The sequence below is a fragment of the Brevundimonas sp. genome, assembly GCF_046299595.1.
GTDB lineage: Bacteria > Pseudomonadota > Alphaproteobacteria > Caulobacterales > Caulobacteraceae > Brevundimonas.
In genome coordinates, this window is sequence record NZ_JBKBHQ010000001.1 from 1 (window position 1) to 54,795 (window position 54,795).

Consider the following 54,795-nt stretch of genomic DNA (forward strand, 5'->3'; position numbering starts at 1 on the left):
CCGGCGACAATGCCGAGCTGACGGTCGAGCTGATCACCCCGATCGCGATGGAAGAGAAGCTGCGCTTCGCCATCCGTGAAGGCGGCCGCACGGTCGGCGCAGGCGTCGTCTCGAAGATCCTGGCTTAAGGATCGAAGAGCGAGGCCGTGCGCGCCGGGCGCATATCTGCGGCGCAGGCGTCGTCTCGAAGATTCTCGCCTAAGGATCGAAGAGCGAGGCCGTGCGCGCCGGGCGCATATCTGCGGCGCAGGCGTCGTCTCGAAGATCCTCGCCTGATCGACGCCTGATCAGGACATGACAAGAACCCCCGCAGGGCCATCCTGCGGGGGTTTCTCATTTTCGGGTGATGAGGGGAGGCGCTTAGTTCGGCTCGCCCGAGGGGAGAGCGGGGGCTCTAATCTCGCGCCGCGCATGAAAGTGATGGCCCAAAATCTCCGCCGTGCGTTTCTGGCATCAGGTGATGTTAGGAAATGCTTAACCATGTGGCGTGCGCTGCGTACCGGTATCTTCATCGGGGTGTTCATCGGCGTGTCGGCCTGCGCCGCACTCGAACGAGACTGCACGGCCCCGGCGCAGGCACATTCCGTGCGCTGCTGAGGCTCGCTGGCCGGACCGCCATACCGGTATCCGCACGTGTTCAGAGGCCAAATGAATCGTGGCGGGGCAGGGGTTTTGTCCCTATCATGACGGATGCGGTGGCCAGCGGATGCGCCGCGTCTTGGGTCTAGAACCCCCTAAATGTTAGCCCTTTCCATTGTTGTCGTTCTGCTGCTCATAGTTCTGAACGGCCTTTTTGCCATGACCGAACTTGCGGTCGTGTCCTCCCGAAAAGCCAAGCTCGGCGCGCGTGCGGAAAAGGGTGACCGGGGAGCGGCGCTGGCGCTCAAGCTGTCCGAGGACCCCACCTCGTTCCTCTCGTCGATCCAGGTCGGCATCACCCTGATCGGCATTCTGGCCGGCGCCTATGGTCAGGCGGCCATTGCGGGTGAGCTGAACAGCTTCTTTGCCGCCACCGTGCCCGCGCTCGCGCCGTGGTCGGGGGTGATCTCAACGGCGCTGGTGGTCATCTGCATCACCTATGTCTCGCTGATCGTGGGCGAGCTGGTGCCCAAGCGCATCGCCCTTATCCACCCCGAGGGTGTGGCCTCGGTCATGGCGGCACCCGTGTCGGCGCTGGCGCTGCTGCTGAAGCCCTTCGTGCTGCTGCTGTCGGCCTCGACCTCGGCGATACTCAAGCTGCTCAACGTCAAGGACCGCGACGGCTCGGACGTCACCCAGGAGGAGGTCGAAACCATCTTGGCCGAAGGCACCTCTGCGGGCCTGATCGAGCCTGAAGAGCAGGAGATGATCGAGGAGATCATGCGCCTCGGTGACCGGCCGGTGCGTGTGGCCATGACCCCGCGCCCAGAGGTTTTCTGGATCGCGCTGGACGACCCCGAGGACATCCTGCGCGGCGAGATCCGCACCTGCCCCTATTCGCGCATCGTGGTCGCGCGCGAGAACGACGTCGACAACCCGCTGGGCGTGGTCCACAAGAAGGATCTGCTGGACTCCCTGCTCGACAACGGCGAATTCAACGTCGAGACGCTGGTGCAGGAACCGGCGGTGATCCCCCAGACCACCTCGGTGCTGAAGGCGCTGGAGATCCTCAAGGGCTCCAAGGTGCACATGGCCTTCGTGGTGGACGAGTATGGCGCTTTCGAGGGTGTCATCACCCCGACCGACCTGCTGGAGATGATCGCGGGTGACTTCGACGAAAGCCACGACGAGGCGGAACGCCACTTCATCCAGCGCGAGGATGGTTCGTGGCTGGTGGACGGACGCATGGACCTGGTCGAGCTGAGCGACGAGCTGGGCGCGGATTTCGGCGAGAGCGAGGGCTTTCACACGGTGGCGGGCCTGGTGCTGCATGAACTGTCGCGCCTGCCCGACGAAGGCGAGGTGCTCCAGATCGGCCGTTTCGAGATCGAGGTGGTGGACATGGATGACCGGCGCATCGACAAGCTCATCATCCGCCAGATCATCCCGCAGGAAGCCGCCACGGCGGACGGCTGAGGGCGGGCGGCGACAAAGCACGCGCGATGGGCCTGTGCGGCTTGCCCTTCGCGCGGGGCGCTGCTAAACGACGCGGCTCTGATCAGAGCGAGCGCGCCGTGGGGCAACCGGCTCTCCGGCGCGTTGTTCTTTGAGAGGATTCAGGGGAGTATCGGCGCTGCGCCGGTCCTCCGCACAGGAGTGTAGCTCAGCTGGTAGAGCATCGGTCTCCAAAACCGAGGGCCGGGGGTTCGAGTCCCTCCACTCCTGCCAGTTTCGTGCCCTGTTGGCGATCGGGCGGGCCGTGCCCATCTGACAGCTGCGGGGATGCATCAAAGAGAGAAGACTGGGTACATGGCTAGGTCCAAGGCTCCGGGCGGTCGCAACCGGGGCAAACAATCAGGCGCTTCGGCCCAGGTGGTGGAAGCCACTGCGGGCGAGGCCACGGCTGCGCCGCGCCGCAAAACCTCACCGGCCCAGTTCTTCAGCCAGGTCCGTGCCGAGGCGCGCAAGATCACCTGGCCAAGCCGCAAGGAGACCTGGGTCACTTCGGTGATGGTCTTCATCATGGTGGCGCTCGCCGCCCTGTTCTTCTGGGTGGTCGACCTGATCCTGTCGGCCGGCTTCCAGCAGATCATCTCGTTTGGCCGTTAGGTTTTAAGGAGTCGCGCGTGAACGACGCAGCGCCCAGCGATACCGGCTCTCAGCCGGTCTCCAATCCCCGCCACAAGTGGTACATCGTCCACGCCTACTCGAACTTCGAGAAGAAGGTGGCCGAGAACCTGCGCGAGCAGGCCCGTATGCTTGGCCTCGAAGAGCATTTTAGCGAAATCCTGGTGCCGACCGAGGACGTGGTGGAAATCCGCCGCGGCCGCAAGGTCAATGCCGAGCGCAAATTCTTCCCCGGCTATGTGCTGGTGAAGATGGAGATGACCGACGAGGCCTATCACCTGGTCAAGAACACGCCCAAGGTCACGGGCTTTCTCGGCTCGGGCGCCAAGCCGATCCCGGTGTCGGAGCGCGAGGTCCAGCAGATCATCGGTGCCGTCGAGGAAGGGGCCGAACGTCCCAAGCCCGTCATCCACTTCGACATCGGCGAGAAGGTCAAGGTCACCGACGGTCCGTTCGCCAGCTTCGATGGCGTGGTCGAGAGCGTGGACGAGGATCGTGCCCGCTTGCGTGTGGCCGTGTCGATCTTCGGCAGAGCCACTCCCGTCGATCTGGAATACGGTCAGGTCGAGAAGGTCGCCTGACGGCGGCGGCTTAACCGCAGTTCCGACGCATCCGTCACCGCCTGTGGCCTGCGGGATTTGCCTTGCGCGCCTGCGTCGGCTATAGGCCCGCCTTCGCCTGCCCGGGTCTGACCCGAGCGGGCCAAATCCGTGGGAGGGGCGCCACCCCGCACCACGGCTCACCGGCCCCGCGCTGATCGCGTGCGGGTCTCATACAGGAGAGCAAAATGGCCAAGAAGATTCTCGGCTATATCAAGCTGCAGGTGCCTGCGGGCTCCGCGACGCCCTCGCCGCCGATCGGTCCGGCGCTGGGTCAGCGCGGCGTGAACATCATGGGCTTCTGCAAGGAGTTCAACGCCCGCACCGAGAGCGTGCCCAAGGGCACGCCCCTGCCGACGGTCATCACCGTCTATCAGGACAAGAGCTTCACCTTCGTCACCAAGACGCCGCCTGCGACCTTCTATCTGAAGGAAGCGGCCAAGATTAAGTCGGGTGCCAACAAGACGGGCCGCGAGTCGGTCGGTCAGGTGACGCGCACCCAGCTGCGCGAGATCGCCGAAAAGAAGATGAAAGACCTCAACGCCAATGACGTCGAGGCCGCGGCCCGGATCATCGAGGGCTCGGCCCGCGCGATGGGCCTCAAGGTGGTGGAGGGCTGATCATGGCGAAGCAACCCAAGCGTATCAAGGCATGGACCGGCGACCGCGAGAAGGTGCTGCCCGTTGCCGAGGCCATCGAGATGGTCAAGTCCAACGCCAAGGCCAAGTTCGACGAGTCGATCGAGATCGCCGTCAACCTCGGCGTCGATCCGCGCCATGCCGACCAGCAGGTCCGCGGCGTGGTAAACCTGCCCTCGGGCACGGGCCGTGACGTTCGCGTCGCCGTGTTCGCCAAGGACGCCAAGGCCGATGAAGCCCGCGCCGCCGGTGCGGAACACGTCGGTGCCGAGGATCTGTTCGAGAAGATCAACGGCGGCTTCATGGACTTCGACCGCGTGATCGCGACGCCGGACATGATGGCTCTGGTGGGCCGTCTGGGTAAGGTCCTCGGCCCGCGCGGCCTGATGCCGAATCCCAAGGTCGGCACCGTGACGCCCAACGTCGGTCAGGCGGTCAAGGACGCCAAGGGCGGTGCCGTCGAGTTCCGCGTCGAGAAGGCCGGTATCGTTCACGCCGGCGTTGGCAAGGCCAGCTTTGCCAATGACGCCATCGAGGCCAACGTTCGCGCCTTCGTGGATGCGCTGCAAAAGGCGCGCCCGTCGGGTGCCAAGGGCACCTATGTGAAGCGCGTTTCGCTCAGCTCGACCATGGGTCCGGGCGTGAAGGTGGACATCTCGAGCCTTTCGGCCTGAGTTCACACGGCGCATCAACGTGTTAGGGGGCGGTGTGGTCACACACCGCCCCTTTTTCTTGGTGCGCGACGGTCAGGACCACACGCGAGGATTGCTAAGAGGGCGCCATCGCGGCAGTGTCACTGCGGCTCATGTCCGGGCCTTGGGGGGAGTCATCATGAAGATCACGGCGTTGGTGGCGGCTGTCTCGCTGCTCCTGGCTTCGGTTGTGCCTGCAATGGCCCAGTCTGCGGGCGACGGGCGCGGTGATCCGACACGTCGCGAGCAGCTGTCCAGAGACTACGTGACGCTGCAGTTCGGCGAGAGTCTGCGGGAAAACGCCCAGCTTATGACGCAGCAGTCGCTTGAGTTGATGGGCGATCTTTCATCGGAGGAAGGTGAGAGGTACCGGCGCTTCTTTGAAAGAAACATGCCGGGAATGGTCATCGAACTGATGACGGCGATGGGCGATGCCCTGGTGCCGATCTATGCCGAAGTCTACACCGAGGAACAGCTTGAGGCGCTGGTTGCTTTCTACAGCACGCCGATGGGCCGAGAGATCAACCAGATCACCATGCAGACTGCGGTGGCGCAGAGTCAGGCCATGGAGGCAGTACTGGTGACGTTTTTTACCAACTGGTACGTGAAAGTGTGCAACGAGTTCGGCTGTGATGATGCCGGCCCCTCGGCAGCATCCGGCCGGACCAGCAAATAGGCGCTTGCGCCAGCCTGGCGACGAAAGAATTAGGGTTTGCCCGCGGCAGGGCTTTCCCTTACCCCCACACCATCGAGACGGCAGGAGCGCGCATGTGACCCCGCCAGGGGTGCGCGCGCAGGTCATGAGGGCATAGTCGGATGGCATTGGCATTTCTGTTTCCCGGTCAGGGCAGCCAGGCGGTGGGCATGGGCGTGGCACTGGCCGAGCGTTATGAGCGCGCGCGCGCAGTGTTCGCCGAGGTGGATGACGCCCTGTCGCAGGACCTCTTTGCCCTGATGCGCGACGGGCCAGAGGAAACCCTGACCCTGACCGAGAATGCCCAGCCCGCCCTGATGGCGGTTTCGGCAGCCGTGATGGCGGTGCTGGCCAGAGACTACGGCATCGAGGCCGGGCGCGCGGCCTGGGTAGCGGGACACTCCCTTGGCGAATATTCGGCCCTGTATGCTGCGGGTGCCCTGTCGTTGGCCGACACCGCACGCCTGCTGAAGCGGCGGGGTCAGGCGATGCAGAAGGCTGTGCCCGTGGGCCACGGCGCCATGGCCTCGCTGATCGGGCCGAAGTCGGACCTGGACCTGGCCGAGGCGGCAGCGCGGGCGGGCTCCGAGGCGGGCGTGTGCGTGGTCGCCAACGACAACAACCGCGGCAATGTGGTGATCTCGGGCAGCAAGGCCGCCGTGGATCGCGCCATCGAGGCAGCCAAGGAAATGGGTGCGCGGGCCATTGCGCTGAACGTGTCTGCACCCTTTCACTGCCCGCTGATGCAGCCTGCGGCCGACGCCATGGCCGAGGCGCTGGCATCGGCCAGTATTGTGGCGCCGCATGTGCCGCTGGTGGCCAATGTGACCGCTCGGCCCGTCACCGACGCCGAGACCATCCGCCGCCTGCTGGTCGAGCAGGTCACGGGCCGCGTGCGCTGGCGCGAGAGCGTCGAGTGGATGGCAGGCGAGGGCGGCGTGACGCGCTTCGTCGAAGTGGGCGCGGGCAAGGTTCTGGCGGGCATGGTCAAGAGGATCGCGCCCGACGCCGAGGCGCTCTCGCTCAATACGCCTGAAGACATCGAGGCCTTTGCCGCCAGTTTGTGAGGCGCGCAGTCAGTCGGGCTGGCCGACACCATCCCTTATTCCCGATCATCACTGGAGAGCATCATGTTTGATCTGAGCGGCAAGACCGCCCTCGTGACCGGTGCCACGGGCGGTATTGGCGGCGCGGTCGCCCGAGCGCTGCACGCTCATGGCGCAGCTGTGGTCCTGTCAGGCACGCGCGAGGGGGTTCTGGCCGATCTGGCCGGGGAAATGGGCGAGGGGCGTGCGTTCACCGCTGCGGCCAACCTGTCCGATCCCGATTCGGTCGACGGCCTCGTGGCGCGTGCCGAGGAGGCCGCCGGTGCCCCGCTCGACATTCTGGTCGCCAACGCCGGTATCACCCGCGACGGCCTTCTGATGCGCATGAAGGACGAGGACTGGGACGCGGTGATCAAGGTCAACCTGGAAAGCTATTTCCGCCTGTCCCGCGCGGCGGTGAAGGGCATGATGAAGCGCCGCTCGGGCCGCATCATCGGCATGGCCTCGGTCGTGGGTGTGACGGGCAACCCCGGTCAGGCGAACTATGCGGCGTCCAAGGCTGGCATGATCGGCTTTTCCAAGGCCCTGGCCCAGGAAGTGGCTTCGCGGGGAATCACCGTGAACTGTATCGCTCCGGGCTTCATCGCCAGCCCTATGACCGACGTGCTTAACGATCAGCAGCGCGAGGCCATTCTGACCCGTATTCCCGCCTCGCGTCTCGGCACCGGTGACGAGATCGCGGCTGCGGCGCTCTATCTTGCGTCGGACGAGGCGGCTTACGTCACCGGCCAGACCCTGAACGTGAACGGCGGCATGGCGATGATCTAGTCTGCGCCGTTCAGGGGGCTTGCGGCCTTGTACGCTACCAAATGCATTTGTGCCTTCGGGAGGCTGTGCTAAAGGGCGCTCTTGGTATGCGCCGCCCCCTGGCGGACAGGGCCGAAAGCCCTTGCGAAACCAACGGCGTCGTGACACCCAAGGGTGTGAAGGCCGACGTAACGGCAACATCAAGAAGGCAAGACATTTATGTCCGATACACTCGAACGGGTCCGCAAGATCGTCATCGACCACCTCGACGTCGATCCCGGCAAGGTCACCGAAAAGGCCAGCTTCATCGACGACCTCGGTGCGGACAGCCTCGATATCGTGGAACTGGTGATGGCTTTCGAGGAAGCCTTCGAGATCGAGATCCCGGATGACGCCGCCGAGCACATCCAGACGGTCGGCGATGCGGTGAAATACATCGACGAGAAGAACGCCGCCTGATCGGCAGGCGAATCACTGTGTGACTGATTCTGCGGCCGCCGCGGCGTTCCCTCCGGGGTTCGCGGGCGGTCGCAGCCATTATGGGCGGGCCGCGTCGGGCGGCTTGCGCGAGCCACGGAAGGACAATCCATGCGCCGCGTCGTGATCACGGGCATCGGCCTTCTGACCCCGCTGGGTGCGGGTGTCGAACACACCTGGAAAGGGATCATCGAGGGGCGCTCGGGCTGCGGCCAGATCACCACCTTTGATACCGAGGGCTATGGCTGCACCATCGCCTGCGAGGTGCCCCAGGTGGACGGTCGCGGCGGCGGCGGCGCGGGCGTGCCCGGCAGTTTCGATCCCGAGCAGATCATGTCGGCCAAGGATCGCAAGCGTACCGACGATTTCATTCTCTATGCCATTGCGGCGGCCGACGAGGCCCTCAAGGATGCGAACTGGGCACCGCAGAGCGAGGACGATCGCTGTCGCACCGGGGTGATGGTGGGCTCTGGCATCGGGGGGCTCGGCCCCATCGCCGACACGGCCATCGAGCTGCGCGACAGGGGACCGCGCCGCGTCAGCCCCTTCTTCATTCCTTCGGCCCTGATCAATCTGGCCTCGGGTCAGATCTCCATCCGCCACGGCCTGAAAGGTCCGAACCACTCGGTTGTGACGGCCTGCGCCACCGGTGCCCACGCCATTGGCGATGCGGCCCGCCTGATCGCTCTGGGCGATGCCGACGTCATGGTGGCGGGCGGGGCGGAAAGCTCCATCGTGCCCATCGGCATTGCAGGCTTTCTGGCGTGCCGCGCTCTGGCCACCGCCTTCAACGACACGCCCGAGACCGCCTCGCGTCCCTATGACCGTACCCGCGACGGCTTTGTCATGGGTGAGGGCGCGGGCATTCTGGTGCTGGAGGAATACGAGCACGCCGTGGCGCGCGGTGCCAAAATCTATGCCGAGGTGGCGGGCTATGGCCTCAGCGGCGATGCCTATCACATCACGGCGCCGTCCGAGGACGGCGAGGGCGGCTATCGTGCCATGCAGATGGCGCTCGCTCGCGCGAACATCGCACCGTCCGACATCGACTATGTGAACACCCATGGCACCTCGACCATGGCTGACTGGATCGAGCTGCGCGCCGTCGAGCGCCTGCTGGGCGATCATGCCGCCAATGTGTCGCTGTCGTCCACCAAGTCGATGATCGGGCACCTGCTGGGAGCGGCAGGTGCGGTCGAGGCCGCCTTCTGTGCCCTCGCCATCCGCGACCAGATCGCCCCGCCGACCATCAATCTGAACGAGCCCGAGCACGAGGCCGTGGTCGACATGGTTCGTGACAAGGGCAAGGCTCGCCCCATCAATGTGGCGGTGTCGAACAGCTTCGGCTTTGGCGGCACCAACGCCTGCCTCGTGCTGAAGAAGGTCTCGTGAGCCGCCGCGAGGCGCGGCCCCGCTCCGGCCTGCTGGCCGGGCTGATGGGGGTGGTGGCGACGCTGTCGCTGCTGGCTGTCGCCGCACTCGTGTTTGCCTGGTCGGCCTATGTCGGGCCCGGCCCGCGCGCGGTCGAGGGCGATGAGACCGTGGTGGTGCTGGCTTCGGGGTCGGGCGTGGCCTCCATCGGCCAGAGGCTGCACGAGGCCGGTGTGATCCGCTCGCCGGAAATGTTCCGCCTTGCCGCCAGCCTGAGCGGTTCGGACCGACGCCTTCGCGCAGGCGAATACCGCATCGCCTCGCGATCCTCGCTGCGTGACGTGATCCAGAAACTGGTTTCGGGCGATGTGGTGCGCCACTTCGTGACCGTGCCCGAGGGCCGCGCCTCGGTGCAGGTCGTGGACATACTCATGGCCAATCCGGTGCTGACCGGCGAGGTTGAGGTGCCGCCCGAGGGCTCGGTTCTGCCCGACACCTATGAGGTGGTGCGCGGCGAGAGCCGGGCAGCCGTGCTTGCGCGCATGCAGCAGGCCCAGAGCACCCTGCTGGAGCGCCTGTGGGAATCACGCGCGCCGGACCTGCCCATCCGCACGCCTCAGGAGGCAGTCATTCTGGCGTCCATCGTCGAGAAGGAGACCGGCATCGATGGTGAGCGTGCGCTGGTGGCCGGCGTGTTCGTCAACCGCATGAGGCGGGGGATGCGGCTGGAGAGCGATCCGACGATCATCTATGGCATCACCCAGGGCAGGCCGCTCGGGCGTGGCATCCGATTGTCCGAGTTGCAGGCGCGAACGCCCTACAACACCTATCAGATCGATGGACTGCCGCCGACGCCCATCGCCAATCCGGGGCGCGCGGCGCTTGAGGCTGTCCTGAACCCGCCCCAGACCGACTACATCTTCTTTGTCGCCGATGGCACGGGCGGGCACGCCTTTGCCCGGACCTATGACGAGCATCTGCGCAATGTGGCGCGCTGGCGCCAGATCGAGCGGGAGCGCGCGGCTGCGCCCGCCGTGCGCCCTGCACCGCAGGATGAACCCCAGCCGCCCACCCAGCCGAGCCTGCGACCTGCCACTCCCGTAGAGGTGCCGTTCGAATGAGCGTGACCGGCATGACCGGATTTGGCCGCGCCCAGGGCGAGGGACATGGCCATGGCTGGGTGATCGAGGCGCGCTCGGTCAACGGCCGCACGCTAGAGGTCCGGCTGCGCGCACCGGGCGGCTTCGAGGGGCTGGACGGCGAGGCGCGCAAGCTGGCCCAGAGCCGCTTTCAGCGCGGACAGCTTCAGATCAGTGTCAGCCTGCGCCGACAGGAGGGGGCGGCTGACGTCTCGATCAACGCCGATGTAATGGGGCGCTACCTTCAGCTGGCCGGTGAGCTGGTGGCGCGCGGTGCGGCACCGCCCTCGGCTGACGGCATCCTGGCGCTTCGTGGCGTGATCGAGAGCGGCGAGGGCGAGGCTGATGCAGACACGCGCGCAGCCCTGCACGGTGCCATGCTTGCCACCCTTGAAACGGCGCTCGATGCACTGAAAGGGGCGCGCGATGACGAGGGCCTGCGTCTTGCACCGGTTCTGGCCGGGGTGCTCGCGCGCATCGAGGCGCTGGTGGACGAGGCCGAGAAGCAGGCGGCGGCCCAGACCGAGGCTGTTCGCGAGCGCTTCACACGCCGCGTCGAGGAACTGCTGCCTGATGCGGAAGACTATCGCGAGCGCGTCTTTGCCGAGAGCGCCATTCTGGCGGCGCGGGCGGATGTGCGCGAGGAGCTTGATCGCCTGCGGGTCCATGTGGCCTCGGCGCGCGACCTGCTGGGACAGGCGGGGACGGGTCGCAAGCTGGATTTTCTGATGCAGGAGTTTATGCGGGAGGCCAATACGCTGTGCTCCAAGTCTGCCACCTCGGCGCTGACCGCCGTGGGGCTCGACCTGAAGGCAGCCATCGAACAGATGCGAGAGCAGGTTCAGAATGTCGAATGACCGCACGCCGCGCCGCGGTGTCCTCCTGATCGTCTCCAGCCCTTCGGGCGCGGGCAAGACGTCGCTGTGCCGCCGCCTGATGAGCGACCATGGCGATCTGGTGCTGTCGGTGTCCATGACCACGCGCACCATCAGGCCGGGCGAGGTGGACGGGCGCGACTACAACTTCGTCTCCCCCGAGGAGTTCGAGCGCATGGTCGAGGCTGACGCCTTTCTGGAGTGGGCCGATGTGCATGGCTTCCGCTATGGCTCGCCGCGCGCACCCATCGAGCGGGCTCTGGCCGAGGGACGCGACGTGCTGTTCGACATCGACTGGCAGGGCGCACGAGACATCGCCCACAAGTGCCCCGAGGATGCGGTGCGGGTGTTCATCCTGCCGCCCAGCCTCGAGGAGCTGCACCGCCGTCTCGTCACCCGCTCGCAGGACGCGGACCACATCATCGAGCGCCGGGTCCAGAACGCCAAGGGCGAGATCGAGCACGCCGACGAGTTCGACTATGTGTTCGTCAATGACGACTTCGACCGCTCCTATGCCGAGCTGGCCCACATCTATCATGCCGAGCGCAGCCGCAGGCACCGCAACCTGTGGGTCGGCCCCTATCGTGATGCCCTGCTGAAGGAAGTCGTCTAGCGCCGCGCGAGCCAGGCGTCGGCCAAAGCGATGAAGCCCTCGACCGGCACGCTTTCGGCACGGGCGTCAGCGTCTATGCCGGCCGCAGCACACAGATCGGCCCCGCCCATGGCCTTGAGGCTTGAGCGCAGCATCTTGCGACGCTGGCCGAACGCCTTCGCCGTGATCTGCTCCAGCGCCTGAATGCGCTCGCTGGAGGGGGCATCGTCGCGCGGGACCAGATGCACCACGGCGCTGTCCACCTTCGGCGGCGGGGTGAAGGCGCGTGCAGGCAACTCCATCACCAGACGACAGTGACAGACCGCCTGAGCAATGATGCCAAGGCGCCCGTATGCATCCTCGCCCGTGCCCGCCACGATGCGCCGGGCGACCTCGTACTGGAACATCAGGATCATGGAGCGCGGGCGCCACTTCCCGGTCAGCCACTTTATGAGCAGCGGCGTGCCCACATTGTAGGGCAGGTTCGACACCACGTGGCCGCGCGCGCCGTCCAGAAGCTGCGTCTCGTCCACGCCAAGGGCATCCGCCTCGATCAGGGTGAAGCGGCCGGGCACATGGGGGCTCAGCTCATCGAGCAGGGCGATGAAGCGGCGGTCCTTCTCGATGGCGATCACGCGGCCCGCGTCGCTCTCCAGCAGGGCGCGTGTGAGGCCGCCGGGGCCGGGGCCGACCTCGATCACGGCATCGCCGTCGAAAGGCATGGCCTGACGGACGATCTTTCGCGTCACATTGAGGTCGAGCAGGAAGTGCTGGCCAAAGCTCTTGCGGGCCATGAGCCCGTGGGCATCGAGGCTCTCGCGCAAGGACGGCAGGTCAGCAGGCAGGCCCATCAGGCGGCCCCCGCAAGGGCACGCATGGCGGCCATACTGTCGGCCTGAACAAGCGCGGCGATCAGGCTGTCAGGACGGGCGCGTCCCTGTCCGGCGATGTCGAGGCCGGTGCCGTGGTCGGGCGAGGTGCGAACGACGGGCAGGCCCAGCGTGGTATTCACGCCAGCCCAGAAGTCGAGCGTCTTGACCGGGATCAGCGCCTGATCGTGGTAGAGGCACACGGCGGCGTCATAGCCTGCGCGGGCATCGTCGTGAAACAGGGTGTCGGCGGGCAGGGGGCCGCGAATGTCGATGCCCTCGGCGCGCAGCGAGGCCACGGCGGGCTCCAGGATGTCGCGCTCCTCGGTGCCGATCGTGCCTGCCTCGCCCGCATGGGGATTGAGCCCGGCCAGCACCAGGCGCGGGGCCTCCATGCCGAAATCGCGCTTCAGGCTGGCGTGGGCGACGCGGGCGGTGTGCGCGACGCGCTCGCCGGTGATGAGGCCGGGAACCCGGGCCAGCGGCTCGTGGATCGTGACCAGCACGGCGCGCAAGCCATGCGTGCTGAGCATCATCACAGGGCCGCGCGGACCATGGTGGGGCGCATCGCTACAGATGTCGGCGATGAACTCGGTGTGGCCGGGAAAGCGAAAGCCGCTCGCATAGAGACTGGCCTTGCCGATGGGCGCGGTCACCAGCGCGCTCGCAGAGCCTTCTAGGCACAGGCGCACGCCTTCCTCGACCCAGGCCATGATGCGCGCGCCGTGCGCCGGGTCTGGCCGTCCCGGCGTGGCGGGCGAGGGCAGGGGGCGGTCAAGAACGCGCAGGTGCCCGCCGCCGCCCCCGTCGAGAGAGGTGACGCGCTCGACCTCGGCTCCGGCAGCTTCCAGCGTGGCGGCATCTCCAATCACGATCCACGGACGCGAGAGGGCAGGCGCGGCGCGCCAGGCGGCGGCGATGATCTCGGGGCCAATGCCTGCAGGCTCACCCATGCTGACGACCAGCGGGGCGGGTGACGACGCGCTCAAGGCCGCCTCAAACCCCGATCAGGGGAAGACGACGGTGGCGTCGTCGCGCAGGTCGCGGATGTAGCGGCGCGCCAGCATCGAGAGCTGGGTGTTGATCAGGCTGTTCTCGACCTGCTGATAGCTTGGCACACCTGCCGCGCCGACACGGCGGTTGCAGACGGCAACCACATGGACGCCGAAGGGCGTGCGCACGGGGGCGCTGACAGTGCCGATCTCGGCCGAGCGGGCGATCTGCTGGAACTGGGGCGGCAGGTCTTCGATGTCCACCTCGCCGAGGTCCGAGCCGACCATGCCGCCCTGGGCACGGGCCGCGCCGATGATGCTGTCGCAGGTCTGGCCCTGACGAAGGGCGCTCAGGCGCTGGGCCGCGCTCTCGACTTCGGCCTCGCTGGCGGTCTCGGGCAACTGGATGGCGGCCTGGCGCAAGGTGGCATAGTTGGTGGCAGCGCCCGAGCGACGGTCGCGCACGAACAGGATGTAGACGCCGTCCTGAACCTGAATGGGGCGCGAGAGCTGGCCCGGCTCCATCTGCTGAACGGCGGCGCGCAGCTCGGGGCGAAGGTCGTCGAGCACGACCCAGCCGGCGTCGCCGCCGGACTCGGCGGAAGGCGCGGCCGAGAACTGGCGGGCGACAGCCTGGAAGGGCGCGCCTTGCAGCATCTGCTGCACCAGCTGGTTGGCACCATCCATGGCGCGCTGCATACCGCCGACACGCGCGGCCTCGATATAGACCTCGCCCAGCAGATACTGTTCGCGGGCGGCCACGCCTGCGAGGCGTTCCAAGGTCTGTTGCACCTGGGTGCGGCTGACGCGCGCGCGGTTGATGTAGCGGCCCTGAACCAGAATGCGCCAGCCTTCCTGCACGCGGATCTGCTCGCGCAGGGTTTCGGGCTGCACGCCGATCTCGGCCAGATAGTCGTAGTAGTCACGTGCGGTGACGCCGGACTGGCGGGCCATTTCCTCGATCTCGGCCTCGACGTCCTCGTCAGTCAGGCGCAGCTCGTAGCGCGCCAGCTCCTGCGCCTGGAGGCGTTCGTCGATCAGGGCGTTGAGGGCCTGACGCTGAATGGCGGGCAGGTTTTCCTCGGTCGGCTGCAGCTGGGTCATGGCTACCAGCAGCAGCATGCGTTGACGCAGGTCGAAGCTGGTGATCAGGCTGTCATTGACCAGGGCAACCACGCCTTCGGCAATGCGAAAGTCGGCCATGTCCACACGCCGGGTCGGCGAGCCTTCGGCGGCCGGATCGACGGTACCTGCCACGCTGCCCGTGGGCGGCGCAGGCTGGCTCTGGGCGAGCGCGGAAACGCTGAGCGGCCCCGCCGCAAGGGCGGCAACCGCAATACCGGCCATCAGCCGACCGGAGATGAAACGCGCTGAACGCATGGTGTGTCTTGTTCCCTCAGGAAGTCTTCTTGTGGAAGCTTCGTGCCCGAAGCCGTCCAGGCGCGCGCCGGGGCGCACTGTCGGCTGGAGATTCCTATTAGCGTGTACTTCCCAATGTGGCGAGGTTTAGGCGCACATAAACACCTTCGCTCACACCTCCGGGACCAACGCGGGTGTTGTCGCGGCGATAGCCGATCTCGAAGCGCAGGCAGTCGTCGTCGAAAACCACGCCGATCTCGGAGCGCGTCCAGGTGCGCAGCTCCAGATCGCTGATGGCGCGCCCGGCCACCCCCCAGTCGCCCGCCAGCATCTGCTGGCCCTCGACCTGCAGGAACTCGTAGTTGCGCGACAGCGGGCCAAGCAGGGGGTCGATGTTGAGATTGGGGTCGGACTTGTCGACGATGTAGCGCACTTCGGCGAAGTTGCGCGCGCTCCAGCGGGCGCTGAGCGCCGTCTCGGCGCGGCGCAGGTCGCCGTCCGGTTCGATCTGGGCGTGGCCCCAGGCATTCAGGTGCCGGGAGAACTCCACCTCGTAGCTGACCACCCAGTCCGACGATCCGCCCGCAAGGCCCGTGGGATCAAAGAGCGTGCCCGGCGGGGCTCCTGCCACCGGTTGCAGGAATCCGTCCTCGCGCTCGCTGCGGAAACTGCGCCCGAGAAAGAGGCTGGCCTGACGCCCCGCGCCCCAGTCGGCGGTAATGCGCGTGCCCAGCGTCAGGCGCGCGCCTCCCTCGTAGAGATCGCGGCCGGGAAAGCGGTCGGCGCGGAAAAGGGTCGATTCACTCAGCTCGAGGAACTGGCTGTCCTCGTTGGGAATGCGCGGGTCCAGCCTTGCGTCGGGCGACAGGGCGATCTGGGCCATGGGCTCGATGATCACGCTGGTGCCCGCGCCGAAGTCGCGGATCAGCGGATAGCGCAGGTCGAGCCCCGCCGTGGCATGGACGCGGCCGATGGAGGCATCCTCGCCCAGAGGACCGAGGTCGCTGATCTGATAGGCATCGGCGCGCGCGACCACGAAGGGCTCGATGCGCAGGCCCTGAGGGGTGATGATGACCCGGCGCCAGTCCAGCTCGAGCGAGGCGCGGCGGGTATCGACACCGGGCAGGCCGGGCGTGGCCGGAGGCGGTGCGCCGGGCGCGATGAAGCCGGGGCTGAGCACGGGGGAGCCCACATAGTCGCGCCGCTCCAGAGACACGGCGCTGGCGCGCACGCGCACCCTGCCGCCCGCGACCGGCCGCTCCAGATCCCAGCGCGCCTCGATCAGGGGCCCGACGATGGGCAAGGTGCCGTCGTCCTCGAAGATGTTGTCGACCGGGGTGACCGGATCGAACTGGGCCACGCGCAGGCTCTGGACCGTGAAGGCACCCAGACCCAGATAGCTGGAGCGGGTCTGGCGCTCGGCATAGACCTGGCTGATCAGGCGGCGCTCGCCCACCTCGTAGAGGCCGCGCCGCTCATAGACATCGGTGATGTCGTAGCGGTCGAAGAAGGTCTTGTCCGACACGCGCTCGAGCGAAAAACCCCAGCGCCACGGCCCGCTGTGGTCGAACGCGCCCGAGCCCAGCACATAGCCCCTGTGCTCATAGGGGCCGAAGCGCACGTTCTCCTCGTCGGGCGAGACGACGCCGTCATTGTTCAGGTCCGGGTCGCCGAAGTTGCGCTCCCAGGTGTAGCCGGTGCGGATATTGACCTGACCGGGGCCGAAGTGCCTGCGCCATGTCAGGTTCAGCAGCGGATTGACGCGGGTGTTGATCTGGGGGCTGACAACCAGGTCGTGTGAGGGTGAGAACACGAACAGATAGGGCTGTTCGTAGGACAGGCCGCGCCGGTCCGACAGGTCGAGAGTCCGGGGCATGAGGAAGCCCGAGGCGCGCTCGGCGCTCTCGTCGGGGTGCCAGAACACGGGCAGCCAGAATACCGGCACGCCGCCGACGCGGAACACCGCATTGCGATAGAAGATGGCGCGCCGCTCGCGGTCCTGCACGACCTGCTGGGCCTGGATCGACCAGGTGGGCTCCTTGGGATTGCCGTTCTCGTCACAGATGGGGCAGGGCGTGAACAGGGCGTAGTTCAGCTCCGAGACCATTTCGGACCGGCGCACGACGCTGGCGGCCATCAGCTTGATGCCCCCCTCCAGCCGCGTCGCAAAGCCCACGGCGATGCCCGCGCGCAGGTCTTCGTCCAGCTCCAGCAGGTCCGCATAGAGCACCGTGCCGTCAGGGTTGACCAGTTCGGTGTTGCCGCGCGCGGTGATCAGTCCGCTGTCGAAATCGTAGGTCACTTCGTCCGCACGCATGAAGCGTTCGTCAAAGCGCGCCAGCACGCCCTGACGGGCCGTGATGCGGTTGTCCTGCTGGCTCTGTTCGATCTCTCCGGCATCCAGATAGAGGCTGCCGGGCGTCAGGCCGTCGGACCCGCGCTCGCGAGATGCAGGCCCGCTGTCCTGTGCGCTGGCGGGCAGGGCCAGGGCGCCGAGCAGGAAGGCGCACGCTCCCGCCAGCAGCCGCTGGCGCAGGCGGTCAGGCTCGGGCAGGGACGCGGTGCGTGAAGGCATCATGATGTGGTGTCGTGCAGGCCCTCAGCGGCTTAGCCGTCTTCGGTATAAAAGAGCAAGGTGAATGCTGACAGGGCCGTCAGTATGGGCGGCAGCCAGGCGGCCAGCGCAGGCGGGATCACCTCGGCCGAGCCCATGGCCGATGCAAACTGGTTGACGAAGAAGAACAGAAAGCCCAGCGCCACGGCCGAAACGCTCATCAGGGCCAGATCGCCCAGCCGCAGGAGGCGCAGGGAAAAGGCCGCCGCCAGCAAAGACATGGCCGCATACATCAGTGGCGAGGCCAGAAGCTGTTGCAGGCGAAGGTGATAGGCGGTGGCCGAAAAGCCCGCGTTCTCGATGCGCGCGATCTGTGCCGGCATGGACCAGAAGGGGGTGGAGGCCGGGGCCATGAACTGCTGGAAGGCTTCCGAGGGGCGCAGACTCGAGGGCAGGTCCAGCGTGGCATAGCGCGTCGCCCGCTCGCCTGTGGAGGCGCCCACCGCCTCGGTCAGGCGCCAGCGTCCCGGCCCCAGCGCCGCCGTGGCCGCATCGATGCGCTCGCTGAACACAGGCGTGCCGCCCGGAGGCGAGGCGTAGATGAAGAAGGACACGTCGCTGAGCGTGCCGGTCGCGGGATCGCGCCGTGCGGCCCGTATGATCATCTGCCGCTGCCCGTCGCCCTCGCGCAGCCATACCGCGCGCGGATCGTCCGCACTGACCACTGAGGCGCTGGTGGTCAGGCGGGTGCGCTCGGTGCGCCAGACGCCGTCCATCCACGAGGCGGCGGGGCTGAGCACGCTGACGGTCACCACGCCAATAACCAGAGCCGCGACCGCTGCGGGAAACACGAAGCGCCATGCCGACACGCCTGCTGCACGCATGGCCACCAGCTCGCTGCGCCGGTTCAGCGACACGAAGGCCGCCAGGGTGCCGAACAGGAAAACGAACGGCAGAAGTTGCAGGATCACCATGGGCGACTTCATCAGCATCAGCCACAGCAGGTGAAAGGCGCGAACGTCCGCCTGAGCGCCGAGGGTGCGCGAGATCTCCACGAAGTCGATCAGCATCACCATGCCCGCGATGATGCCCAGCGCTCCGGCCAGCGACAGCAGCGTCTGTCGCAGCACATAGGCCTCGATGCGCGTGAGGGGCAGCAGGCGGGTCATGCGCGGGCCTCACGCCGGAACGGCAGGTGCCCAAGAGTCCTGCGCGCGCGCACGGAGCGGGCCGGCGCGCGCATCAGCAGGTGCAGTGACCCCCCGAGGGCGCCCAGGGGCAGCAGATACTGGAGCGGTATCAGCCACAGCGAAGAGGTGGACGCCGCCACGATCCCGTAGCCCAGCACGCGCAGGGTCACGAACAGGCCCGCCGCCGTCCAGATGCGCTTGCCATAGCCGCCCCGGCTGATCGCGCCTCCGATCACGGCGACCAGCGCCATGGCCATGGCGGCGAGGGTATAGAGCGGCGCGCTGATGCGATTGTGGGCCTCGGCCATCAGGGCCGTGCGATCGCCCACGTCCTCGAGCACCGCCGGGGAGGGATTGACCAGCTCGCTCAGCCACAGGTCGGAGTCCTTGTAGCGCGGAGGGCGCGCGGCCGGGATCACGCTGGAGAGGTCCAGCACATATTCCTCGAATGACAGGAAGTTGAGCACACCGCCGCCGGAAAAGGTCTGGGTCGAGCCGTTGCGCAGTGTCACGACCGGGCTGCCATCCACGCGCGAGAAAACGGCGGTGGCCGCGTCCCAGGTGGTCGCCCCCGACGGGGTGGTCTGATGGATGAAGACGTTGCGCATCAGGCCGTTCTGATCGACCTGCTGCACATAGACCGTCAGGCCGCTGCCGCTGTCCACGAACTGGCCCTCGCGCACCAGAACCGCAGCCAGCTCGGAGCGCACCGCATGGGTGGTATCGCGCACCTCCCTCTGGGCCCAGGGCTGAAGGAACAGGGTCAGCAGAAGGCCCGCCACGCTGGCCATGGCGGCGATGCGCATGGCCGGCGAGATGACGCGCCAGCGATTCATGCCAGCGGCAAAGCACATGATGATCTCGGAATCGCGGTGCATGCGGTTCAGCACGAACAGGGCGCCCACGAAGACGGCGATCGGCAGCACCACGGCCAGAAGCTGGGGCAGGGCCAGCAGGCTGAGCTTTGCGATCAGGAGGGGGCTTTGCCCGCGCTCGATGATCAGTTCGAGCTGGTCGAGACTGTTGGACAGCAGTCCGATGCCCGCGAGCGCGAGCAGGGCGGCCAGAACGCCTCGGCCGATCTGTCGGAACAGGTAGCGGGGAATCAGCATCGACGCGTGGGTCTCAGGACTTGAGGGTGTTTTTGGGGCACATACAACCGGACCGGTCTGTTGCCGTCACGCACCGGGCAGGGATATGTATTACACGTCCGGGCGCGCTGGCGACAACCAGCGTGCCCTTCGTATGCCAGAAGCGTCAAAAATCCTGCCACCTCAGAGCCGGATTGCGCACAGGAGTTGTTTCCATGAAGATCGCGTTCCGGGCTGCCCCCGAAACCAAGGGTATCGTTGCCGTTCCCGTTTTCGAAGGAGGCGAGCTGGGCAAGGCTGCCAGCCGGATCGACGAGGCTACCGGCGGGGCGTTGAAACGCGCTGTCGGCGCGGGCCGCTTCTCGGGAGAGCGCGACACGACGCTTGCGGTGGTGGCGCCCCAGGGCGTTGAGGCCGATCAGGTGCTGATGGTGGGTGCGGGCGCAAAAGCCGATTTCGACGCCGCAGCAGCCGAGGCATGCGGCGCGCGCGCCTATGCTGCCGTCAAGCTGTCCGGGGCCACGACGCTCAGCCTCGATTTCGATGCGGATGCCGATCAGGCCGCGCGCGCAGCCTTCGGGGCACGCCTGGCCGCCTATCGCTTCGACCAGTACCGCACGACCCAGAAGGCCGACAAGAAACCCTCGATCGAGGCGGTCACGGTGGTCAGCGCCGACGACAAGGCTGCAGCCAAGGCCTTTGAGCCGCTCTCGGCCCTGGCCGACGGCATCTTCTTTGCGCGCGATCTGGTGTCCGAGCCCGCCAATGTCCTCTATCCCGCCAGCTTTGCCGAGCGCTGCAAGGGCCTCGAATCGCTGGGCCTCAAGGTCGAGGTGCTGGGCGAGCCGGAAATGGAAAAGCTGGGCATGCGCACCCTTCTGGCCGTGGGTCAGGGCTCGGAGCGCGAGAGCCAGCTGGTGGTCATGCGCTGGGACGGCGCGCCCGATGACAAGTCCCCCCCCATCGCCTTCGTCGGCAAGGGCGTCTGCTTCGACACCGGCGGCATCTCGCTCAAGCCCGCCGATGGCATGGAGGAGATGAAGTGGGACATGGGCGGCGCCGCTGCGGTGGCGGGCCTGATGCACGCTTTGGCCGGGCGCAAGGCCAAGGCCAATGTGATCGGCGTGCTCGGCCTGGTCGAGAACATGCCCGATGGTCGTGCCCAGCGCCCCGGCGATGTGGTCATTTCCATGTCGGGTCAGAGCGTCGAGATCATCAATACCGATGCGGAGGGGCGTCTCGTTCTGGCCGATGCCCTCTGGTACACTCAGGAGCGCTTCAAGCCGAAGTTCATGGTCGATCTGGCCACGCTGACGGGTGCCATGATCATCTCGCTGGGTCTCGACTATGCGGGCGTGTTCTCGAACAACGATGCGCTGGCCGACAACATCCTTGATGCCTCGCGCAAGAGCGGCGAGAACGCCTGGCGCATGCCCATCCCGCCGTCCTACGATCGCATGATCGACAGTCCCATTGCGGATGTGAAGAACGCGGCAGGGCGTCCGGCAGGCTCGATCACCGCAGCCCTGTTCCTGCAACGCTTCACCAACAATGTGCCGTGGGCCCACATCGACATTGCACCGACCGCCTGGGTGAAGGACTCCCGGCGCGCCATCGTGCCTGACGGTGCCACCGGCTTTGGGGTGCGTCTGCTCGACCAGATGGTGGCCGATCACTACGAGGCGTGAGCGCATCGTGAGCAGCGAGCCGGACAGGCGTGAGGCCAGCGGCGGCGAGGTCTGGTTCTATCATCTGGAACGCTCGGGCGTGGAGCAGATCCTGCCCGAGCTTCTGGCCCGCTGTGCGGCACAGGGCTGGCGCTCGCTGGTCAGCGCGGGCGAGCGGGTCGATCTTGATGCGCTCAGCCACGCCCTGTGGTCGTCGCGGCCGGAAAGCTTCCTCGCCCACGGCCTCGCCGGAGGGCCGCACGATGCGCTCCAGCCGGTCCTGCTGACACACGGTGGCGATAACGCCAACGATGCTCAGGCTCTGTTCATCCTGGGCGGTGCCAATCTGCCGGATATGGCACCCTTTGCCCGCACGTTCGTTCTGTTTGACGGCCGGATCGACTCCGAGCTGGAATGGGCGCGGTCTCTGTGGCGCCATCTTCGCGAGGCACACGGCCATATCGCCTACTGGAAGCAGTCGCAGAGCGGACGATGGGAAAAGACGGCATGACCAGCAGCACAGCGCGCGCGCAACTTCGGATCATCGCCCTGACGGCCCTTGCGGCAATGACCCTGGCCGCCTGTGGTGGCCCTGCGTCGGCACCGCGCACGCCGGGCGTGAATTATTCTGCCGCGAATCTCCCTGCGCCTCAGGTCATCGAGGAAGCGGCCGAGAACCAGCCGGTGGGCTCGCGCATGCCCAGCAATCCCGACCTGTGCCGTGCGTCCGAGCTTCGCTGGCTGATCGGCCAGCCGCGAAGCGAAATCCCCGTGCCTGTCGAGGTCGTTACACGCCGTGTGACCTGCACCACGTGTCCGGTCACGCGGGACTTCTCGCCCTATCGTCTCAACATCTTCTATGACCAGTCCACCGGCATCGTTCAGGACGTTCGCTGTGGCTGACGCGAAAGGACCAAGCATGATCGCCCAACGCCTCAAAGCGCCGCTGTTCATGAGCCTCATGGGCGCAGCCACCCTCGGTTTCGCGGCCTGCGCACCCCTGCCGGAGGATGAGCCGATAATGAACGGACCGCCCTCCGAGCCGGTCTGCCATGCCGATCGCTACCAGTATCTGGTGGGTCGCAACCGCAGTGAAATTCCCCAGACGCCTGCCGGAGCGAACTGGCGCGTCGCGTGCACCACGTGTCCCGTCACCATGGACTATCGCGGCGACCGGATGAACATCTTCTACAACGAGCGCACCGGCATCATCGAGCAGGTGCGCTGCGGCTGATCCTTACGGGCGGCCTGTTTCGCCTTGCCAGCGCCTCATTTCGCTGAATGCTGTTCGGTGGTCTTGAGGGAGGGAAGGGCATGCAGCGCCTGCTGGAAAAGTTCGTCGTCGCTTTCGTGATCGCGGCCATGGGGTCTGCCCCTGTCGTCGCGCAGCCGTCTTCGCGAGGATCCCAGTCTCAGGGCGTGATGCCCAGCTTTGCGTCGGAGGACGCGCTGTGGGCTTTCCTTGAGCTCGAGGACGACGAGGACGAGGACTACAGCGAAGAAGCGCTGGACAACGCCTACGCACCTCCGCCTCCGGCACCGCCGCCACCTCCGCCGCCGCCCACGGCCAGTGCGCCTTCCGCCGCGCCGTCAGGCCAGGTCGTCGTGACCAGCAGCCGCGTCACGCCCTCTGCCCCCGACAACCCGAACATCACCAACAACCAGATCGAGGGCGTGGACGAAGGCGGCATCGTCAAGGTCAGCGGCGACTATCTGATCATCCTGCGCCGCGGGCGGCTGTTCAGTGTCTCGACGCGGGGCGGGACGCTGAGTGCGATAGACTCGATCGAGGCCTATCCGCCCGGCGTCAATGCCCGCAACGACTGGTACGACGAGATGCTGATCTCGGGCGACATGGTGGCGGTGATCGGCTTCAGCTATCGGCGCGGAGGCACCGAGGTGAACCGTTTCCGCCTGTCGCGGGACGGGCGCTTCACCTTCATCGACGCCTATCACCTGCGCTCGAACGATTATTATTCCAGCGAGAACTACGCCACGCGCCTCGTGGGCAATCGCCTGATCGTCTATGCGCCGCTCGAGCTGCGCGGGCGCAACAATACGCTGCCGGCCATGAGCCGCTGGCAGACAGGCCGCGAGCGCCCCGACTTCCAGACCATCGTGCGCCCCAGCCGCATCTTTGCGCCGACGCCGTTGATGGAAGATCCCTCGAGCTTTTATCCGGTCCTGCACACGGTGATGCGCTGTGACCTGACTGCGCCCAGCATGACCTGCGACTCCACCGTGGTGCTGGGCACCAACAGCCGGGATTTCTTCGTGTCCCAGAACGCGGTCTATGTCTGGACGGGGGTTACGCGCGGCACGCCCATCGAGGAGTCCAGCGCCTTTCTTTACCGCATACCTTTTGACGCTGGCGAGCCGCTGGCGGCACGGGTGCGCGGCAGCACGATCAACCAGTTCTCGTTCAGTCCCAACGCCGAGGCCGGGCGCCTAGATGTTTTCGTGACATCCCAGGGCCACGGCAGCGGCATGTGGGCATCGGAGTTCGCTAGGGGCACGCCAGCTCTGCTGCGTCTGCCCATGAGCCGCTTCGGAGATGGCTCGGCCATGCCCGTGTTCGAGGACTATCAGGTGCTGCCCTCGCGTCGAAATGGCAACTTTTCGGACCCGCGCTTTGTCAACGGCTGGCTGCTCTATGCCGCCAGTTTCACGGCGAGCGAGGGCGGCAACGGCTATGAGCTGACCGCCGTGCCGGTCTCTGGGGGCGAGCCCGTCCATTTCCCTTACACAGAGCGAATCACCCGCGTCGATCAGCTTGGCCTCGACGCCATCGTCGTCAGCGGAGTCGGGCGCGTGGTTTTCGACACGGTGGACCTGTCCAGCCGCAGCGCACCGCGCCTTGCCAGTCAGTATGTCGAGCCCGATGCGCGCGAGGGCGAGAGCCGAAGCCACGCCTTCTTCTACCGTCCCGACCGGGATGCCCGCGAGGCGGAAAGTGGCATTATCGGCCTGCCGGTCATGGTGCGGGGCCAGCCCGGTGCGGAGAACCGGCTTGGCCTCGGCTCGGCGGACATGCTGTTCCTGCGGCGTCAGAATCGCGAACTGTCCGAGTTGGGGCGCCTGTCTGCCAGCCGCGGTGGACGCCCCGCCGACGCCTGCGTGGCCAGTTGCGTCGACTGGTATGGCAATGCCCGGCCGATCTTCCTTGGCGAGCGCATCTTTGCCCTGATGGGCTATGAGCTGATCGAGGGCACGGCCAGCGCCGGGGGCATCAGGGAGGTGGGCCGGGTCAATTTCGCGCCTGCCATCGGCCCGGTGGCAAAGCCCGTCGCAAGTCAGTAGGCTGAGAGTCGGGCCGGGCGCGAGAGGCGGGCCGTCCAGGGGGAAATCATGGAAACCGGAACGGTCATTGCACTGGCAGCCTATTTCGCCCTGATGCTTGGCATCGGCCTTTATGCGTGGCGCAAGTCCACCTCGGACGTCAGCGGCTACATGCTGGGCGGTCGCAGGCTCGGCCCGGCGGTGACATCGCTGTCGGCGGGGGCCTCGGACATGAGCGGCTGGATGCTGCTGGGCCTGCCCGGCGCGCTCTATGTCTCGGGCCTTTCGGATGCCTGGATCGCCATCGGCCTGTTCATCGGGGCGCTGGCCAACTACCTGATTGTGGCACCGCGCCTGCGCGTGCACACCGAACTGGCCAGCAACGCCATCACCATCCCTGACTATTTCGACAAGCGTTTTGCCGACACCTCGCGCCTGCTACGGGTGATTTCGTCTGTGGTGATCGTGATCTTCTTCACACTCTACACCTCCAGCGGACTGGTGGCGGGCGGCAAGCTGTTCGAGACGGCGTTCACGCTGGATTACACCTGGGGCCTGTGGATCACGGCGGCCGTTGTGGTCGCCTACACCATGATCGGCGGCTTCATGGCGGTCAGCCTGACCGACTTCGTGCAGGGCATCATCATGTTCGTGGCCCTGATCGTGGTGCCTGCGGTGGCATTGACCAGCCTGGGCGGCATCGGGCCGACCGCGGCCACTCTGGCCGAGATCAACCCGGACCTGCTGACCCTGACGACCGGGGTCACGGTGGTGGGCGTCATTTCCGCCATGGCATGGGGATTGGGCTATTTCGGCCAGCCCCACATCATCGTGCGCTTCATGGCCATCCGATCGCTCAGGGACGTGCCCGCCGCGCGCAACATCGGCATGAGCTGGATGGCCGTCACCCTGATCGGTGCGCTGGCCACGGGCCTCGTGGGCCTCGCCTACGCCACCACCAACAACCTTGAGGTCAGCGATCCCGAGACCATCTTCATCATCCTCTCGGACGTGCTGTTCAATCCCTATGTGACCGGCTTCCTGCTGGCGGCGATCCTGGCGGCGGTGATGAGCACCATCTCAAGCCAGCTTCTGGTCTCGTCCAGCTCGCTGACCGAGGACTTCTACGCCTTGTTCCTGCGCAGGCAGGCGGGGCAGGGCGAGCTGGTCATGATCGGGCGCCTGTCGGTCGTGGCCGTAGCGCTGGTGGCCATCGCCCTGGCATGGAACCCCGAAAACAATGTGCTGGGCCTCGTCGCCAATGCCTGGGCGGGCTTTGGTGCCGCCTTCGGCCCGCTCGTCATACTGAGCCTGATGTGGCGGCGCATGACGCGAAACGGCGCTCTGGCGGGCATGATCACCGGTGCGGTGGTGGTGCTGTTCTGGATCTATGCGCCGGTGCTGGAAGACGGTGCCACGCTGTCGAGTGTGATCTACGAGATCATTCCCGGCTTCATCGCCAGCGCCCTGGCCATCGTGATCGTCAGCCTGATGGGCCGCGAGCCGCCCGAGTCCGTGCGAGTCACCTTCGATCAGGTCCAGGCGATCCTGAAGGGCGAGCGGGCCTAGAAGAACACCGCAAAGCCGGCCACCAGCCTGCGCTCATACGCCCGGCCGAGATCGCGCTCGCTGTTGTCGTAGTAGCGCACGTCGAGGTCGATGGTGCGTGTCAGCGCAAAGGTCACGCCCGCGTTCCAGGCCGTGTAGTCGGCGCCCAGCTCCTGTTCGCGCCTGCCAATGGCCGCGGAAACCTCCGTCCGGGGCGAGACGGCCCAGCCGACTTCCGCCTCGGCCCAGGTGCTGTGACCGCCGTTGGTAATGCTGCGGGGCGTGTGTTCAAGACGCACGGTTGCCGTAGCCGGTCCGATGCCGCGACGCGCCCGCGCGATCACCTGCCACTGGCTGTCGCGCCCGCCGGGCAGGCCGCGCAGCATCTGCTCGTGCTCGATGGCAAAGGTCATGTCGAAGCCCGCGATCTGGGGGCGGATGCCGATCATGGTGCCGATCTCGATGTCGCCGCCCGCGCCGCGATCCACGGTCTCGACCTCGCCCTGGATGAACCAGCTACCGCTGGCGCTCTCCCACTCGATCAGGCCGCTGACAAAGGGCTGGCCATTGCTCTTGCTCACGCCCTTGGAGCGATTGTCGCTGGCGATCTCGATGGCGCCGGACCACTGACCGCCGGCTGGCTGGGCCAGGGCGGTGGCGGGCAGGGCGAGGGCGAGCAAGGGGGCAGCGCAGATGAGGGCGCGGATGATCGACATGGCGGCAGAACCTTCGAGACCGGAAAAGTTGGCAGGCTCCTACACGAAGCTCTGTGAACTGACAAATGCGTCCACGGCCTCGCGGTATTCCTCGCGCAGACGCTCGACCAGTTGCGCGGTGCCCGGCACGTCGGCGACCGCACCGGCGCCCTGACCGGCAGACCAGACCGTCTTCCAGGCCTTGGCTTCCTCACCCATGTCCAGCTTGTGCTCAGGCAGGGTCTTGGGATCGATCCCGTTGGCCAGCAGCGAGGCGGTGAGGAAGTTGGCCGGTATGCCGGACACCGCAGGGGTGTAGGTGATGTCCATGGAGCCGGCCTCGACGATCATCTGCTTGTATTCGGGCTGAGCCGCGCTCTCGCTCGTGGCGATGAAGCGCGTGCCCATGTAGGCGAAGTCCGCGCCCAGCATCCGCGTGGCGGCCACGTCGCGCCCCGTGGAGATGCAGCCCGACAGGATCAGAGTGCCGTCGAAGAAGCGCCGCACTTCCTCGATCAGCGCAAAGGGATGAACCACGCCCGCGTGGCCGCCCGCGCCGTTGGCCACCATGATCAGGCCATCGACGCCAGCCTCGGCCGCCTTGCGCGCGTGGCGGACATTGGCGATGTCGTGGAACACCACGCCGCCGTAACCGTGCACGGCGTCGACCACCTCGCGCACCGCGCCCAGCGAGGTAATGATCAGCGGCACCTTGTGCTCGACTGAGACCATCATGTCGGCCATCAGGCGCGTGTTGGTCGGGTGGACGATGTGATTGACGCCGAATGCGGCGGCATCGGGCTTGAGGCGCGACTTGATGTCTTCAAGCCACTGGGCATAGCCCTCGGTCGTGCGCTGGTTCAGGGACGGAAAGGTGCCGATGATACCGGCGTTGCAACTCTCGATCACCAGATCGGGCCCCGAGACGAGAAACATGGGGGCGGCAATCACCGGCAGGCGCAGGCCGTTCTGAAGCTGTGCGGGAATGGCCATGAAGCATCGTCTCCTGAGCAGGGTTTTCTTTGACTATGCATAGCGAGGCTTTCGCCCTTGGCCTAGCCATGAATGCGGCGTCGGTCTATGCGGGCAGACATGACCACGGACACGTCCTCACTGACCCAGCTCGGTCGCCCCAGCGCCGGTTTCGAAAACCCCGAGGCCGCCTCGCTGGAGAAGGTGCCGAACCCCCATCCCGACACGAACTATGTGGCACGCTTCGTGGTGCCCGAGTTCACCTCTCTGTGCCCCGTGACCGGCCAGCCGGATTTCGCGCATCTGGTCGTGGACTACTGCCCTGATCAGTGGCTGGTGGAGTCCAAGTCCTTCAAGCTGTTCACCCAGGCGTTCCGCAATCACGGCGCGTTCCACGAGGACTGCACGATCTATGTCGGCAAGCGTCTGGTGGAGACTCTGGCGCCGCGCTGGCTGCGCATCGCCGGATACTGGTACCCGCGCGGCGGCATACCCATCGATGTCTTCTGGCAGAGCGCACCGGTGCCCGAAGGGCTGTGGGTTCCTGATACGGGCGTCGCCCCCTATCGCGGACGCGGCTGATGACCGGGAGGCAGGGCGGCCTCCCCCTCGAAGTGCAGGGTCGTCGCTGGCTGGAGCAGTTGGAGCGGAGCTGCGCGGGCACCAGGCTAGGGCGCGCGGCATTCGAGTTCCTGATGTTCGGCATCAAACAGGCCTGGGCCTGTCTGTTTGGCGGCGCCATGCTGGCCCTGCTGCTTGCAACCCACCTGCTGTGGCCGGACGAGGCGTGGCTGGCGCGTTACGACTTCCTGTTCATCGGCGCGCTGCTCATCCAGATCGCCATGCTGGCCCTGCGGCTGGAGAGCCTGTCAGAGGCGCGTGTGATCCTGCTGTTCCACGTCGCTGGCACGGTGATGGAGCTGTTCAAGACCTATCACGGATCGTGGATCTATCCTGAGGACAGCGTGCTGCGCCTCGGCGCGGTGCCTCTGTTCTCGGGCTTCATGTATGCGGCTGTGGGCAGCTACATCGCGCGCGTGCAGCGCATCTTCCACATCCGGGTCAGGCACTATCCGCCCCTTTGGAGCACCTGGGTGCTGGCGGCGGCGATCTATGTCAACTTCTTTGCCCATCACTGGCTGCCCGATGTGCGCGTTGCCCTGTTCGCCGCGACCCTTCTGCTGTTCGGGCGGGGCTGGTTCTACTTCACAGCCAACAGGGCGCGCCGAGCCATGCCGCTGCTGTTGGGCTTCCTGCTGGTGGCGCTGTTCATCTGGTTCGCCGAGAACCTGGGCACCCTTGCCAACGCCTGGGTCTATCCCGAACAGGTGCAGGGCTGGCGGCCGGTGTCGCTGCACAAGCTGGGAAGCTGGTTCCTGCTCATGATCATCAGCGTGGTTCTGGTGTCGATCGTCCATCGTCCGATGCCGGAGCCTGAGACAGCCAGGTGACGTGTGCGTGCGCCTCGGGCCTCGCGCGCTCCAGTGCGGGCTCGGTGGCCGTGCCGATGTGAATGAAGCCCGCGATGCTTTCGCCTTCGCTGACACCTAGAATCGCTAGGGCATCGGCATCATAGCTGTACCAGTCGGTGATCCAGCTTACGCCATAGCCATGGGCCAGCGCCGCGTGCGACAGGTTCATGCACAGGGCACCTGCCGACAGGGCCTGCTCCCACTCCGGCACTTTGTGCTCGCGAACAGGCGTGCTCAACACCATCAGGGTGACGGGCGAGGCGGTCAGTTTCCTCAGCACGGCCAGGGCCTTTGCTGGATCGGGCTGGCGCGCGGCGAGCGGTTCCAGCCGCCCGGCGATTCCGAGCCGCGTCTGGCGGTCCATGACCACGATGCGCCAGGGGGCCAGCTTGCCGTGGTCGGGGGTGCGCAGGCCAAGGGCGATGATCGCCTCGAGGTCGGCGCGATCAGGCCCGGGCGCAGCGAGGGCCTGGGCGGGATGAGAGCGGCGCTGGCGCAAGTGATCGATCACCGCCTCGTTGCGGAGGGGCAGGGGCAGTGGCGTGCCGAGGGCGGGCTGTGGCAATGTCATGCACCATAGATAGAGAAGCCTTCTCCATGACCCAAGAGAGCCGCGAGGGTGCCGCACGCCGCAAGGACCAGGCTGATTTCAGCGCGCCGCCATGGCAGCAGGGCCTGTCACTGCCTCCGCCGTGGCGCGATGGCGGGCGGCGGCGCGTCTATGGCAATGACTGGCTGGTGCTCGACGAGCATGAAGCGGTGGCACCGACGGGCCACGGCGCGCTCTACGGGGTAATGCGCCCCACCAAGCTGGCGGTGGGGGTGTTGCCGATCCACGACGATGGCAAGGTCCGGTTTGTGGGCCAGCACCGCTTTCCGCTGATGAACTTCGTATGGGAGATACCCGAAGGCGGGGTCGAGGCAGGCGAGGCACCTCTGATGGGCATCAAGCGCGAGCTGGCCGAGGAGACGGGATTGAAGGCCGGGCACTGGCGCGAGGTGCTGCGCCTCGAGACTTCCAATTCGGTCACGGACGAGCAGGCGATCAGCTGGATTGCCTGGGGCCTTGCGCCCGCCGATGCCGCCGATCCCGACCAGACCGAGGCCCTCGTCAGTGCCGATGTGCCCTTCCGCGAGGTGCTTGGTGCCATCGCCCGTCATCAGGTGCGCGATGCCATCACGGTTGCAACGGTGCTGCGCGCCTACCAGATGGCAGTGGAGGGTGACCTGCCCGGCCCGCTGGCCAGGGCGATGCTGAGGTGAGCCGTGTGCAGGCGAGCTCTGCCTGATGACTGTGATAGACTGACGCGCAAACAGGCCAGGGAGGCTTGATCCATGTCGGCTGCTGCCAAACCCGATCTGAAGCTCGTGGGCACCTCGCCGGGGGGGTGGGAGGCGCTGCGCGCGGCCGCAGAAGCGACCGCACGGGCCGAGCCGCGTCTGGCCTCCCATCTGGATGCCGCCATCCTGTCGCGCAAGGATTTCGCCGGAGCCCTGTGCGTCCAGATCGCGCGCAAGCTGGGCGACACGGACCTTCCGGCCATGAGCGTGCGCGAGGTCTGCGAGGAAGCCGTCGCAGCCGATCCCGCGATCGTGTCTGCGGCCATGGCCGACCTCGAGGCGGTGCTCGAGCGTGATCCCGCCTCCAAGGGGCCGCTTCAACCGTTCCTCTACTTCAAGGGCTATCAGGCCTTGCAGGCGCACCGCGTCGCGCACTGGCTGTGGCGCGAGGGGCGCGAGGTGCTCGCCTTTCACTTCCAGAGCCGGGTGTCCGAGCTGTTCCAGGTGGACATCCACCCCGCTGCGCGCCTTGGCCGGGGGCTGTTCTTCGACCACGGCACGGGCATCGTCATCGGAGAGACGGCGGTGGTGGGCGATGACGTCTCCATGCTTCATGCCGTGACGCTGGGCGGAACGGGTGCCGAGCGCGGCGACCGCCATCCCAAGATCGGCAACGGCGTGCTGCTGGGAGCCGGGGCCAAGGTGCTGGGCAACATCACCGTAGGTGACGAGGCCAAGGTCGCTTCCGGCTCGGTAGTGCTCAAGCCTGTGCCTGCGCGCTGCACCGTCGCGGGCGTGCCTGCGCGGCTGGTCAACTGTCCTGCGGGCGAGGCACCGGCGCGCACCATGGATCACACCCTTGCCGAAGTGGTGTATGATTTCGTGATCTAGGACGGGCCGCGCGCCTTCCCCTTTGGATGCGAAGCCTCTAGGGTCCGGCCCCTGTCGCGGTGCGCGAACCAAGCTCGCCGCGCGCGAAAAAGCTGTCAGCCGATCCGAGGAGGCCCCCGTGAACGAGACCGATATCCGGCGCATCGAGGCGCACCTCAAGCGCACCTTCAACACCGGCGGCATCAAGCTCAAGGCCCGCCCCAAGCAGAACGACTCCGCCGAGGTCTATGTGGACGACGAGTTCATCGGCGTGGTCTACAAGGACGAGGACGACGACGGCTCCTTCACCTTCCAGATGGCGATCCTGGCCGAAGACCTTGAGGCCTGAGGCGAGCTGACGGTGCGGGCCTGAGTGCCATGCGCGCCGTCTGACAGTTCGATGCAGGATTTCACGGAAAAGGGGCGGCACCCGAGGTGCCGCCCCATTGTCCGTTCGGTTGTCCGTTCGGTTGTCCGTCCGGTATGGCCGGGAGCCGCCGGGCCGGGGCTCAGCGCCCGAACAGCCAGGCAAAAAAGCCCTTCTTCTTCTCGGCCGGCCTCGCGGCAGATGAAGGGGGCGACGACGCGCCAGCAGCGGTGGAATGCGCGGCCGAGGCGGCAGGCTGGGCCTTAGGAGGCGCCACAGGCGTGGTTGCAGGCTTGGGAGCGGCAGGCTTGGCAGCGGCAGGTTTGGGCGCAGCGGGCTTGGAAGCCGCCGTTTTCGGGGCCGCAGACTTGGGCGCGGCGGGCTTCCTGGCAGCAGCGGATTTGGGTGCAGCAGATTTGGCCGGTGCCGATGCCTTCGCAGCGGTTTTGGTTGCAGGGGCCTTGGCGGCAGCCGCCTTCGGTGCCCCAGTCTTGCTGGCAGCCGTCTTGCTGGCGGCCGTCTTGCTCGCGGCCGGTTTGGCAGCGCTCACGGGCTTTCTGGCAGCAGCGGTCTTGGGCGCAGCAGCCCCGGCCGGTGCCGACGCCTTAGCAGCGGCAGGCTTGCTGGCGGCAGTGGACTTGGCGGCAGCGGGCTTCTTGGCTGCTGCAGGTTTTTTGGCTGCGGCGGTTTTAGGCTTGGACGCGGACGCAGTGTTCGACGTAGACGGACTCTTGGCCATGATCTCCCCGACCCCTTCGGTTGGATTCCCTGAACGCAAGGCCCTCAAGCCCGGTTCCGATTCGACAGCATAACGGCGTTTCAGAAATGTCCGAGTCCGCAGTTCAAATTATTGCCCACGGGGCGCGTGCCGTCGCCGAGGCCGCCGCTGCGGCACTGGACAACGACCCGCTGGTCGAGGGCGCGACCTATTCCATCCTCGAGGAGGACGAGGACCGGGGCATCTGGCGCATCGATGCCTTTCCCACCAGCCAGGCCGAGGCGGATCTGATCGTCGAGCGTCTGAGTGCGCATGAGGCGCTGCGGGTGCGGGTCGAAAAGCTGGCCGATGCCGACTGGCTGGCCATGTCGCTGTCGGGCCTGCCGCCGGTGCGCGCCGGTCGCTTCTTCGTCTATGGACGCCACGATCAGGGCCGGGTGCCGAGCCATGTCGTGGACCTCTGCATCGATGCGGGCGCGGCTTTCGGCACCGGTCACCACGGCACCACCATCGGCTGCCTCGAGGCGTTCGACGAACTGCTGAAGCGGCACCGATTCGATCGCGTGCTGGATGTCGGCGCAGGCACCGGCGTGCTCGCCATCGCCGCCGCCCGCACGGGCAGCCGCATCGCCGTGGGCACCGACATCGATGCGCCCTCGGTGCGCATATCGAACGAGAACGCGCGCCTGAACCGTGCTCATGCCCGGTTCTTTCACGCCTCGGGCCTGACTGATCCGAATATCCGGGCGCACGCCCCCTACGATCTGGTGTTCGCCAATATCCTCGCCCCGCCGCTGGTCGCGCTCAGCCTCGACATCACCCGCGCGCTGCGGCCGGGCGGCTACGCCATACTGTCCGGGCTGCTGCGCTCACAGGAGCGCAGGATCATCGCGGCCTATCGCGACAAGGGCATGGTGCTTGAGCGGCGCATCCACCACGATGCGTGGAGCGCACTGGTCCTGCGCAAGCGTTGAGCCGGGCCGTAACAGCGACACGGTCCGCCCAGGAGTGGTGCGGCTAGAGGGACTCGAACCCCCACGGTTGCCCGGTAGGACCTAAACCTACTGCGTCTACCAATTCCGCCATAGCCGCGGCGCGAAGTCCGCCCTCTTAGCCCGCCGTGGGGGCGGCCTCAAGCGATCAGACCTTGCGATAGATCAGGCTGATGTTGTTGGCGGGCATGGCGATGCGGGCTGTCTCGATCAGGCCATGCTTCCGCGCCACGGAGGCGACCTGTTCGCGCTCGCGCAGACCCCAGCGGGGATCACGAGCCTTGAGGCTTTCATCGAAGGCGCGATTGCTTTCGGCCAGCTCCATACCGGCCTCGCGAAACGGCCCGTAGAGATAGAGCAGGCCGCCCGGCACCAGCCGCGCCGCTGCGCCCTCCAGCAGGGCCAGCGTGGCCTCCCACGGCGCGATATGGACCATGTTGATGCACACGATCGCCTCGAACTGGGCATCGGGCCAGTGCGCCGCGCAGGTCACATCCAGCGCCATGGCGGGGCGCAGGTTGGCGGGCACCGGCGGCCGGGATGCCCAGGCGCGAATGCTGTCCAGATTGTCGGGGTCGGCATCGGTGGGCTGCCACTGCCAGTGCGCCATCGCTCTGGCGAAGGCGATGGCGTGCTCGCCCGTGCCGCTGGCGATCTCCAGCACGCGCGCGCTGGCGGGCAGGTGGCTGCGCAGGACGGCCAGAATGTGCTCTCGGTTTCGGGCCGTGGCGGGCGCTGTTCTGGCCCGAGCTGTGTCCTGGGAGGTCATGGCCCGATTGTCGAGGTGCAGTCGGCGCGGCGTCAACCACCAGCGGGTCAGCCAGGTGCCAGGCCATGGGCTGTGCCTGGTTTCCCGGAGGCTCTCGGCTGGTTCCGATCACGCAAAATAACGCTACCCGGTTGAAGTTCAGCGCACGGTAATGATATAAAGACTGCCAAAATCAGTCATCGATGCACTGGCGCGACCCTCTCGTATCGAGGGGGTCAAAATTCTTTATCTGGCGCGATTAGTCTTGTGATCGACTGTTTTGCGGTTGCGACCCTGAGGTCGTGATCCGATCAACATTTGAAGGAGATATCTTGAACACGCAAAGATCCAATTCGAGCAACCGTCGTTTCCAGCGCGTCCCCATGCGTGCGCGCCTCGGCCTGGCCATGCGCCGCTCCATGTCCTACGGCGAGCTGGGGGACATCGAGCCGGTCCTGCAAGGTCAGGGACTGGCCCTCGCTCCGATTTCGACGGGCGACGCCACCTTGAGCATCAACGGCGTGACCGTTATGGCGACGGCCAAGGTCGCCGATGTCGAGAACGGCAGCGTTGCCGGACTGGTCCTGCCTGACACCGATCTCGACGAGGCCGCCAACGATGAGTTCAACGCCCTGGTCAAGGCGGCGCTGGACAAGGGTGTGCCGATCCTGGCCTTCGGAGGCGCCATCGCCGACGCCGCCCGCGTCATGGGTGCACGCGTCGAGAGCGTCGCGGATATGCCTGCGGCGGTGATCGGCGGCGAGGACATCACACCGGTCAGGACACGCGAACAGCTCGCCCTCGTGGCGTCCACGCTCGGGCAGGCCGCATAAACCCGAGGCGGGGCGATCCCCGGTCGGGCGAGCGGGGCAAGGGCCCGGTGCAGTGATGCGCCGGGCCTTTTGCATGGGCCGGATGGCGCTTCAGTCGAGCGTGTCGCCCCTCGCCAGCGGGTCGGGCAGGGGATCGCCATCGGCTACGAACCGAAGCGACACCGAGTTGATGCAGAAGCGCAGCCTGGTGGGGGCCGGGCCATCGGGAAAGACGTGTCCCTGATGGCTGTCACAGCGCGCGCAGCGGGTCTCGATGCGGACCATGCCGTGACTGTCATCGCGCACGCTGCGGATGTGGCCGGGATCGAAGGGGGCGTAGAAGCTGGGCCAGCCTGTCCCGCTCTCGAACTTGGTCGCAGCCTCGAACAGGGGCAGGCCGCACATCCGGCAAAGGTAATGTCCGCCCCGCGTCTCGCCCAGCAGCCCGCCGCAGAAGGGTGCCTCGGTGCCGTGGTTGAGCAGCACGCGCCGCTCCTCGGCATCGAGCGAGGCAATGAGGCGGGCGCGCTCGGTCTCGTCAGGCGGTGTCAGATCGAAGCCGGAGGACGAGAGCGCCCGCTGCGTCATGCTCAGCCTGCACCCAGAATGCCGGCCACGAAGGCCCGCACGGCCTCGTCATCAGCCATGTTGCCGTTGAAGCGCAGCCCTTCGGCGGGGGTGTAGGGCTGGTTGCTGCGGCGGCTGCGATCCAGCCATGCCTTGTGACCATAGCTGAGGCGCGCGGCATTGGAGGGCAGGGTCAGCACGGTGGGCTCGATATAGATGCTGTCCGCACCCGTGACGCCGCCCGCGTGGCGGGTGTTGGGCATACGCAGCAGGGCGTCCACGAAGTCGAGGCAGCCCTGGGTGCAGGCCCCGTCGGTCAGAACGATCACCTGTCCGCTCACCGCGTTGGGCTCACCCGAATCGGGCAGCGCGGGCGGGCCGGCGCGGGTGAAGCTCTGCTGCCCCGCAGCCGCGGCCTCGTCGAAAGCGGCCACGATGGCGCGGGTTTCTTCGATGGTGGCGGCATTCATCTGAACGAAGGCGGGGTCGGCCTCCATGCGCGCGAGGGCATCTGCGAACCACTGGCGGTTGGCCGCGCTCACGCGATAGCCGATGTTGGCGCTGCCCGGCTGGCGCGAGACGAAATAGTCCGGCCCCCAGATGCGGTTCGCGAGGCGATAGCCGAATGCGGTCGAGTTGACATCGCCCGCCGACACGCCGCGCAGGTCAATGACGATATGAGAGCCCGCGCGGATGGCCTCGCTCATGGACTCGATCTGGGCATAGAAAGCATCCCATGCGCCATCGGCCTCGAGGGTGTGGACCCGGATCCAGTGACCACCGTTCCAGGGCTCCACCGCAAGGGTGGTGGAGGGAGGCGCGAACACCGATGCGCGATAGGCGGCTTCGCGCTCCTGGGCGCTGGCGGGCACGGCGGTGATGGGGAAGGCGCGGCGGCGGTTGCCGACCTGCCAGTTGCACTGGGCGGGCAGGCTGCCGGCCATGGGGTTGGCACGGTCCCACAGAAGATAGGGCGCGGTCGCGTAGCGGTCGGCCTCAAGCTGGAGGTTGCCCTCATAGCGGTCGAGGCGGCGGTTGGCGATCTCGGCCGCAGGCGTGCCGTCGCAGTCGATCAGGCGCGCGCCCAGCGGAGGCACGTTGCGCACACCTTGGGCCACATAGGACACCACATAGCCGCCATTCTCCCAGCGGGTCGCGAACGAGGGCCAGGCCACGCCGAACCAGGGCTCGCTCTCCTCCCAGCTCGGGCCGGCCTGAATGTTGGCGTCGCGGAAGCCCCCGGCATAGCCGCGCAGTATGTAGCCAAAGGCGTTGGGCGAGTTGACCCGGCCCAGATTCTCGCGCGCCTCGGCCAGACCGGCATCCAGCCAGCTGCGGAAGGTGCTGCTGTCCTGATCGATGACCGCAGCGGGGTGGTTGTCGCGCAGGGCCGCGTGGATGGCCGTCAGATCCTGCTCGGCCTGGCCGCGCCAGTCCTGGGCCACGGTGGCGGTGGCGGTGAGGGCGGTGGAGAGCGCAAGCGCGGTGGCAAGGCGGAGGCTCATGTGGCAGCTCCCTGAAAATCGTGGGTGTGTCGCAAGAGGCAGACTTTGCGAGGGTTCGCGGATTGCGAAGGTGCCTCATCTTAAAGCCCATGCACCCCCGGTTTGCCAAGCCCAATGCGCGCCGCTAGATCATGCGGCTCACGCACGAGCCGGGCCGGAGCCAGCATGTTCTCCAAGATACTGATCGCCAACCGAGGCGAGATCGCCGTCCGCATCATCAAGACCTGTCGGCGCATGGGCATCCAGACTGTGCAGGTCTATTCCGAGGCCGACGCGGGCTCGCTGGCGGTCGAGATGGCCGACGAGGCGGTCCTGATCGGACCTGCTCCTGCTGCCCAGTCCTATCTGCTTGCGGACAGGATCATCGAGGCCGTGCGACAGACCGGTGCCGAGGCCGTGCATCCCGGCTTTGGCTTCCTGTCCGAGAATGCCGGCTTTGCCCGGCGGCTGCGTGACGAGAAGATCGCCTTCATCGGCCCCAACCCCGAGGCCATCGAGGCCATGGGCGACAAGATCACCTCCAAGAAGTTCGCGGCCGAGGCGGGCGTCAGCACCGTGCCGGGCCACATGGGCCTGATCGACAGTCCCGAGCAGGCCGTCGAGATCGCGCGCACCATCGGCTATCCGGTGATGATCAAGGCATCGGCCGGTGGCGGCGGCAAGGGCATTCGCGTGGCCCACTCCGATGCCGACATGGCCGAGGGCTTTGCTGCGGTGAAGGCCGAGGCGAAGTCCGCCTTCGGTGACGACCGGGTGTTCCTGGAGAAGTTCATCGAGAACCCGCGCCACATCGAGATTCAGGTGCTGGGCGACAAGCACGGCAACATCATCCACCTGTTCGAGCGCGAGTGCTCGATCCAGCGGCGCAACCAGAAGGTCATCGAGGAGGCGCCATCGCCCCTGCTCGACGAAAAGACCCGCGAGGCCATGGGCGCGCAGGCCGTGGCGCTGGCCAGGGCCGTGAACTACGACTCGGCGGGCACGGTCGAGTTCGTGGCCGGGCAGGACCGCTCGTTCTATTTCCTCGAGATGAACACCCGCCTGCAGGTGGAGCATCCCGTCACCGAGCTGATCACGGGCGTCGATCTGGTGGAACAGATGATCCGCTCGGCCTGGGGCGAGGCTCTGTCGCTCAAACAGGCGGACCTGAAGATCAACGGCTGGGCCATCGAGAGCCGCATCTATGCCGAGGATCCCTATCGCGGCTTTCTGCCCTCGATCGGGCGACTGGTACGCTATGAGAAGCCCGAGGAGGGCGATCACGGCGGCTATCTGGTTCGCAACGACTCGGGCGTTCGCGAGGGCGACGAGATCAGCATGTTCTACGACCCCATGATCGCCAAGCTGTGCACATGGGCGCCGACGCGCGAAGGTGCCATTGACGCCATGGGGCGGGCGCTGGAGGACACCCATCTCGAGGGCGTGGGCCACAATGTGCCGTTCCTGGCCGCAGTCATGGACGAGCCTGTTTTCCGCTCCGGCAAGCTGTCCACCCGCTATATTGCCGACATCTATCCCGACGGCTTCGGACACCAGAGCGCCACGGACTTTCAGGTGCGCGCCAGCGCCATGGCGGCGCTCTGGATGCATGGTGTCCTGAGCGAGCAGTCCGGCGGTCCGCAGACACGCGACGAGTGGACGGTGCGGCTCGACCGCCAGGTGATCGCGGCCCGGATCGAGGAGGTCGGCGACGTCTTTAGGGTCGTGCTGGACGGGCGCGAGGCCAGGCTGAGCGAGATCGACTGGTCGCCCGGTCGGCCGCTGTTTCGAGCAGAGCTGGACGGGGTTGCGTTCACCGCAGAGGTGCGGCGCGCTGCTGACGGGTTCGATGTGCGCCACCGTGCGGCCAAGGCGCGCGTGCGGGTCATGCGCCCGGCCATCTCCGCCCTCTATGACCGCCTGCCCGAAAAGGTCGCCCCCGATACCTCGAAGCTGATCGCCTCGCCCATGCCGGGGCTCATAGTCTCGGTCAGCGTAGCGCCCGGCCAGGAGGTGAAATCGGGCGAGACGGTTCTCGTCATAGAAGCGATGAAAATGCAGAATATCATCCGCGCCGAGCGCGACGGGCGGGTCAAGGCCGTGCACGTCGAAGCCGGTGCCAGCGTTCCCGCCGACGAAGTGCTGGTCGAGTTCGAGTAAGTCGGGATTGCCCCCCTTCACGTCCGGGGCGACGCGTTCAGTGAGGCCAGCCGCGTGAGTCATCCCCAGTCCGACAGCACCCGCAACGAAGGCGAAGGCCTTGCGGCCGATGACCGCTTGAGCGCGGGCACGAACGCGGCTGTGCCCGGCGTGGTGGGCTGGTCCGAGCTTTTGCTGTCCTCGACCGGGCGCACGGGGCGGCTGCGATTCTGGCTGGGGCTCGGAGTGCTGATGGCGGGATTTCTCGCCCTGGAGGCGCTGGCGCTTTACGGATACCTGCCCGGTGCCATCGCCTTTATCGGTTATCTCGCGCTCGGCTACATGGGGCTGTGCCTTCTGGCCAAACGCCTGCACGATCGCGGGCGCTCGGGCTGGTGGGCGGGCCTGGTGCTGCTGGCCTTCGTCATGGTGTGGCCCTGGCCGGCGATGATCTGGGACTTTGCGGGCTTCATCGTTCTGGGCTGGGCGATCGTCGAGCTGCTCATGCTGGGAGGCGAGGACGGGCACAACCGCTTTGGCCCGCCGACGCCCTGAGCGTTAGGGACCGGGCTGAACCCTATGATCGCCAACGCGTTGATTTCCTGAAAGTGCAGTCAGGAGTGCCGCGGTGTTTGCAGTTGTGCAGTTTCTTTTCGGTCTCGACGGGCGGCTCCGTCGCAAGCATTTCATCAGCTACTGGCTTGTCTTGCTGGCTTTTGCCCTGACCATGGCGCTGCTCTGGCGGCTGGTGCTGACGTGGGAGGCCAGCGCAGCTTTCTCCGATCTGGCGCGCGCCGTGGCGATCATGAGCGGGGCGCTGGTGCTGGCGGGTGTCGCCGCCGGGCTTGCCCTCAACGTGCGCCGTCTGCACGACATGAACCAGAGCGGCTGGTGGGCAGCACTGAGCATCATTCCTGGCCTGAACATCATCGTGCTGCTGATGCTGGCCAGCGTGCCCGGCACGAACGGCCCCAACCGCTATGGCCTCGATCCGCGCATGGTGCACGAGGCCTATGTCGCGCCGGAGCTGTCTTCAGTCTGATACCCCAGATCGCGTTATGGTGTCGCAAGTCTCCCTTGCCCCTGAGAGTTGACTTGGGGGCTGTGATCGAGCTTTTCTCACTGAGTCAGTGGGGGAGCAACGACAAATGCAAAATCGGCATCTTCTTGGTTTGCTGTTCAGCTTTAAGGGCAGGGCCCGCCGCTCCGAATGGTGGGCCATCTCCGGTGTCGCCGGTGTGCTCTCCGCCATTCTGGCGCTTGTCCTGCGCGGGTTCATGAATGGGTGGCAGGCTGGATGGTTTACTACAGAGCCGACAGCGACGGGCCAGTTGGTGATCTACCTGCTCTCGATACCTTTCATCTGGTGGATGGTGGCAGTGGCGGTTCGCAGGGCGCATGATCTTGGTGGTTCGGGGTGGCTGGTCTTTGCGACGCAAGGGCTCTTCGTGCTGCTGCTAATTTATGAGCTTGCGAATTGGAGCCAGATAGTTGCCGACCCTGATTTTCCCTACGGCCTTGAAGGCATGGCGGTGTGGCTGGCCAATGTGGTGATACTGGGCGCTGCCTTGTGGATGCTCATTACTCAGGCCTTCCTGCCGGGACAGCGCAAAGCAAACCGGTTCGGCCCCTCGGAAACGACGGCGGAATATAGCTATCAAGCACCGCCAGCCGATTGATCAGCCCAGTTAATCGAGTCGGCGACAGACACCGGCCCGAACACCTGCTCGAAGCTGGATTTAAGCGCCGCATCGGCATCGTCCATCCCGACGGGCAGGCCCAGATCGACCAGGCTGGTCACGCCATGCTCGCGGATGCCGCACGGCACGATACCCGCAAAGTGCGACAGGTCCGGCTCGACGTTCAGGCTGATGCCGTGGAAGCTGACCCAGCGGCGCACCTTGACCCCGATGGCGGCGATCTTGTCCTCGCGCTGCACGCGGCTGCCGGCCTCGGTCAGAAGGGAGCGCGCGACCCACACCCCCACACGGCCGTCTCGCACCTCGCCCTCGATGTTGAAGTGGGCTAGCGCGCCGATGATCCATTGCTCCAGCCCGCGCACGAACTGGCGCACGTCGCGTCCGCGCCGGTCGAGATCCAGCATGACATAGGCCACCCTCTGGCCCGGCCCGTGATAGGTGAACTGCCCGCCGCGACCGGTGCGATGCACGGGCAGGTCATGGCTGAGCAGGTCGTCGTCGCGCGCGCTGACCCCAGCGGTGTAGAGGGCGGGATGCTCCAGCAGCCAGACCCGCTCGCGCGCGTCTCCGGCACGGATGGCGGCCACGCGCGCTTCCATCTCGGCGACGGCCTCGGGATAGGAGACGGGCGCAGGCGAAATCACCCACTCCACAGCCAGGCCATCGGCGCGCTTCAGGCGCGAAAGCGGGCAATCGGCTTCGGTATTTAACGGCTCGGCAAGCATGACGCGCCAATGTGAGGCTTCAGGCCGGTCCCGCCAAGGGGTGGGCGTCACAGTATAACGCGTCGAGGCAGTCGTGCCCTTGAGTCAGGTCGAAGCGATCAACGTCGAGATTTCCGTGGTGCTCGGCCGCTCGGTGGTGCCCATGCAGCAGCTGCTGCGTATGGGGCGCGGCGCCGTGATCGCCCTGGACGCATCCGAGAGCGATGAGGTCTGGATTCTGGCCAACAACCACCCCGTGGCGCGCGGCGAAATCAGCATCAACGAAGATCGCATCGCCATCACCGTCACGCGCAAGGCCGACGTCTACGATTACATGGCCAGCGGTCTGTGATACGCCTTGCATTCGGCGTTCAGGCTCGCTATGCCCCGCCGTCCATCACGTGCGGTCGTGGCGGAATTGGTAGACGCGCAGCGTTGAGGTCGCTGTTCCCTAACCGGAGTGGAAGTTCGAGTCTTCTCGACCGCACCATTGTTCAATCTGAGGATCACGGATCGGCAAAGCCGTAAGCGTCACCCGCGAGCGCAGGAGCAGGCACCTTGACCAGCCTTGATGTCCAGAGCGCCGCCGTGGTGGATGACCGTGACGATCACCTCGATGATGACTATGCGCTGAACCCCGCCTTCGTCGAGAAGGTGGTGGATGCGGCCGACCGCGGCGATGGCCTGCATCTGCGAGAGCTGCTGGAAGACCTGCACCCGGCCGACGTGGCCGATCTGATGGGCTTTCTGACCTCCGAGCACCGCGCCATGGTGGTGCTGTGGCTGCCGCCGGACGTATTGGCCGAGACCCTGCCGGAGCTCGATGACGGCATCCGCGAGGAAGTGCTGGAGCGCGTGCCGGCCGGGCGTCTGGCCGAGGCGCTTCAGGAGCTGGATTCCGATGACGCCGCTGCAGTGGTCGAAGACCTCGAGGACGATCAGCGCCGCATCGTGCTCGACGCCATGCCCGAGCAGGAACGCGCCGCGATCGAAAGCTCGCTTTCCTATGGCGAGGAGACTGCCGGGCGCCTGATGCAGCGCGAGGTCATGGCCGCGCCGCAGTTCTGGAATGTCGGCGACACCATCGATCACCTGCGCCAGCAGGGCGAAGACCTGCCCGAGCTCTTCTTCGACATCTATGTGATCGACCCCGGCTATCGCCCCGTAGGCGCGGTGCCGGTCAGCCGCCTGTTGCGCTCGCGCCGCGATGTGGCCCTGACCGACATCATGGAGGCCGTGACCGAGATCGACGTGGACCTCGATCAGGAGGAGGTCGCCTACGCCTTCGAGAAATATCACCTGATCTCGGCACCGGTTGTGGACCCCGGCGGGCGGCTGGTCGGACAGATCACCGTCGATGACATCGTGAACATCATCCAGGAGGAGAACCGCGAGGACATCCTGGCGCTGGCCGGTGTGTCCGATCAGGGGCGCGATGCCAATGTGCTTAGCGTGGTTCGCTCGCGAGCGCCGTGGCTGCTGGTGAACCTGTTCACCGCCCTGCTGGCGGCTTCCGTCATCTCGCTGTTCGAGGACCAGATCGCCACCCTTGTCGCCTTGGCGGTGCTGATGCCAATCGTGGCCAGCATGGGCGGCAATGCGGGCACCCAGGCTCTGGCTGTGGCCGTACGCTCTCTGGCCATGCGCGAGCTGAACCGCAACAACGCCACCCGTATCGTGATGCGCGAGGTCATGGTTGGCATTCTGAACGGCACGGGCTTTGCGGTGCTGCTGGGGATTGTGGTGGGTTTCTGGTTTGGCGTGCCCATGCTTGCGGTGGTGATCGGCATGGCCATGATCGTCAATCTGACCCTGGCCGCGCTGGCGGGCGTGCTGGTGCCGCTGACGCTGGACCGGTTCGGGCGTGACCCCGCTGTGGCCTCGCCCGTGTTCGTGACCACGGTGACGGACGTGTTCGGCTTCTTCACATTTCTGGGTCTGGCGACGCTTATCCTGCTCTGAGGCAGGGCTTACGGTCGTTGTGTGCTGGCCCGCCCCTTGCTCGTCCTTCATGCGGGCGAGTATGCCCGTCTCATTATGGGTCAAGCGGCACGCAGGGCCTCTGCCTGCCACAATTGCCGGAGTGGTCGCAACAGCATGGCCGGTCGCAAGATGATCGCCAGAGAGGGGCTGGAGCTCATCAAGAGCTTCGAGGGGCTGAGGCTTCGCCCCGCACGCCTGCCTGACGGGCGGCTGACCATCGGCTATGGGCACACGCGCTCGACCCGGGAGGGGATCGAGGTCACGGCGCGCGAGGCCGAGCTTCTGCTGATCTACGACCTGATGCCGGTGATCGCCGAGGTCGAATCCCTCCTGACGCGCGAGGTAAGCGAGCTTCAGTTCGCCGCCCTGGTCAGTTTTGCCCACAACATCGGCCTTGAGGCCTTTGCCGGTTCCGAGGTGTTGCGCCTCGTCAACGAAGGTGCGCACGAGCGGGCGGCCAGTGCTCTTGATGCCTGGCGCTCGGGCGAGGTCGCCGGGCATCCGGCCACCCTGGCAGTGCTGGTCCGCAGGCGGGCCGCAGAGAAGGCGCTTTATCTGTCAGGCGTGTCCGCCGGTGCGACGGCCCTGCCGACAGCGCTGATGACGCCGCGCGAGGATGCCGAGGCTTCCGCTGCCGTGCCCGACGCCGTTGTGCACACCCACGCGCCGCTGGATGGGGCCGAGGCGCGGGTTCTGGCCGAGGTTCCTGCTCCGCCTGCGCCGTTCAGCCCGGCTCAGGCGGAAGCCGTGGCGGCACTGCTGGGCGAGTCTCCCTTGCCGCAGGCAGCCCAATCAACAGTTGATTACGGGGACGCGTCTGTAGAAGATATTGCGCCCGATCAATCGGATGAGTCTGCGATCTCACCCGTTTTTTCGGACGAGGCCGGGGGCCGGTCTGAGTGCAAGGACACCGAGCCTGACCCCGAGGTGGCTCCCGAGCCCGTCACTCCTGCTAGCGATAACAGTGCCCCTGGCGGGCATGCGGCACCCGACGACCACAGAGCGCGCACCCAACTGAGCGCCGCCGTCAGCATGAGGCTCTATTCGCCCTATGCCGGTGGCATGATCGGAGCCCTGCCGATCAAGCCCGCCGCTGCGGCTGATGCGGGCACGGCTGCGCCACAGCCGCCTGCCGTGCCCGCCGGGGAGGCTCTGGCAAGTGCAGACACGCTTGAGGGGCTTCAGGCCGAGGCCTTGCAGGGCACATCTGATGAAGGCGATCCGGGCGAGAATGTTGTCGTGGCCTTCACGCCCCAGGCTGATCCGCAGTTCGAGAATTTCCCGACGCGCTACGATCAGGCTGATGGCCCCGCTGCTGATGCGCTTTCCCGGCCCGACGCCCCGGTTGAGGATGAGCCCCAGACGATTTCCGGGCCTGTCTTGCCGCCGGACGCGCCCGCGCCCTCTCACACAGCGCTTCAGGCACCGGCCGGGGCGGACGAGGCTGCGCCTGTGCTGGTGCTGACCCCGCCGCCGGATGTCGAGCCTGCGCGTGCTGACCGACTGGCGGGACGCCCGCCCCACATGGACGCGCCCGACGCAGATCATCCGATCCTGTTCGAGGACAGTGACGATGCCCTCTCGCTGCGCCCCGTGCTGCGCCACGAGGAGTCCGAGCAGAGGCGCAGCCTGTTCGACCTGAGCGAGGCGGGTGCCTTCGTGAGCATGGGGGCGGTCGGTCTGGTGGCCTTTGCCGCAGCCATGGGCGGCTTCCAGCTTGCGGCATCCAGCGAGAGCAACCGGGCCATCAACGAGACGGCCATCGTCGCCTGGCTGCTGGCAGGCATTGGCGCGGTCTGTGTGGGCGTGTCGGCCTACAACCTGTTCAAGCGCTGGGGCCAGAAGGCCAATGATGCGTCCGCCGGGCCTTCCGAAGAGGGCCATTCCTGAAGGGGTTCTGCTGACGCACCCCCTTTGCGCGGCGCGGGCGGAATGCTACCCCGCTGGCCATGAGCAACCACGCCCCCAACATGGACTTCGGCCTCGGCGAGAATGCTGACGCCATTCGCGAAACCACGGCCCGCTGGGCCGCCGACCGGCTGGCACCGCTGGCCGCCGAGATCGACGAGACCAATACCTTCCGCCGCGAGCTCTGGCCGGAGATGGGCGAGCTTGGCCTGCACGGCATCACTGTCGAGGAGGAGTACGGCGGGCTCGGACTCGGCTACCTCGAGCACGTCATCGCCATGGAGGAGGTCAGCCGGGCGTCCGCGTCCATCGGCCTTTCCTACGGTGCTCACTCGAACCTCTGCGTGAACCAGATTCGCCGCTGGGGCACCGAGGCCCAGAAGCAGGCCTATCTGCCAAGGCTGATCAGCGGCGAGCACGTCGGTTCTCTGGCCATGTCCGAAGCGGGCTCGGGATCGGATGTCATGTCCATGCGCACGCGGGCAGACAGGAAGGGCGACCGCTACGTGCTGAACGGCACGAAGTTCTGGATCACCAATGCGCCCCATGCCGACACCCTGGTGGTCTATGCGCGCACCGGCGAGGGCAGCGGCGGTGTCACCGCCTTCCTGATCGAGAAGGGCATGAAGGGTTTCTCGGTCTCGAAGAAGCTCGACAAGATGGGGATGCGCGGCTCTGACACTGCCGAGCTGGTGTTCGAGGACTGCGAGGTGCCCGAGGAGAACATCCTGGGCGGAGAGGGGAGGGGGGCTGCCGTGCTCATGAGCGGCCTCGACTATGAGCGCGCCGTTCTGGCCGCCGGTCCCATCGGCATCATGCAGGCGGCCATGGATGTGGTGCTGCCCTATGTGCGAGAGCGCCGCCAGTTCGGAAAGGCCATCGGCTCGTTCCAGCTGATGCAGGGCAAGATTGCCGACATGTATGTCGCGCTCAACTCGGCGCGGGCCTATGTCTATGCCGTGGCGCGAGCCTGCGATGCCGGCCAGACCACGCGCTTCGATGCCGCCGGTGCCATTCTGATGGCGTCCGAGAACGCGGTGAAGGTCACGCTTGAGGCGGTCCAGGCGCTTGGCGGCGCGGGCTACACCAAGGAGTGGCCGGTCGAGCGGCTGGTGCGCGATGCCAAGCTCTATGACATCGGTGCGGGCACCAACGAGATCCGCCGCTTCCTGATCGGGCGCGAGCTGCTCGGAGCGTGATCCGTCCGCTGACGCTGGCGGACCTGCCTGCGGCCCTGGCGTTGCAGGCCGGGAACTATCCGCCAGCGCTTCACGATGGCCCTGAGGCTTTTGCCAGCCGCATCCGCGTGGCGCCGCAGTGGTGTTGGGCGGTGGAGCGCGAGGGCGAGCTTCTCGCCTATCTGCTCAGTCATCCCTGGATGCGCCTAAGCCCGCCCGCGCCCGACACGGTGCTGGAGAGGGCGCAGGGCGATTGCTGGTACATTCATGATCTCAGCGTCGCGCCTGAGGCGCGCGGCCTCGGACTGGCGCGCCAGCTGATCGAACATGGGGCGGCGGCCCAGACCCTGAAGCGCTCGGAGCTGATCGCGGTGGAGGGTGCACGTGATTTCTGGCTGCGCCATGGCTGGAGCGATGCGCGCGCGCTGCCGCCCGCCCTGCACGACAAGGTCATGGCCTATGGCGCTTCCGCCGCCTATATGGTGCGCGACCTGGCCTGAAAGGGAACTCTTGCACCGCTGCGCGATTGCCAGATGACAAGGAGTTCAGTCATGCCGGCAAAATCAGCCGCCCAGCAGAAAGCCGCCGGAGCCGCCCTCAGCGCCAAGCGCGGCGACACGCCAAAATCGAAGCTCAAGGGCGCGTCGCGCGAAATGGCCGAGTCCATGAGCGAGCGCCAGCTGCGCGAGTTGGCCTCGACCTCGCGCAAGGACAAGCCGCAGCGCGTCGGCGCGTCCAAAGACTGACATTACGCCGCTTTCAGTAGCGCGCGTCCGCGTCAGCATCTATCTGCATCAGGACGCTCACCTCCTGCACGGACCGGTCATCCATGACTGACGCCGCGGCCACCATCGGCCCGACACGGACATTCTCCGAGATCCTCGTCGAGCTTGGCGAGAGCGACAAGCCGGGCCTGTCCATCGGCGAGATGATGGAGGCGTTCGGCGAGCGTGGTTTTGGCGCGGCCATGCTGGTGGTGGCGCTCATCAACAGCTTTCCGTGGCCGCCGGGCGGGACCACCATTCTGGGCATACCGCTGCTGGTGCTGTGCATCGGGCTGACGGCGGGGCGCAAGAGCGTCTGGCTGCCGAAATGGCTCAACCGTGTCTCGGTCAATCGCGCGGCCTATCGCGGTTTCGTCCAGCGCTTCGCCAAGCCCCTGCGCTATGTAGAGCGCATCACGCGGCCACGGCTGACGTTTCTGGTCAGCGGCATCGCCGAGCGCATCATAGGAGCGGTCTGCGTGCTGCTGTGCATCGTGATGATCCTGCCCATTCCGTTCGGCAACATGCCACCGGCCATAGCCATCACCCTTTATGCGCTCGCCCTGATGCAGAGAGACGGCATCGCCCTGTTCGCGGCGCTGCTGGCCAATGTCTATGCGGTGGTGATACTCATACTTTTCTGGGGCGTGGTGTGGGCAGTGCTGTCGCTCATGCTGGGCTGGTTCGGGCTGGCCGGTGGATAGGCACGCTCACACCCGATGGGATGCAGACACCTATCGGCGTTTCGCTGCCCAGCGCGATCGCGCCGCTCTTGACCTGATGGTGCGCCTGCCTGCCGAGCTCGACCCGCGGGTGATCTGGGATCTGGGCTGCGGAACGGGCGAGCACGCCGCCCTGCTGGCGCGTCGTCATCCCGGTGCCGAGGTGCACGGGCTCGATGCCAGCCCTGCCATGCTTGAAGCCGCCCGCGCGCACGAAGGAGTAAGCTTTCACCTGGGCGACATCAGCGCCTTTGAACCGGGCGCGCCCGTGGACCTGATCTTTGCCAATGCCTCGCTGCAGTGGCTGCCGGATCACGAGACGCTGTTCGCCTCGCTGTGCGGTCACCTTGCCGAGCGCGGCGTGCTGGCCGTGCAGATGCCGATGGCCCACCAGACGCTACACCACCGCCTGATGCGAGAGGTGGCCGGGCAGGGGCCGTGGGCAGGGCTGCTTGCGTCAGTGCCGGTGATCGCGCCGCTGCTTCGTCCCGAGCGCTACTACGAGATACTCTCGCGCACCTGCTCCGAAGTGGAGGTGTGGAGCACCACCTATCTGCACGCTCTGGAAGGCGATGACGCGGTGCTCGGCTGGATGCAGGGTACGGCGCTCAGGCCGTATCTGACGGCGCTTTGCGACGCGCCCATGCGCGAGGCCTATCTTTCGGCGCTGCTTGAGCGGCTGGCGGAGGCATTTCCCCGCCGCCCGGATGGTCGGACCCTGCTGCCGTTTCCGAGACTGTTCCTGATCGCTCGGCGTTGAGGTCTTCGGGCGTGGCGGCCGGATCATCCGGGCTGGCCCTCAGGTCGAAGATGGAGCCTTTGAGGTTGGACAGGGCGGCGCGTGCGGCCTCGGCACCTGCCTGAACGGCCTGGTCCCAGGCCTTCCAGTTGCGAATCTCCACACCTGTGAGGCGCGGCAGGATCAGCAGGTCGGTGGCCCGGCGCGAGGCGATCAGGTCAGCAGCCGTCGGCACCGTCGCCGAGCGCATCAGGATCGAGACGATGGGCGGGCCGCGCATCCAATCGCCGGACCACAGCCACTTCAGCCATGAGGGCGGCGGTTGCAGCGCCTCGGGCTCGACGCCGCGCGCGCGCGACACATCCACACCGATGATCGGACCCAGGTGCCATGCGCGCATGATGTCGGCGGGAAAGTTCTTGAGCACCGCCCCGTCGACCAGCACCGCGTCCCCGTCGATCACGGGCGGCAGGACACCGGGCAGGGAGATGGAGGCGCGCAGGGCGTCGCGCAGCCGCCCGCGCCTGTGGGTGCGAAAGCGGATCGAAGTCAGGTTCGAGGACACGATGGCCAGCGGCACAGGCACATCGGCCAGATCGATCTCGCCGAAATGATCGACCAGAAGACGCTCGACCTTGTGGCCTCGCGTCATGGCCACATAGGGAAAGGCGATGTCCGACAGCGGATTGGACTGGACGAAGGCCTCGTGGATGCGCGCTTCCATCTGCTCCTGCGACCACTCCAGCGCGATGCACGATCCGACCACGGCACCCATCGATACGGCAGCGATGAAATCGAAGGGCACGCCCGCATCGCGCAGCGCTCTCACCGCGCCGATGTGGGCATAGGCGCGTGCGCCTCCGCCCGAAAGAACCAGTCCGATGGAGCGGCCCGTGATGACCCGCGCGATGCGCGCCTCGTCTGCCTCGTGCCCGGTGCGAACATGAAACCAGCGTGCGGGCTCCAGGGCATCGAGCCAGCGGACGCTGCCCTGAGGCGGCCACTGGCGCCCGTCCCAGGTCAGGATCAGGTCGAGACGGCGGTGCTCACGCAAGGCGGGCGTGTTCAGGCTTTCGTGGCTGCGCGCCGCTTCCTTGCCGCTGACCACGGCGAACAGGCGATCGACCTGGCGCGAGCACAGCCCCGCCCAGACGGGCTCGTCGCTCTCGGCGACATAGAGAACAAAATCGTGGCTCTCTTCCTGGCGCGAGAGCCAGGTGACGGCCGAATCAAGAGCTGTGGCATCGAGGATCTGCACCGTCCGCCCGGTCGCCTCGATCTGGCGGGCAATGCGATCGACCATGGGGCGGATCGGCGCATCGCGCATGGACACGAAGCCGAACACGCTGGGATTGGCCACCCCGCCGGTCTTCTCGCGCGCCCTCGCAATCATCAGGCGCGACAGCTCGACCATGATTTCCGGTTCGCTGCGCGCGGCGCGCAGGAAAGCCTCGCGGGGCAGGGCCAGCACCTCGGTATCGCGCAGCGCCACCACGGTCGCGGTGTGCGCCGTGCCCGCCAGCAGCGCCATTTCACCCGCAGGCTCTCCGGGCCGCACGATGCCGATGAAGGCTTCCTCGTCGGATTCGTCGTCACGTCGAAACACGCCGAGGCGCCCCGAGCGCACCAGATAGAGCGTGTCCGCCTCGTCTCCGGCCGAGAACAGCGTCTCTCCCCCGGACAGGGCGAACCAGCTCGCCTGGGAGTGACGATCCCCGGAGAACACGCGGTTCAAAGCCTTTTCCAGAGCGTGATCGACGGGCCGTGCCATGGCCCGATGCTGGCGCGGAATCGCAGCGCCCGCAATGGCGCACGCAAGGTGCTCGCGCCATGACCGCTCAGCCAGCATCTTTCGCGCACGCCAGCGGCGGTCTATTGCAGCGGTATGCCAGTTCTGACCTCAAGCCTCGATACCAGCAGCGAGCGTGCCCGCGCCCTCGCAACCCACAACCGATCCCTCCGGGACGAGCTGCGCGCCCACGTCGCGCGCATTGCGCTCGGCGGCTCCGAGAAGGCGCGCGAGCGCCATGTCAGCCGCGGCAAGCTGCTGCCGCGCGATCGGGTGGAGCGGCTGCTCGATCCGGGCTCGCCCTTCCTTGAAATCGGGCAACTGGCCGCGTTCGGAATGTATGACGACGAGGCCCCGGCAGCAGGAATGATCTGCGGCATCGGTCGCGTTTCGGGGCGCGAGGTGATGATCGTCGCCAACGATCCTACCGTGAAGGGCGGCGCCTATTTCCCGCTGACGGTCAAGAAGCACCTTCGCGCCCAGGAGATCGCCGAACAGAACCGGCTGCCGTGCGTATATCTGGTCGATTCGGGCGGTGCGAACCTGCCTCACCAGGCCGAGGTGTTCCCTGACCGCGATCACTTCGGGCGCATCTTCTTCAATCAGGCCCGCATGTCGGCCAGATCCATTCCCCAGATCGCCTGCGTGATGGGAAGCTGCACGGCGGGCGGGGCCTATGTGCCGGCCATGTCCGACGAGACCGTGATCGTGCGCAATCAGGGCACCATCTTTCTGGCTGGTCCGCCTCTGGTGAAGGCGGCCACCGGCGAGGTCATCTCGGCCGAGGAACTGGGCGGGGCCGAGACCCACGGGCGGCGCTCTGGCGTGGTCGACCACGTGGCCGAGAACGACGAGCACGCCCTTCGCATCGTGCGCGACATCGTGGCCAACCTGAACGGCGTCAAGCGCGTGGACATGGACCTGGCCGAGCCGGAGCCGCCCGCTTTAGATCCCGAAGACCTCTATTCCATCATCCCCGATGACGTGCGCGCGCCCTATGACGTGCGCGAGGTGATCGCCCGCGTGGTCGATGGCTCGCGCTTCGATGAGTTCAAGGCGCTCTATGGCACTACGCTGGTGTGCGGCTTTGCGCGCATCTGGGGCTATCCGGTCGCCATTCTGGCCAACAATGGCGTGCTGTTCTCCGAGAGTGCCCAGAAGGGTGCCCACTTCATCGAGCTGGCGTGCAAGCGCAAGATTCCGCTGGTGTTCCTGCAGAACATCTCGGGCTTCATGGTGGGCGGCAAGTACGAGGCGGGCGGCATTGCCAAGGACGGGGCCAAGCTGGTCACCGCCGTGGCCAGCGCCGAGGTGCCAAAGTTCACCATCCTGATCGGCGGCAGCTTCGGTGCGGGCAATTATGGCATGTGCGGGCGCGCTTATTCCCCGCGCTTCCTGTTCACCTGGCCCAACAGCCGCATCTCGGTGATGGGCGGCGAGCAGGCCGCCAGCGTCCTGGCCACGGTGCACCGCGACGCCGACACCTGGACCGATGAGCAGGCCGAGGCCTTCAAGGCCCCGATCCGCCAGAAATACGAGGACGAGGGCAATCCCTACTACGCCACGGCGCGTCTGTGGGACGACGGCGTGATCGATCCGGCCCAGACCCGCGACGTTCTGGGTCTGGCCATATCGGCCTCGCTGAATGCCCCGATCCCCGAGACCACATTCGGCGTGTTCAGGATGTAGGGCCGCGACATGAAGATCGCTCTGGCAAGTCTGATGATGATGGCGCTGCAGTCGGTGCAGATGGCCGTCGATGATCCCGTTCTGCCCGACGGTGCGCTAGCCTACATGGGTTCGGCGGGGCCGACACGGGTGTATGTGGATGCCTCGAGCTGGGAGCGTTCGAACCTGCCCGGCATGGTGCGCGGCACCGCCGTGATCGTATCGCCGGATGGACCTGCACCCGTGATGGTGATGCTGATGTGGGTTGATTGCGGGCGCGGTGTCTTTCAGCTCTCGAGCGGGCGAGCCTATGACGACACGGGCACGCAGGTCACCACGACCGCCTATCAGGCCGATGCGCCCATCGGTCAGCGCGGCCCTATCAAGCATCTGGCCGACGCCGTGTGCGTTACACCCTTTGCCTTCGACTCGCCCGAGGTCGAGGACTGGCGCTTGGCCCTGGCCGAGACGCGCGCCGCTGCATCGGGAACTGCACAGGGAACCGAGCCATGACCGATCGCAAGCCGACGCAAGCCGACCTCAATGCCCTCGACATCACCGATGCCGAGGCCGTCGAGATGAACCGCATCGCCCATCCGCTGCTGGCCAATGCCGCTCCTGATGCCGATCCCTCGCTGGTCAGCCTCGATTCCACGCCGGGCGGCATCGTCTTTGTCACCATCAACCGGCCCGAGAAGAAGAACGCCTTCGATGCCGCCACCATCGCGGCCCTGCGCGAGACCTTCGAGACCCTGCACGGCGCCGACCATGTGCGCGTGGTGTTCCTGCGCGGGGCGGGGGGCACATTCAGTGCGGGCGCTGATCTGGAGTGGATGGGCGAGGCGGTGGAATGGAGCGAGAGCGACAATCGCGAGGATGCCCTCGGGCTGGCGCGCATGCTCAAGGCCCTGCACGACATTCCGGCCCTGACCGTGGCTCTGGTCGAGGGTGCAGCCATGGGCGGAGGCGCAGGGCTGGTCGCGGCCTGCGACATGGCCGTGGCGCTGAAAGGCACGAAGTTCGCCTTCTCCGAGGTCAAGCTGGGCCTGATCCCCGCAACCATCGCCCCCTATGTGATCGAGGCCGTGGGCCCGCGCCGGGCCCGCGCGCTGTTCTGCACGGCCAATCTGTTCGATGCCGACTATGCTGCCCATGTCGGCCTGGTGGATGCCGTCGTGCCCGACGGCGAGGCGATGCAGGGCTTCGCCGATCAGCTCTCGCGCTCGCTCATTGCCTGCGCGCCGGGGGCCATGGGCGATGCCAAGCGGCTGGTTCACGCCGTGGCGGGCAAGGACATCGACTCTGGCCTCATGGACGACACCGCCCGGCGCATCGCGCGCGCGCGCGTCAGCGAAGAGGGACAGGAGGGCGTGCGGGCTTTCCTCGAAAAGCGTAAGCCTCGCTGGATGACCTGAGGCGGGGAGGGGCATGAGCAACGAGCTGGAGAGCGCCGCAGCCGGTTCCGCCGGTGGATGGCTGCGCTGGAGGCGCAGGCACGCGGACATTCCACCGGGCACCCCGTGCGCGAACTGCGAAACGCCGCTGGTGGGAACCTACTGCCACGCCTGCGGACAGCTGGCCGAGGACTTTCACCGCTCCATGTGGCGGCTGACGCGCGAGGCGCTCGAAAGCTTCTTTCATCTGGACGGGCGCCTCGCACGCACCGTGCCCCGGCTGATCCTGCGGCCCGGTGATCTCACGCGCGATTATATCGAGGGCAGGCGCGCCTTTCAGGTGCCGCCCCTGCGGATGTTCCTGGTGGTGCTGCTGGCCACCTTCCTGCTGGGTCAGTGCACGATCGGGCGACAGATACAGCAGTGGGGCATCGGCGATCCTGTCACCGGCAGCAGTAGTGCGGCGGACGTCAACGAAGCCATCGCGCGCATCGAGGCGGACGAGAGCCTGACCGACACGGAGCGCGAACTTGCCATTGCGGCGGTCCAGCGAAACTGGCCCGCCGTGGCGCGGGCCGTGGAGCAGGCGCGCGAGGCGGAACTTGCGGAAACGGGTCAGACGCTGGAGGAAAATCTGGCCGGGCAGAGCGTCTTCGAGCGCTGGACCGGCGAGGGTGTGCGCGCCGCTCAGGCTGAGCCGCGTCGCTTTGCCCTGCTGCTCGGGATGTGGGCCCAGCGGGTTGCCATTCTCGCCCTGCCGCTCTCGGCCCTGATCATGAGTGCGCTGTTCTTCTGGCGGCGCGACATTTTCGTTTTCGATCACCTGATCTTTTCCATGCACTCGCTGACGTTCCAGCTGATGCTGCTCACAGCGGTGCTGCCCCTGGCGCTGTGGGTCACGCCGCTGGCTTGGAACCTCATGTGGCTGTCGCCCGTGCACCTGT

The 54,795-nt window shown here is 66.6% G+C and carries 56 protein-coding genes, 3 tRNA genes and 2 pseudogenes (1 of these 61 only partly in view); 46 read left to right on the plus strand and 15 right to left on the minus strand.

The genetic code is table 11. The features are described from left to right. The 15 genes and pseudogenes from tuf to gmk all read left to right on the plus strand — a co-directional run. A pseudogene (gene tuf / locus ACK4E3_RS00005) lies at nt 1-128 on the plus strand (elongation factor Tu); the annotation flags it as partial. 610 nt (nt 129-738) lie between these two features. Then, nucleotides 739-2,055 carry a hemolysin family protein gene (locus ACK4E3_RS00010; protein ID WP_409694601.1) on the plus strand — a complete coding sequence of 439 codons (1,317 nt, stop codon included), beginning with the start codon at nt 739-741 and terminating at the stop codon, nt 2,053-2,055. A gap of 176 nt (nt 2,056-2,231) precedes the next feature. Beyond that, nucleotides 2,232-2,307: transfer RNA gene (locus tag ACK4E3_RS00015), tRNA-Trp, on the plus strand. Between the two features lie 81 nt (nt 2,308-2,388). After that, on the plus strand, nt 2,389-2,688 hold the full coding sequence (secE, locus tag ACK4E3_RS00020; protein WP_409694603.1) for a preprotein translocase subunit SecE: 300 nt from the start codon (nt 2,389-2,391) through the stop codon (nt 2,686-2,688). A gap of 17 nt (nt 2,689-2,705) precedes the next feature. Further along, on the plus strand, nt 2,706-3,287 hold the full coding sequence (gene nusG, locus ACK4E3_RS00025) for a transcription termination/antitermination protein NusG (RefSeq protein ID WP_409694605.1): 582 nt from the start codon (nt 2,706-2,708) through the stop codon (nt 3,285-3,287). Between the two features lie 206 nt (nt 3,288-3,493). Next, complete coding sequence (gene rplK, locus ACK4E3_RS00030; RefSeq protein ID WP_409694607.1) at nt 3,494-3,925, plus strand: 50S ribosomal protein L11; 432 nt, start codon at nt 3,494-3,496, stop codon at nt 3,923-3,925. Between the two features lie 2 nt (nt 3,926-3,927). Further along, nucleotides 3,928-4,617 (plus strand): 50S ribosomal protein L1, encoded by a 690-nt coding sequence (gene rplA, locus ACK4E3_RS00035; protein ID WP_409694609.1) that lies wholly within the window; start codon nt 3,928-3,930, stop codon nt 4,615-4,617. A gap of 157 nt (nt 4,618-4,774) precedes the next feature. Beyond that, a complete protein-coding gene (locus tag ACK4E3_RS00040) occupies nt 4,775-5,311 on the plus strand; it encodes a DUF2059 domain-containing protein (protein WP_409694611.1) in 537 nt (178 codons plus the stop codon). A gap of 140 nt (nt 5,312-5,451) precedes the next feature. Next, the gene (gene fabD, locus ACK4E3_RS00045; RefSeq protein WP_409694613.1) at nt 5,452-6,396 is read left to right on the plus strand and encodes an ACP S-malonyltransferase; all 945 of its coding nucleotides are present in this window, start codon (nt 5,452-5,454) and stop codon (nt 6,394-6,396) included. 63 nt (nt 6,397-6,459) lie between these two features. Continuing rightward, a complete protein-coding gene (gene fabG / locus ACK4E3_RS00050) occupies nt 6,460-7,203 on the plus strand; it encodes a 3-oxoacyl-[acyl-carrier-protein] reductase (protein ID WP_409694615.1) in 744 nt (247 codons plus the stop codon). 198 nt (nt 7,204-7,401) lie between these two features. Beyond that, nucleotides 7,402-7,641: an acyl carrier protein gene (locus ACK4E3_RS00055; RefSeq protein ID WP_409694617.1), complete on the plus strand. Its 240-nt coding sequence runs from the start codon at nt 7,402-7,404 to the stop codon at nt 7,639-7,641. A 129-nt stretch (nt 7,642-7,770) separates the two neighbouring features. Continuing rightward, entirely contained in the window at nt 7,771-9,051 is a 1,281-nt protein-coding gene (gene fabF, locus ACK4E3_RS00060; RefSeq protein WP_409694619.1) for a beta-ketoacyl-ACP synthase II, read from the plus strand. After that, nucleotides 9,048-10,151, plus strand: a complete 1,104-nt coding sequence (gene mltG, locus ACK4E3_RS00065) for an endolytic transglycosylase MltG (protein WP_409694621.1) — start codon at nt 9,048-9,050, stop codon at nt 10,149-10,151. The genes fabF and mltG overlap by 4 nt, the downstream gene beginning before the upstream one ends. Beyond that, entirely contained in the window at nt 10,148-11,026 is an 879-nt protein-coding gene (locus tag ACK4E3_RS00070; protein ID WP_409694623.1) for a YicC/YloC family endoribonuclease, read from the plus strand. Before mltG ends, ACK4E3_RS00070 begins: the two co-directional genes overlap by 4 nt. Continuing rightward, complete coding sequence (gene gmk, locus ACK4E3_RS00075; RefSeq protein WP_409694625.1) at nt 11,016-11,657, plus strand: guanylate kinase; 642 nt, start codon at nt 11,016-11,018, stop codon at nt 11,655-11,657. Before ACK4E3_RS00070 ends, gmk begins: the two co-directional genes overlap by 11 nt. On the opposite strand, the gene rsmA is transcribed toward gmk, so the two are convergent. The 6 genes from rsmA to ACK4E3_RS00105 all read right to left on the minus strand — a co-directional run bounded on the left by rsmA (nt 11,654) and on the right by ACK4E3_RS00105 (nt 19,712). Then, nucleotides 11,654-12,487, minus strand: coding sequence for a 16S rRNA (adenine(1518)-N(6)/adenine(1519)-N(6))-dimethyltransferase RsmA (rsmA, locus tag ACK4E3_RS00080; RefSeq protein ID WP_409694627.1), 834 nt, complete (start codon nt 12,485-12,487; stop codon nt 11,654-11,656). The two genes, gmk and rsmA, sit on opposite strands and share 4 nt — an antisense overlap. Further along, nucleotides 12,487-13,494 carry a 4-hydroxythreonine-4-phosphate dehydrogenase PdxA gene (gene pdxA, locus ACK4E3_RS00085; protein ID WP_409694628.1) on the minus strand — a complete coding sequence of 336 codons (1,008 nt, stop codon included), beginning with the start codon at nt 13,492-13,494 and terminating at the stop codon, nt 12,487-12,489. The genes rsmA and pdxA overlap by 1 nt, the downstream gene beginning before the upstream one ends. A gap of 18 nt (nt 13,495-13,512) precedes the next feature. Continuing rightward, nucleotides 13,513-14,877, minus strand: coding sequence for a peptidylprolyl isomerase (locus ACK4E3_RS00090; RefSeq protein WP_409694630.1), 1,365 nt, complete (start codon nt 14,875-14,877; stop codon nt 13,513-13,515). Between the two features lie 97 nt (nt 14,878-14,974). Continuing rightward, the gene (locus ACK4E3_RS00095; protein ID WP_409694632.1) at nt 14,975-17,434 is read right to left on the minus strand and encodes an LPS-assembly protein LptD; all 2,460 of its coding nucleotides are present in this window, start codon (nt 17,432-17,434) and stop codon (nt 14,975-14,977) included. Between the two features lie 29 nt (nt 17,435-17,463). Continuing rightward, nucleotides 17,464-18,579, minus strand: coding sequence for an LptF/LptG family permease (locus ACK4E3_RS00100; RefSeq protein ID WP_409694634.1), 1,116 nt, complete (start codon nt 18,577-18,579; stop codon nt 17,464-17,466). Beyond that, nucleotides 18,576-19,712 (minus strand): LptF/LptG family permease, encoded by a 1,137-nt coding sequence (locus ACK4E3_RS00105; RefSeq protein ID WP_409694636.1) that lies wholly within the window; start codon nt 19,710-19,712, stop codon nt 18,576-18,578. The genes ACK4E3_RS00100 and ACK4E3_RS00105 overlap by 4 nt, the downstream gene beginning before the upstream one ends. 194 nt (nt 19,713-19,906) lie before the next feature. On the opposite strand from ACK4E3_RS00105, the gene ACK4E3_RS00110 reads away from it, so the two are divergent. The 6 genes from ACK4E3_RS00110 to putP all read left to right on the plus strand — a co-directional run bounded on the left by ACK4E3_RS00110 (nt 19,907) and on the right by putP (nt 26,206). Then, on the plus strand, nt 19,907-21,379 hold the full coding sequence (locus tag ACK4E3_RS00110; RefSeq protein WP_409694638.1) for a leucyl aminopeptidase: 1,473 nt from the start codon (nt 19,907-19,909) through the stop codon (nt 21,377-21,379). A 7-nt stretch (nt 21,380-21,386) separates the two neighbouring features. Then, nucleotides 21,387-21,869: a DNA polymerase III subunit chi gene (locus ACK4E3_RS00115; RefSeq protein ID WP_409694640.1), complete on the plus strand. Its 483-nt coding sequence runs from the start codon at nt 21,387-21,389 to the stop codon at nt 21,867-21,869. After that, nucleotides 21,866-22,261 carry a hypothetical protein gene (locus ACK4E3_RS00120; RefSeq protein ID WP_409694642.1) on the plus strand — a complete coding sequence of 132 codons (396 nt, stop codon included), beginning with the start codon at nt 21,866-21,868 and terminating at the stop codon, nt 22,259-22,261. The genes ACK4E3_RS00115 and ACK4E3_RS00120 overlap by 4 nt, the downstream gene beginning before the upstream one ends. A gap of 16 nt (nt 22,262-22,277) precedes the next feature. Then, on the plus strand, nt 22,278-22,592 hold the full coding sequence (locus ACK4E3_RS00125) for a hemolysin (RefSeq protein ID WP_409694644.1): 315 nt from the start codon (nt 22,278-22,280) through the stop codon (nt 22,590-22,592). 80 nt (nt 22,593-22,672) lie between these two features. After that, nucleotides 22,673-24,658: a beta-propeller domain-containing protein gene (locus tag ACK4E3_RS00130; protein WP_409694646.1), complete on the plus strand. Its 1,986-nt coding sequence runs from the start codon at nt 22,673-22,675 to the stop codon at nt 24,656-24,658. Between the two features lie 48 nt (nt 24,659-24,706). Beyond that, complete coding sequence (gene putP / locus ACK4E3_RS00135) at nt 24,707-26,206, plus strand: sodium/proline symporter PutP (protein ID WP_409694648.1); 1,500 nt, start codon at nt 24,707-24,709, stop codon at nt 26,204-26,206. On the opposite strand, the gene ACK4E3_RS00140 is transcribed toward putP, so the two are convergent. Further along, a complete protein-coding gene (locus tag ACK4E3_RS00140; RefSeq protein WP_409694650.1) occupies nt 26,203-26,901 on the minus strand; it encodes a TorF family putative porin in 699 nt (232 codons plus the stop codon). The two genes, putP and ACK4E3_RS00140, sit on opposite strands and share 4 nt — an antisense overlap. A gap of 39 nt (nt 26,902-26,940) precedes the next feature. Next, nucleotides 26,941-27,873, minus strand: a complete 933-nt coding sequence (locus tag ACK4E3_RS00145) for an NAD(P)H-dependent flavin oxidoreductase (protein WP_409694652.1) — start codon at nt 27,871-27,873, stop codon at nt 26,941-26,943. A 99-nt stretch (nt 27,874-27,972) separates the two neighbouring features. On the opposite strand from ACK4E3_RS00145, the gene queF reads away from it, so the two are divergent. Together queF and ACK4E3_RS00155 are read left to right on the plus strand one after the other, a co-directional pair. Then, nucleotides 27,973-28,434 (plus strand): preQ(1) synthase, encoded by a 462-nt coding sequence (gene queF / locus ACK4E3_RS00150; protein WP_409694654.1) that lies wholly within the window; start codon nt 27,973-27,975, stop codon nt 28,432-28,434. Next, nucleotides 28,434-29,303, plus strand: coding sequence for a DUF817 domain-containing protein (locus ACK4E3_RS00155; RefSeq protein ID WP_409694656.1), 870 nt, complete (start codon nt 28,434-28,436; stop codon nt 29,301-29,303). The genes queF and ACK4E3_RS00155 overlap by 1 nt, the downstream gene beginning before the upstream one ends. Here ACK4E3_RS00155 and ACK4E3_RS00160 read toward each other — a convergent pair. Beyond that, nucleotides 29,242-29,895, minus strand: coding sequence for a nitroreductase (locus tag ACK4E3_RS00160; protein WP_409694658.1), 654 nt, complete (start codon nt 29,893-29,895; stop codon nt 29,242-29,244). The genes ACK4E3_RS00155 and ACK4E3_RS00160 overlap by 62 nt on opposite strands. Before the next feature lie 26 nt (nt 29,896-29,921). Here ACK4E3_RS00160 and ACK4E3_RS00165 point away from each other — a divergent pair, with 26 nt between their 5' ends. The 5 genes from ACK4E3_RS00165 (at nt 29,922) to ACK4E3_RS00185 (ending at nt 33,534) form a co-directional block, all read left to right on the plus strand. Then, nucleotides 29,922-30,587, plus strand: a complete 666-nt coding sequence (locus ACK4E3_RS00165; RefSeq protein WP_409694660.1) for an NUDIX domain-containing protein — start codon at nt 29,922-29,924, stop codon at nt 30,585-30,587. Nucleotides 30,588-30,659: 72 nt separating this feature from the next. Next, the gene (cysE, locus tag ACK4E3_RS00170) at nt 30,660-31,496 is read left to right on the plus strand and encodes a serine O-acetyltransferase (protein WP_409694661.1); all 837 of its coding nucleotides are present in this window, start codon (nt 30,660-30,662) and stop codon (nt 31,494-31,496) included. A gap of 118 nt (nt 31,497-31,614) precedes the next feature. Further along, the gene (locus tag ACK4E3_RS00175) at nt 31,615-31,824 is read left to right on the plus strand and encodes a DUF3126 family protein (RefSeq protein WP_409694663.1); all 210 of its coding nucleotides are present in this window, start codon (nt 31,615-31,617) and stop codon (nt 31,822-31,824) included. A 356-nt stretch (nt 31,825-32,180) separates the two neighbouring features. After that, a complete protein-coding gene (locus ACK4E3_RS00180; RefSeq protein WP_409694665.1) occupies nt 32,181-32,654 on the plus strand; it encodes a hypothetical protein in 474 nt (157 codons plus the stop codon). Nucleotides 32,655-32,667: 13 nt separating this feature from the next. Next, on the plus strand, nt 32,668-33,534 hold the full coding sequence (locus ACK4E3_RS00185) for a 50S ribosomal protein L11 methyltransferase (RefSeq protein ID WP_409694667.1): 867 nt from the start codon (nt 32,668-32,670) through the stop codon (nt 33,532-33,534). Nucleotides 33,535-33,569: 35 nt separating this feature from the next. On the opposite strand, the gene ACK4E3_RS00190 is transcribed toward ACK4E3_RS00185, so the two are convergent. Next, nucleotides 33,570-33,652 (minus strand) — tRNA-Leu (locus ACK4E3_RS00190). 48 nt (nt 33,653-33,700) lie between these two features. After that, nucleotides 33,701-34,321, minus strand: coding sequence for a DUF938 domain-containing protein (locus ACK4E3_RS00195; RefSeq protein WP_409694669.1), 621 nt, complete (start codon nt 34,319-34,321; stop codon nt 33,701-33,703). Nucleotides 34,322-34,632: 311 nt separating this feature from the next. On the opposite strand from ACK4E3_RS00195, the gene ACK4E3_RS00200 reads away from it, so the two are divergent. Further along, nucleotides 34,633-35,133, plus strand: a complete 501-nt coding sequence (locus ACK4E3_RS00200; protein WP_409694671.1) for a hypothetical protein — start codon at nt 34,633-34,635, stop codon at nt 35,131-35,133. A 90-nt stretch (nt 35,134-35,223) separates the two neighbouring features. Here ACK4E3_RS00200 and msrB read toward each other — a convergent pair whose 3' ends face one another. Continuing rightward, nucleotides 35,224-35,700, minus strand: coding sequence for a peptide-methionine (R)-S-oxide reductase MsrB (gene msrB / locus ACK4E3_RS00205; RefSeq protein ID WP_409694673.1), 477 nt, complete (start codon nt 35,698-35,700; stop codon nt 35,224-35,226). A 2-nt stretch (nt 35,701-35,702) separates the two neighbouring features. Further along, nucleotides 35,703-37,184 carry a hypothetical protein gene (locus ACK4E3_RS00210; RefSeq protein WP_409694675.1) on the minus strand — a complete coding sequence of 494 codons (1,482 nt, stop codon included), beginning with the start codon at nt 37,182-37,184 and terminating at the stop codon, nt 35,703-35,705. Nucleotides 37,185-37,349: 165 nt separating this feature from the next. Between ACK4E3_RS00210 and ACK4E3_RS00215 the strand changes: the two genes are divergently transcribed. From ACK4E3_RS00215 to ACK4E3_RS00230, 4 genes are all read left to right on the plus strand, one after another. Further along, complete coding sequence (locus ACK4E3_RS00215) at nt 37,350-39,323, plus strand: acetyl-CoA carboxylase biotin carboxylase subunit (RefSeq protein WP_409694677.1); 1,974 nt, start codon at nt 37,350-37,352, stop codon at nt 39,321-39,323. A gap of 54 nt (nt 39,324-39,377) precedes the next feature. Further along, nucleotides 39,378-39,857 (plus strand): DUF805 domain-containing protein, encoded by a 480-nt coding sequence (locus ACK4E3_RS00220; RefSeq protein ID WP_409694679.1) that lies wholly within the window; start codon nt 39,378-39,380, stop codon nt 39,855-39,857. Nucleotides 39,858-39,930: 73 nt separating this feature from the next. Then, nucleotides 39,931-40,344, plus strand: coding sequence for a DUF805 domain-containing protein (locus tag ACK4E3_RS00225; RefSeq protein WP_409694681.1), 414 nt, complete (start codon nt 39,931-39,933; stop codon nt 40,342-40,344). Between the two features lie 106 nt (nt 40,345-40,450). After that, a complete protein-coding gene (locus ACK4E3_RS00230) occupies nt 40,451-40,981 on the plus strand; it encodes a DUF805 domain-containing protein (protein ID WP_409694683.1) in 531 nt (176 codons plus the stop codon). Here the strand turns inward: ACK4E3_RS00230 and lipB are convergent. Further along, a complete protein-coding gene (gene lipB, locus ACK4E3_RS00235; protein ID WP_409694685.1) occupies nt 40,960-41,727 on the minus strand; it encodes a lipoyl(octanoyl) transferase LipB in 768 nt (255 codons plus the stop codon). The two genes, ACK4E3_RS00230 and lipB, sit on opposite strands and share 22 nt — an antisense overlap. A gap of 79 nt (nt 41,728-41,806) precedes the next feature. On the opposite strand from lipB, the gene ACK4E3_RS00240 reads away from it, so the two are divergent. The 9 genes and pseudogenes from ACK4E3_RS00240 to ACK4E3_RS00280 form a co-directional block, all read left to right on the plus strand. Beyond that, on the plus strand, nt 41,807-42,058 hold the full coding sequence (locus ACK4E3_RS00240) for a FliM/FliN family flagellar motor switch protein (RefSeq protein ID WP_409694687.1): 252 nt from the start codon (nt 41,807-41,809) through the stop codon (nt 42,056-42,058). 51 nt (nt 42,059-42,109) lie between these two features. Further along, nucleotides 42,110-42,196 (plus strand) — tRNA-Leu (locus tag ACK4E3_RS00245). A gap of 68 nt (nt 42,197-42,264) precedes the next feature. Next, nucleotides 42,265-43,668 carry a magnesium transporter gene (mgtE, locus tag ACK4E3_RS00250; protein WP_409694689.1) on the plus strand — a complete coding sequence of 468 codons (1,404 nt, stop codon included), beginning with the start codon at nt 42,265-42,267 and terminating at the stop codon, nt 43,666-43,668. A gap of 135 nt (nt 43,669-43,803) precedes the next feature. Next, complete coding sequence (locus ACK4E3_RS00255; protein WP_409694691.1) at nt 43,804-45,579, plus strand: lysozyme; 1,776 nt, start codon at nt 43,804-43,806, stop codon at nt 45,577-45,579. A 59-nt stretch (nt 45,580-45,638) separates the two neighbouring features. Further along, nucleotides 45,639-46,796, plus strand: a complete 1,158-nt coding sequence (locus tag ACK4E3_RS00260) for an isovaleryl-CoA dehydrogenase (RefSeq protein WP_409694693.1) — start codon at nt 45,639-45,641, stop codon at nt 46,794-46,796. Then, complete coding sequence (locus tag ACK4E3_RS00265) at nt 46,793-47,275, plus strand: GNAT family N-acetyltransferase (RefSeq protein WP_409694695.1); 483 nt, start codon at nt 46,793-46,795, stop codon at nt 47,273-47,275. Before ACK4E3_RS00260 ends, ACK4E3_RS00265 begins: the two co-directional genes overlap by 4 nt. A gap of 51 nt (nt 47,276-47,326) precedes the next feature. After that, the gene (locus tag ACK4E3_RS00270) at nt 47,327-47,521 is read left to right on the plus strand and encodes a DUF3008 family protein (RefSeq protein ID WP_409694697.1); all 195 of its coding nucleotides are present in this window, start codon (nt 47,327-47,329) and stop codon (nt 47,519-47,521) included. 83 nt (nt 47,522-47,604) lie between these two features. Next, complete coding sequence (locus tag ACK4E3_RS00275) at nt 47,605-48,243, plus strand: exopolysaccharide biosynthesis protein (RefSeq protein WP_409694699.1); 639 nt, start codon at nt 47,605-47,607, stop codon at nt 48,241-48,243. Further along, a pseudogene (locus tag ACK4E3_RS00280) lies at nt 48,236-48,670 on the plus strand (methyltransferase domain-containing protein); the annotation flags it as partial. The gene ACK4E3_RS00275 and the pseudogene ACK4E3_RS00280, both read left to right, overlap by 8 nt. A gap of 199 nt (nt 48,671-48,869) precedes the next feature. Here ACK4E3_RS00280 and ACK4E3_RS00285 read toward each other — a convergent pair. Beyond that, nucleotides 48,870-50,771, minus strand: coding sequence for a patatin-like phospholipase family protein (locus tag ACK4E3_RS00285; protein ID WP_409694701.1), 1,902 nt, complete (start codon nt 50,769-50,771; stop codon nt 48,870-48,872). Between the two features lie 114 nt (nt 50,772-50,885). On the opposite strand from ACK4E3_RS00285, the gene ACK4E3_RS00290 reads away from it, so the two are divergent. The 4 genes in view from ACK4E3_RS00290 to ACK4E3_RS00305 are tightly spaced (at most 13 nt apart) and all read left to right on the plus strand, a layout consistent with a single transcriptional unit that may run on beyond the window. Next, nucleotides 50,886-52,478, plus strand: a complete 1,593-nt coding sequence (locus ACK4E3_RS00290; RefSeq protein ID WP_409694703.1) for a carboxyl transferase domain-containing protein — start codon at nt 50,886-50,888, stop codon at nt 52,476-52,478. Nucleotides 52,479-52,487: 9 nt separating this feature from the next. Next, on the plus strand, nt 52,488-52,970 hold the full coding sequence (locus tag ACK4E3_RS00295; RefSeq protein WP_409694705.1) for a hypothetical protein: 483 nt from the start codon (nt 52,488-52,490) through the stop codon (nt 52,968-52,970). After that, the gene (locus ACK4E3_RS00300; RefSeq protein WP_409694707.1) at nt 52,967-53,872 is read left to right on the plus strand and encodes an enoyl-CoA hydratase-related protein; all 906 of its coding nucleotides are present in this window, start codon (nt 52,967-52,969) and stop codon (nt 53,870-53,872) included. The genes ACK4E3_RS00295 and ACK4E3_RS00300 overlap by 4 nt, the downstream gene beginning before the upstream one ends. Before the next feature lie 13 nt (nt 53,873-53,885). Then, nucleotides 53,886-54,795, plus strand: partial view of a DUF3667 domain-containing protein gene (locus ACK4E3_RS00305; RefSeq protein ID WP_409694709.1) — the 5' portion only. It continues 143 nt past the right edge of the window; only the first 910 of its 1,053 coding nucleotides appear in the window; its start codon is at nt 53,886-53,888; the stop codon falls past the right edge of the window.

Coding starts and splice junctions, on each gene's coding strand:
- ACK4E3_RS00010 (WP_409694601.1), top strand. CDS start 739: ATGTTAGCCCTTTCCATTGTTGTCGTTCTGCTGCTCATAGTTCTGAAC.
- secE (WP_409694603.1), top strand. CDS start 2,389: ATGGCTAGGTCCAAGGCTCCGGGCGGTCGCAACCGGGGCAAACAATCA.
- rplK (WP_409694607.1), top strand. CDS start 3,494: ATGGCCAAGAAGATTCTCGGCTATATCAAGCTGCAGGTGCCTGCGGGC.
- rplA (WP_409694609.1), top strand. CDS start 3,928: ATGGCGAAGCAACCCAAGCGTATCAAGGCATGGACCGGCGACCGCGAG.
- ACK4E3_RS00040 (WP_409694611.1), top strand. CDS start 4,775: ATGAAGATCACGGCGTTGGTGGCGGCTGTCTCGCTGCTCCTGGCTTCG.
- fabD (WP_409694613.1), top strand. CDS start 5,452: ATGGCATTGGCATTTCTGTTTCCCGGTCAGGGCAGCCAGGCGGTGGGC.
- fabG (WP_409694615.1), top strand. CDS start 6,460: ATGTTTGATCTGAGCGGCAAGACCGCCCTCGTGACCGGTGCCACGGGC.
- ACK4E3_RS00055 (WP_409694617.1), top strand. CDS start 7,402: ATGTCCGATACACTCGAACGGGTCCGCAAGATCGTCATCGACCACCTC.
- fabF (WP_409694619.1), top strand. CDS start 7,771: ATGCGCCGCGTCGTGATCACGGGCATCGGCCTTCTGACCCCGCTGGGT.
- ACK4E3_RS00070 (WP_409694623.1), top strand. CDS start 10,148: ATGAGCGTGACCGGCATGACCGGATTTGGCCGCGCCCAGGGCGAGGGA.
- gmk (WP_409694625.1), top strand. CDS start 11,016: ATGTCGAATGACCGCACGCCGCGCCGCGGTGTCCTCCTGATCGTCTCC.
- rsmA (WP_409694627.1), bottom strand. CDS start 12,487: ATGGGCCTGCCTGCTGACCTGCCGTCCTTGCGCGAGAGCCTCGATGCC.
- ACK4E3_RS00090 (WP_409694630.1), bottom strand. CDS start 14,877: ATGCGTTCAGCGCGTTTCATCTCCGGTCGGCTGATGGCCGGTATTGCG.
- ACK4E3_RS00095 (WP_409694632.1), bottom strand. CDS start 17,434: ATGATGCCTTCACGCACCGCGTCCCTGCCCGAGCCTGACCGCCTGCGC.
- ACK4E3_RS00100 (WP_409694634.1), bottom strand. CDS start 18,579: ATGACCCGCCTGCTGCCCCTCACGCGCATCGAGGCCTATGTGCTGCGA.
- ACK4E3_RS00105 (WP_409694636.1), bottom strand. CDS start 19,712: ATGCTGATTCCCCGCTACCTGTTCCGACAGATCGGCCGAGGCGTTCTG.
- ACK4E3_RS00110 (WP_409694638.1), top strand. CDS start 19,907: ATGAAGATCGCGTTCCGGGCTGCCCCCGAAACCAAGGGTATCGTTGCC.
- ACK4E3_RS00120 (WP_409694642.1), top strand. CDS start 21,866: ATGACCAGCAGCACAGCGCGCGCGCAACTTCGGATCATCGCCCTGACG.
- ACK4E3_RS00125 (WP_409694644.1), top strand. CDS start 22,278: ATGATCGCCCAACGCCTCAAAGCGCCGCTGTTCATGAGCCTCATGGGC.
- ACK4E3_RS00130 (WP_409694646.1), top strand. CDS start 22,673: ATGCAGCGCCTGCTGGAAAAGTTCGTCGTCGCTTTCGTGATCGCGGCC.
- putP (WP_409694648.1), top strand. CDS start 24,707: ATGGAAACCGGAACGGTCATTGCACTGGCAGCCTATTTCGCCCTGATG.
- ACK4E3_RS00140 (WP_409694650.1), bottom strand. CDS start 26,901: ATGTCGATCATCCGCGCCCTCATCTGCGCTGCCCCCTTGCTCGCCCTC.
- ACK4E3_RS00145 (WP_409694652.1), bottom strand. CDS start 27,873: ATGGCCATTCCCGCACAGCTTCAGAACGGCCTGCGCCTGCCGGTGATT.
- queF (WP_409694654.1), top strand. CDS start 27,973: ATGACCACGGACACGTCCTCACTGACCCAGCTCGGTCGCCCCAGCGCC.
- ACK4E3_RS00155 (WP_409694656.1), top strand. CDS start 28,434: ATGACCGGGAGGCAGGGCGGCCTCCCCCTCGAAGTGCAGGGTCGTCGC.
- ACK4E3_RS00160 (WP_409694658.1), bottom strand. CDS start 29,895: ATGACATTGCCACAGCCCGCCCTCGGCACGCCACTGCCCCTGCCCCTC.
- ACK4E3_RS00165 (WP_409694660.1), top strand. CDS start 29,922: ATGACCCAAGAGAGCCGCGAGGGTGCCGCACGCCGCAAGGACCAGGCT.
- cysE (WP_409694661.1), top strand. CDS start 30,660: ATGTCGGCTGCTGCCAAACCCGATCTGAAGCTCGTGGGCACCTCGCCG.
- ACK4E3_RS00185 (WP_409694667.1), top strand. CDS start 32,668: ATGTCCGAGTCCGCAGTTCAAATTATTGCCCACGGGGCGCGTGCCGTC.
- ACK4E3_RS00195 (WP_409694669.1), bottom strand. CDS start 34,321: ATGACCTCCCAGGACACAGCTCGGGCCAGAACAGCGCCCGCCACGGCC.
- msrB (WP_409694673.1), bottom strand. CDS start 35,700: ATGACGCAGCGGGCGCTCTCGTCCTCCGGCTTCGATCTGACACCGCCT.
- ACK4E3_RS00210 (WP_409694675.1), bottom strand. CDS start 37,184: ATGAGCCTCCGCCTTGCCACCGCGCTTGCGCTCTCCACCGCCCTCACC.
- ACK4E3_RS00215 (WP_409694677.1), top strand. CDS start 37,350: ATGTTCTCCAAGATACTGATCGCCAACCGAGGCGAGATCGCCGTCCGC.
- ACK4E3_RS00230 (WP_409694683.1), top strand. CDS start 40,451: ATGCAAAATCGGCATCTTCTTGGTTTGCTGTTCAGCTTTAAGGGCAGG.
- lipB (WP_409694685.1), bottom strand. CDS start 41,727: ATGCTTGCCGAGCCGTTAAATACCGAAGCCGATTGCCCGCTTTCGCGC.
- ACK4E3_RS00255 (WP_409694691.1), top strand. CDS start 43,804: ATGGCCGGTCGCAAGATGATCGCCAGAGAGGGGCTGGAGCTCATCAAG.
- ACK4E3_RS00260 (WP_409694693.1), top strand. CDS start 45,639: ATGAGCAACCACGCCCCCAACATGGACTTCGGCCTCGGCGAGAATGCT.
- ACK4E3_RS00270 (WP_409694697.1), top strand. CDS start 47,327: ATGCCGGCAAAATCAGCCGCCCAGCAGAAAGCCGCCGGAGCCGCCCTC.
- ACK4E3_RS00275 (WP_409694699.1), top strand. CDS start 47,605: ATGACTGACGCCGCGGCCACCATCGGCCCGACACGGACATTCTCCGAG.
- ACK4E3_RS00285 (WP_409694701.1), bottom strand. CDS start 50,771: ATGGCACGGCCCGTCGATCACGCTCTGGAAAAGGCTTTGAACCGCGTG.
- ACK4E3_RS00290 (WP_409694703.1), top strand. CDS start 50,886: ATGCCAGTTCTGACCTCAAGCCTCGATACCAGCAGCGAGCGTGCCCGC.
- ACK4E3_RS00295 (WP_409694705.1), top strand. CDS start 52,488: ATGAAGATCGCTCTGGCAAGTCTGATGATGATGGCGCTGCAGTCGGTG.
- ACK4E3_RS00300 (WP_409694707.1), top strand. CDS start 52,967: ATGACCGATCGCAAGCCGACGCAAGCCGACCTCAATGCCCTCGACATC.